The sequence below is a fragment of the Micromonospora sp. NPDC005298 genome (assembly GCF_040607375.1).
Taxonomy (GTDB): domain Bacteria; phylum Actinomycetota; class Actinomycetes; order Mycobacteriales; family Micromonosporaceae; genus Micromonospora.
In genome coordinates, this window is the sequence record NZ_JBEXGP010000007.1 from 1 (window position 1) to 56570 (window position 56570).

The 56570-nt window shown below is 72.5% G+C and carries 51 protein-coding genes, 1 tRNA gene and 1 pseudogene; 16 read left to right on the forward strand and 37 right to left on the reverse strand.

The features are described 5' to 3' along the window. Together ABZS77_RS14255 and ABZS77_RS14260 are read right to left on the reverse strand one after the other, a co-directional pair. Nucleotides 1–491: hypothetical protein (locus ABZS77_RS14255; RefSeq protein WP_354822457.1), on the reverse strand; the 491-nt coding region annotated here is incomplete at its 3' end. Between the two features lie 192 nt (nt 492–683). Then, the gene (locus tag ABZS77_RS14260; protein WP_354822459.1) at nt 684–1310 is read right to left on the reverse strand and encodes a disulfide bond formation protein DsbA; all 627 of its coding nucleotides are present in this window, start codon (nt 1308–1310) and stop codon (nt 684–686) included. A 213-nt stretch (nt 1311–1523) separates the two neighbouring features. On the opposite strand from ABZS77_RS14260, the gene pepN reads away from it, so the two are divergent. Continuing rightward, nucleotides 1524–4082: an aminopeptidase N gene (pepN, locus tag ABZS77_RS14265; RefSeq protein ID WP_354822461.1), complete on the forward strand. Its 2559-nt coding sequence runs from the start codon at nt 1524–1526 to the stop codon at nt 4080–4082. Nucleotides 4083–4509: 427 nt separating this feature from the next. On the opposite strand, the gene ABZS77_RS14270 is transcribed toward pepN, so the two are convergent. From ABZS77_RS14270 to ABZS77_RS14335, 14 genes are all read right to left on the reverse strand, one after another. Continuing rightward, entirely contained in the window at nt 4510–4917 is a 408-nt protein-coding gene (locus ABZS77_RS14270) for a DUF5130 family protein (protein WP_354822463.1), read from the reverse strand. Further along, on the reverse strand, nt 4904–5200 hold the full coding sequence (locus ABZS77_RS14275) for a hypothetical protein (RefSeq protein ID WP_139587324.1): 297 nt from the start codon (nt 5198–5200) through the stop codon (nt 4904–4906). Before ABZS77_RS14275 ends, ABZS77_RS14270 begins: the two co-directional genes overlap by 14 nt. Before the next feature lie 72 nt (nt 5201–5272). After that, complete coding sequence (locus ABZS77_RS14280) at nt 5273–6736, reverse strand: amidase (protein ID WP_354822465.1); 1464 nt, start codon at nt 6734–6736, stop codon at nt 5273–5275. A gap of 145 nt (nt 6737–6881) precedes the next feature. Further along, nucleotides 6882–7883, reverse strand: coding sequence for an amidohydrolase family protein (locus tag ABZS77_RS14285; protein ID WP_354822467.1), 1002 nt, complete (start codon nt 7881–7883; stop codon nt 6882–6884). Then, complete coding sequence (locus ABZS77_RS14290; RefSeq protein WP_354822469.1) at nt 7883–8407, reverse strand: 3-hydroxyanthranilate 3,4-dioxygenase; 525 nt, start codon at nt 8405–8407, stop codon at nt 7883–7885. Before ABZS77_RS14290 ends, ABZS77_RS14285 begins: the two co-directional genes overlap by 1 nt. Then, on the reverse strand, nt 8404–8826 hold the full coding sequence (locus tag ABZS77_RS14295; protein ID WP_354822471.1) for a RidA family protein: 423 nt from the start codon (nt 8824–8826) through the stop codon (nt 8404–8406). Before ABZS77_RS14295 ends, ABZS77_RS14290 begins: the two co-directional genes overlap by 4 nt. Then, entirely contained in the window at nt 8823–9596 is a 774-nt protein-coding gene (locus tag ABZS77_RS14300) for a fumarylacetoacetate hydrolase family protein (protein WP_354822473.1), read from the reverse strand. Before ABZS77_RS14300 ends, ABZS77_RS14295 begins: the two co-directional genes overlap by 4 nt. 58 nt (nt 9597–9654) lie before the next feature. After that, nucleotides 9655–10779: a 4-hydroxy-2-oxovalerate aldolase gene (gene dmpG / locus ABZS77_RS14305; protein ID WP_354822475.1), complete on the reverse strand. Its 1125-nt coding sequence runs from the start codon at nt 10777–10779 to the stop codon at nt 9655–9657. Beyond that, nucleotides 10776–11708 carry an acetaldehyde dehydrogenase (acetylating) gene (locus tag ABZS77_RS14310; RefSeq protein ID WP_354822477.1) on the reverse strand — a complete coding sequence of 311 codons (933 nt, stop codon included), beginning with the start codon at nt 11706–11708 and terminating at the stop codon, nt 10776–10778. The genes dmpG and ABZS77_RS14310 overlap by 4 nt, the downstream gene beginning before the upstream one ends. After that, the gene (locus ABZS77_RS14315) at nt 11705–12502 is read right to left on the reverse strand and encodes a fumarylacetoacetate hydrolase family protein (RefSeq protein ID WP_354822479.1); all 798 of its coding nucleotides are present in this window, start codon (nt 12500–12502) and stop codon (nt 11705–11707) included. The genes ABZS77_RS14310 and ABZS77_RS14315 overlap by 4 nt, the downstream gene beginning before the upstream one ends. A gap of 20 nt (nt 12503–12522) precedes the next feature. After that, nucleotides 12523–14004 carry a 2-hydroxymuconic semialdehyde dehydrogenase gene (locus ABZS77_RS14320; protein ID WP_354822748.1) on the reverse strand — a complete coding sequence of 494 codons (1482 nt, stop codon included), beginning with the start codon at nt 14002–14004 and terminating at the stop codon, nt 12523–12525. 23 nt (nt 14005–14027) lie between these two features. Beyond that, nucleotides 14028–15365 (reverse strand): NAD(P)/FAD-dependent oxidoreductase, encoded by a 1338-nt coding sequence (locus ABZS77_RS14325; RefSeq protein ID WP_354822481.1) that lies wholly within the window; start codon nt 15363–15365, stop codon nt 14028–14030. Next, a complete protein-coding gene (gene kynU, locus ABZS77_RS14330; protein ID WP_354822483.1) occupies nt 15362–16642 on the reverse strand; it encodes a kynureninase in 1281 nt (426 codons plus the stop codon). Before kynU ends, ABZS77_RS14325 begins: the two co-directional genes overlap by 4 nt. A gap of 14 nt (nt 16643–16656) precedes the next feature. Then, complete coding sequence (locus ABZS77_RS14335; RefSeq protein ID WP_354822750.1) at nt 16657–17559, reverse strand: tryptophan 2,3-dioxygenase family protein; 903 nt, start codon at nt 17557–17559, stop codon at nt 16657–16659. Nucleotides 17560–17707: 148 nt separating this feature from the next. On the opposite strand from ABZS77_RS14335, the gene ABZS77_RS14340 reads away from it, so the two are divergent. The 3 genes from ABZS77_RS14340 to ABZS77_RS14350 all read left to right on the forward strand — a co-directional run bounded on the left by ABZS77_RS14340 (nt 17708) and on the right by ABZS77_RS14350 (nt 19641). After that, a complete protein-coding gene (locus ABZS77_RS14340) occupies nt 17708–18172 on the forward strand; it encodes an Lrp/AsnC family transcriptional regulator (protein WP_354822485.1) in 465 nt (154 codons plus the stop codon). Nucleotides 18173–18267: 95 nt separating this feature from the next. Next, a complete protein-coding gene (locus tag ABZS77_RS14345) occupies nt 18268–18792 on the forward strand; it encodes a hypothetical protein (RefSeq protein WP_354822487.1) in 525 nt (174 codons plus the stop codon). 75 nt (nt 18793–18867) lie between these two features. Beyond that, a complete protein-coding gene (locus ABZS77_RS14350) occupies nt 18868–19641 on the forward strand; it encodes a class F sortase (protein WP_354822752.1) in 774 nt (257 codons plus the stop codon). Between the two features lie 33 nt (nt 19642–19674). Here the strand turns inward: ABZS77_RS14350 and ABZS77_RS14355 are convergent. Further along, nucleotides 19675–19951, reverse strand: a pseudogene (locus ABZS77_RS14355) (MerR family DNA-binding transcriptional regulator); the annotation flags it as partial. On the opposite strand from ABZS77_RS14355, the gene ABZS77_RS14360 reads away from it, so the two are divergent. Beyond that, entirely contained in the window at nt 19886–21472 is a 1587-nt protein-coding gene (locus ABZS77_RS14360) for a DUF6194 family protein (protein WP_354822489.1), read from the forward strand. The pseudogene ABZS77_RS14355 and the gene ABZS77_RS14360 overlap by 66 nt on opposite strands. A gap of 25 nt (nt 21473–21497) precedes the next feature. Here the strand turns inward: ABZS77_RS14360 and ABZS77_RS14365 are convergent, their stop codons facing one another. Then, on the reverse strand, nt 21498–22034 hold the full coding sequence (locus ABZS77_RS14365) for an HNH endonuclease (RefSeq protein WP_074313833.1): 537 nt from the start codon (nt 22032–22034) through the stop codon (nt 21498–21500). Between the two features lie 298 nt (nt 22035–22332). On the opposite strand from ABZS77_RS14365, the gene ABZS77_RS14370 reads away from it, so the two are divergent. The 3 genes from ABZS77_RS14370 to ABZS77_RS14380 all read left to right on the forward strand — a co-directional run bounded on the left by ABZS77_RS14370 (nt 22333) and on the right by ABZS77_RS14380 (nt 25469). Further along, nucleotides 22333–23358: a mechanosensitive ion channel family protein gene (locus ABZS77_RS14370; RefSeq protein ID WP_354822754.1), complete on the forward strand. Its 1026-nt coding sequence runs from the start codon at nt 22333–22335 to the stop codon at nt 23356–23358. Nucleotides 23359–23591: 233 nt separating this feature from the next. Beyond that, on the forward strand, nt 23592–24965 hold the full coding sequence (locus ABZS77_RS14375) for an MFS transporter (RefSeq protein ID WP_354822491.1): 1374 nt from the start codon (nt 23592–23594) through the stop codon (nt 24963–24965). A 114-nt stretch (nt 24966–25079) separates the two neighbouring features. Then, the gene (locus ABZS77_RS14380) at nt 25080–25469 is read left to right on the forward strand and encodes a globin (protein WP_354822756.1); all 390 of its coding nucleotides are present in this window, start codon (nt 25080–25082) and stop codon (nt 25467–25469) included. A 37-nt stretch (nt 25470–25506) separates the two neighbouring features. On the opposite strand, the gene ABZS77_RS14385 is transcribed toward ABZS77_RS14380, so the two are convergent. From ABZS77_RS14385 to ettA, 4 genes are all read right to left on the reverse strand, one after another. Further along, a complete protein-coding gene (locus tag ABZS77_RS14385; protein WP_354822493.1) occupies nt 25507–26091 on the reverse strand; it encodes a YbjN domain-containing protein in 585 nt (194 codons plus the stop codon). A 132-nt stretch (nt 26092–26223) separates the two neighbouring features. Beyond that, the gene (locus ABZS77_RS14390; RefSeq protein WP_354822495.1) at nt 26224–26955 is read right to left on the reverse strand and encodes a hypothetical protein; all 732 of its coding nucleotides are present in this window, start codon (nt 26953–26955) and stop codon (nt 26224–26226) included. Beyond that, entirely contained in the window at nt 26952–27398 is a 447-nt protein-coding gene (locus ABZS77_RS14395; RefSeq protein WP_354822497.1) for a thioesterase family protein, read from the reverse strand. The genes ABZS77_RS14390 and ABZS77_RS14395 overlap by 4 nt, the downstream gene beginning before the upstream one ends. A 12-nt stretch (nt 27399–27410) precedes the next feature. Then, nucleotides 27411–29087 carry an energy-dependent translational throttle protein EttA gene (gene ettA, locus ABZS77_RS14400; protein WP_354822499.1) on the reverse strand — a complete coding sequence of 559 codons (1677 nt, stop codon included), beginning with the start codon at nt 29085–29087 and terminating at the stop codon, nt 27411–27413. A gap of 329 nt (nt 29088–29416) precedes the next feature. On the opposite strand from ettA, the gene ABZS77_RS14405 reads away from it, so the two are divergent. Both ABZS77_RS14405 and otsB read left to right on the forward strand, forming a co-directional pair. Beyond that, on the forward strand, nt 29417–30817 hold the full coding sequence (locus ABZS77_RS14405; protein ID WP_139585604.1) for a trehalose-6-phosphate synthase: 1401 nt from the start codon (nt 29417–29419) through the stop codon (nt 30815–30817). A 41-nt stretch (nt 30818–30858) separates the two neighbouring features. Next, nucleotides 30859–33420: a trehalose-phosphatase gene (gene otsB, locus ABZS77_RS14410; RefSeq protein ID WP_354822758.1), complete on the forward strand. Its 2562-nt coding sequence runs from the start codon at nt 30859–30861 to the stop codon at nt 33418–33420. A gap of 86 nt (nt 33421–33506) precedes the next feature. Here the strand turns inward: otsB and cobA are convergent, their stop codons facing one another. Genes cobA through cobC form a run of 3 tightly spaced genes read right to left on the reverse strand, consistent with a single transcriptional unit; the run spans nt 33507 to nt 36950 of the window. Beyond that, on the reverse strand, nt 33507–34739 hold the full coding sequence (cobA, locus tag ABZS77_RS14415) for a uroporphyrinogen-III C-methyltransferase (RefSeq protein WP_354822501.1): 1233 nt from the start codon (nt 34737–34739) through the stop codon (nt 33507–33509). A 40-nt stretch (nt 34740–34779) separates the two neighbouring features. Beyond that, nucleotides 34780–35865: a nicotinate-nucleotide--dimethylbenzimidazole phosphoribosyltransferase gene (gene cobT / locus ABZS77_RS14420; RefSeq protein ID WP_354822760.1), complete on the reverse strand. Its 1086-nt coding sequence runs from the start codon at nt 35863–35865 to the stop codon at nt 34780–34782. Continuing rightward, nucleotides 35865–36950 carry an Rv2231c family pyridoxal phosphate-dependent protein CobC gene (cobC, locus tag ABZS77_RS14425; RefSeq protein WP_354822503.1) on the reverse strand — a complete coding sequence of 362 codons (1086 nt, stop codon included), beginning with the start codon at nt 36948–36950 and terminating at the stop codon, nt 35865–35867. Before cobC ends, cobT begins: the two co-directional genes overlap by 1 nt. A gap of 121 nt (nt 36951–37071) precedes the next feature. Here cobC and ABZS77_RS14430 point away from each other — a divergent pair, with 121 nt between their 5' ends. Then, nucleotides 37072–39201 (forward strand): transglycosylase domain-containing protein, encoded by a 2130-nt coding sequence (locus ABZS77_RS14430; protein ID WP_354822505.1) that lies wholly within the window; start codon nt 37072–37074, stop codon nt 39199–39201. A gap of 13 nt (nt 39202–39214) precedes the next feature. Here the strand turns inward: ABZS77_RS14430 and ABZS77_RS14435 are convergent, their stop codons facing one another. Together ABZS77_RS14435 and ABZS77_RS14440 are read right to left on the reverse strand one after the other, a co-directional pair. Continuing rightward, nucleotides 39215–39784: a GNAT family protein gene (locus tag ABZS77_RS14435; RefSeq protein WP_354822507.1), complete on the reverse strand. Its 570-nt coding sequence runs from the start codon at nt 39782–39784 to the stop codon at nt 39215–39217. Beyond that, nucleotides 39781–41184 carry a cobyrinate a,c-diamide synthase gene (locus ABZS77_RS14440; RefSeq protein ID WP_354822509.1) on the reverse strand — a complete coding sequence of 468 codons (1404 nt, stop codon included), beginning with the start codon at nt 41182–41184 and terminating at the stop codon, nt 39781–39783. Before ABZS77_RS14440 ends, ABZS77_RS14435 begins: the two co-directional genes overlap by 4 nt. A gap of 173 nt (nt 41185–41357) precedes the next feature. Between ABZS77_RS14440 and ABZS77_RS14445 the strand changes: the two genes are divergently transcribed. Continuing rightward, nucleotides 41358–42179 (forward strand): SURF1 family protein, encoded by an 822-nt coding sequence (locus tag ABZS77_RS14445; RefSeq protein ID WP_354822510.1) that lies wholly within the window; start codon nt 41358–41360, stop codon nt 42177–42179. A 4-nt stretch (nt 42180–42183) separates the two neighbouring features. Here ABZS77_RS14445 and ABZS77_RS14450 read toward each other — a convergent pair whose 3' ends face one another. From ABZS77_RS14450 to ABZS77_RS14470, 5 genes are all read right to left on the reverse strand, one after another. Continuing rightward, complete coding sequence (locus ABZS77_RS14450) at nt 42184–43773, reverse strand: ATP-dependent DNA ligase (RefSeq protein ID WP_354822512.1); 1590 nt, start codon at nt 43771–43773, stop codon at nt 42184–42186. 88 nt (nt 43774–43861) lie between these two features. Beyond that, nucleotides 43862–44068, reverse strand: a complete 207-nt coding sequence (locus ABZS77_RS14455) for a hypothetical protein (RefSeq protein WP_139585616.1) — start codon at nt 44066–44068, stop codon at nt 43862–43864. Nucleotides 44069–44139: 71 nt separating this feature from the next. Further along, the gene (locus ABZS77_RS14460; protein WP_354822762.1) at nt 44140–45483 is read right to left on the reverse strand and encodes a dipeptidase; all 1344 of its coding nucleotides are present in this window, start codon (nt 45481–45483) and stop codon (nt 44140–44142) included. A 36-nt stretch (nt 45484–45519) separates the two neighbouring features. Further along, nucleotides 45520–46662, reverse strand: coding sequence for a M48 family metallopeptidase (locus ABZS77_RS14465; protein WP_354822514.1), 1143 nt, complete (start codon nt 46660–46662; stop codon nt 45520–45522). Between the two features lie 67 nt (nt 46663–46729). Next, on the reverse strand, nt 46730–47386 hold the full coding sequence (locus ABZS77_RS14470; protein ID WP_354822764.1) for a hypothetical protein: 657 nt from the start codon (nt 47384–47386) through the stop codon (nt 46730–46732). A 408-nt stretch (nt 47387–47794) separates the two neighbouring features. On the opposite strand from ABZS77_RS14470, the gene ABZS77_RS14475 reads away from it, so the two are divergent. Continuing rightward, nucleotides 47795–48196, forward strand: a complete 402-nt coding sequence (locus tag ABZS77_RS14475; RefSeq protein ID WP_203178995.1) for a rhodanese-like domain-containing protein — start codon at nt 47795–47797, stop codon at nt 48194–48196. On the opposite strand, the gene ABZS77_RS14480 is transcribed toward ABZS77_RS14475, so the two are convergent. The 3 genes from ABZS77_RS14480 to ABZS77_RS14490 all read right to left on the reverse strand — a co-directional run bounded on the left by ABZS77_RS14480 (nt 48158) and on the right by ABZS77_RS14490 (nt 51999). After that, nucleotides 48158–49816 (reverse strand): cobyric acid synthase, encoded by a 1659-nt coding sequence (locus ABZS77_RS14480; RefSeq protein WP_354822516.1) that lies wholly within the window; start codon nt 49814–49816, stop codon nt 48158–48160. The two genes, ABZS77_RS14475 and ABZS77_RS14480, sit on opposite strands and share 39 nt — an antisense overlap. Next, entirely contained in the window at nt 49813–50817 is a 1005-nt protein-coding gene (locus ABZS77_RS14485; protein WP_354822518.1) for a cobalamin biosynthesis protein, read from the reverse strand. Before ABZS77_RS14485 ends, ABZS77_RS14480 begins: the two co-directional genes overlap by 4 nt. 345 nt (nt 50818–51162) lie before the next feature. Further along, nucleotides 51163–51999: a single-stranded DNA-binding protein gene (locus ABZS77_RS14490; protein ID WP_354822520.1), complete on the reverse strand. Its 837-nt coding sequence runs from the start codon at nt 51997–51999 to the stop codon at nt 51163–51165. A 296-nt stretch (nt 52000–52295) separates the two neighbouring features. On the opposite strand from ABZS77_RS14490, the gene ABZS77_RS14495 reads away from it, so the two are divergent. After that, nucleotides 52296–52706, forward strand: a complete 411-nt coding sequence (locus ABZS77_RS14495) for an HPF/RaiA family ribosome-associated protein (RefSeq protein ID WP_354822522.1) — start codon at nt 52296–52298, stop codon at nt 52704–52706. A gap of 136 nt (nt 52707–52842) precedes the next feature. Then, the gene (locus ABZS77_RS14500; RefSeq protein WP_354822524.1) at nt 52843–53883 is read left to right on the forward strand and encodes an alpha/beta hydrolase; all 1041 of its coding nucleotides are present in this window, start codon (nt 52843–52845) and stop codon (nt 53881–53883) included. 9 nt (nt 53884–53892) lie between these two features. Here the strand turns inward: ABZS77_RS14500 and ABZS77_RS14505 are convergent, their stop codons facing one another. Further along, the gene (locus ABZS77_RS14505) at nt 53893–54588 is read right to left on the reverse strand and encodes a hypothetical protein (protein ID WP_354822526.1); all 696 of its coding nucleotides are present in this window, start codon (nt 54586–54588) and stop codon (nt 53893–53895) included. Between the two features lie 158 nt (nt 54589–54746). Between ABZS77_RS14505 and ABZS77_RS14510 the strand changes: the two genes are divergently transcribed. Next, nucleotides 54747–54822, forward strand: a tRNA-Arg gene (locus ABZS77_RS14510). On the opposite strand, the gene ABZS77_RS14515 is transcribed toward ABZS77_RS14510, so the two are convergent. Further along, nucleotides 54823–56235, reverse strand: a complete 1413-nt coding sequence (locus ABZS77_RS14515; protein WP_354822528.1) for a tyrosine-type recombinase/integrase — start codon at nt 56233–56235, stop codon at nt 54823–54825. Between the last annotated feature and the right edge of the window lie 335 nt (nt 56236–56570).

The window sequence follows — 56570 nt, forward strand, 5'->3', positions numbered from 1 at the left end:
GGAGCCCCACGGGCGAAGGAGATCAGCTGCTCGGCGGTCATGGATGTTGAGCGTACGGGCGGCCCCGGCACGGGACGCTCGGGGGGTGGCGCCGGCACGGGACGCGGGTTCAGCGGCGGCGTCGGCACCGGCCGCGGAGGCGCCGGCGCGGGCGGCGGCGGCGCGGGTTCGGCCGGCGCGGCCGCCGACGGCGGAACCGGATCCGACGGTACGGACGCGAGGGCCGGCACCGTCGGCGGCGTGGGAGCCACCACGGGTGTCGGGACGTCGGCCGACACGTCGTCGGCGGGCGGGGTCAGGCGGGACGTGACCGGAACCCGGGCCACACCGACCACGATCGGCGGTGCGAGCAGGTCCACCACATGGGCGGGAAGGTCGGGGCGGACCGCCGGCCAGCGGGAGTCGTCGACCGACCAGTAGGCCGCGTCGGGAGTCTCGATCACCCCCTGCCGGGTCAGCTGATCGTCACCTGACGCACGGTGCTTGGCCATCGGGAAAGCCTCCACGAGCTGCGGGTGCGGCCCTGCGGGTCGCTGCGGCGGACACCGAGGGAAACGACGCCGCCCGCCCACCGGTGACGCCGCGACCGCCTCCGGCCCCCGCAGCCGCACCCGGCGTCCGACACGACGCGCCCCCGCCCGGGCAGCCGACGGTGTCCGGACGGGGGCGCGTGCACGCGAAACTCAGTCGAAGATCGGCCCCAGCTCGCGGGTGCGCTTGAGCTCGTAGAAGCCGGGGGTGCCGGCCACCAGCAGGACGCCGTCCCAGAGCCGGCCGGCGGCCTCGCCCTTCGGAGCGGGCGTGATCACCGGGCCGAAGAACGCGACAGGGCTGCCGTCCGGGCCGGGCGCGTGCACGACCGGGGTGCCGACGTCCTGCCCGACCGGGCGCATGCCCGCCTCGTGGCTGGCCCGCAGCGCCTCGTCGTACTCGGTGCTGTCGGCCGCCTCGGCCAACGCCGGGTCCAGGCCGGCGTCGGTCAACGCGGCCACGTACAGCTCGCGCCCCCGCTCCTCCTTGCCAAGGTGGATCCGGGTGCCCAGCGCCGTGTAGAGCGGGCGCAGGACGTCGGTTCCGTACCGCTGCTCGGCGGCGATGCAGATCCGCACCGGCCCCCAGGCGGTCTTCAGGAACTCCTTGTACTCCTCGGGCAGCTCGTCCCGGCCGTCGTTGAGCACGGCCAGGCTCATCACGTGGAAGCGGATGTCCACGGCACGAACCTGCTCCACCTCGAGCAGCCAGCGGGACGTGATCCACGCCCACGGGCAGGCCGGGTCGAACCACATGTCGGCGGTGACGCGATCGGTCACGGTGAGATCCCTTCGCGGCGGGGTTACGCCGGCGATCCGGCGTCTGGGGGAATCTTCACCCCGCGTCCCGTCATGCGGCACCCGAATCGGACCGTGACCTCGGCCACCGCCGCCCACACCGCCATGGAAGACTCGGTTCCGGACCGCCGCCACCAGCGGCTGGGCAGACGGGCGCCGCCGGGCGTACGGCGAGATGTGGGATGGAGACGAACAGTGCCGGGAGTCCGCAACCTGACGCAGGTCGAGGCCACCGAACGGGCGCACCTGGTCGAAGTGACCGGGTACGACATCAGTCTGGACCTGTCGACCGCCGTGCTGGCGGCGGACGGCCGCACCTTCCGGTCGACGACTGAGGTGCGGTTCCGGTGCGCCGAGCCCGGCGCGAGCACGTTCATCGAGCTGGCCGCCGAGTCGGTGCGTACCGCCACGCTCAACGGCACCCCCGTCGACCTCTCCGACTGGTCGGCCGAGAAGGGCCTGACCCTGACCGGGCTGCAGGGCGACAACACGCTTGTGGTCGACGCGGACTTCGCCTACTCCAACAGCGGGCAGGGGCTGCACCGCACGGTCGACCCGGTGGACGGCGAGACGTACCTCTACAGCCAGTTCGAGACGGCCGACGCGCAGCGGGTGTACGCCTGCTTCGACCAGCCCGACCTCAAGAGCGTCTACACCTGGCACGCGACGGTGCCGGCGCACTGGCGGGTGGTGTCCAACATGCCGGTACGCGCCGAGGACGCCGCCGGTGAGGGGCTGAAGACTGTGCACTTCGCCGAGTCGCCCCGGATGAGCACCTACATCACGGCGCTCTGCGCCGGGCCGTACCACGAGGTGCGCGACAGCCATGACGGCATCGACATGGGGTTGTTCTGCCGGGCGTCGATGGCCCAATACCTGGACCCCGACGACCTGTTCCTGATCACCCGGCAGGGCTTCGACTTCTTCAACGAGAAGTTCGGGGTGCGCTACCCGCTGCCGAAGTACGACCAGCTCTGGGTTCCGGACTTCAACGCCGGCGCGATGGAGAACTTCGGCTGCGTCACGCACGCCGAGTCGTCCTACCTGTACCGCTCACAGGTCACCGACTTCGAGTACGAGCAGCGGGCCAACACGATCCTGCACGAGATGGCCCACATGTGGTTCGGTGACCTGGTCACCATGCGCTGGTGGAACGACCTGTGGCTGAACGAGTCGTTCGCCGAGTGGGCCAGCCACTGGTGCAACAGCAGAACCACCCGGTTCACCGAGGCCTGGACGACGTTCCTGTCCATCCGCAAGAACTGGGGCTACCGGCAGGACCAGCTCTCCTCCACCCACCCCGTCTACACCGACATGCCGGACATGGAGGCCGTGGAGGTCAACTTCGACGGCATCACCTACGCCAAGGGCGCGAGCGTGCTCAAGCAGCTCGTGGCGTACGTGGGTGAGGAGCCGTTCCTCGCCGGCCTGCGGGCCTACTTCGGCAAGCACGCCTGGGGCAACGCCACCTTCGACGACCTGCTCACCGAACTGGAGACGGCATCCGGCCGGGAGCTGCGCAAGTTCGCGTCACAGTGGCTGGAGACCGCACAGGTCAACACGCTGCGCCCGGAGGTGACGATCGGCGCGGACGGCACGTACGAGCAGGTGGCGGTCCGGCAGGAGGCGCCAGCCGACTACCCGACGCTGCGGACGCACCGGATCGGCGTGGGCCTGTACGACCTGACCGACGGGCGGCTGGTCCGCCGCGAGCGGTACGAGGCGGACGTGACCGGCGAACGAACCGAACTGCCGGAGCTGCGCGGCGTCCGCGCCGCCGACGTGCTGCTGCTCAACGACGACGACCTGACCTACGCCAAGCTGCGCCTCGACGACCGGTCGATGGCCACCGTGGTGCAGCACATCGGTGGTTTCGAGTCGTCGCTGGCCCGTGCGTTGTGCTGGACCGCCGCCTGGGACATGACCCGCGACGCCGAATTGTCCGCGCGGGACTACGTGGCGCTGACGCTGAGCGGACTGCCCGCGGAGACCGAGATCAACCTGGTCACCGCCGCGCTGCGGCAGGCGACCTCGGCCCTCATCGTGTACGCCGACGCGGACTGGGCGCCGACCGGCTGGGCCGACCTGGCCCGTACGGCCCGCGACACGCTTGCCGTCGCCGAACCGGGCAGCGGTTTCCAGCTGGCCTGGGCCCGCGCGTTCGCCTCGGCGGCCCGCTCCGAGGAAGACCTGGCGACACTGCGCGGCTGGCTGGACGGCACCGGCGCGCCGGCTGGCCTGACCGTGGACACGGAGCTGCGGTGGACGGTCCTCGGCGCGCTGGTGGCCAACGGCGCCGCCGAACCGGCCGAGATCGAGGCCGAGCTCGCCGGTGACCGTACCGCCAGCGGCGAACGGGAAGCCGCGTACGCGCACGCGCTGGTGCCGACGGCGGAGAACAAGGCCGCCGTGTGGGCGTTGCTGACCGGCCCCGACGCGCTGCCCAACTGGCGGAACCGGGCGCTGTTGCAGGGTTTCGCCCACCCCGCCCAGGTCGAGTTGGTCGCACCGTACCGGGAGCGGTACTTCGAGGTGGTCGGGCAGGTGTGGGCCACCCGGGACAGCGAGCCGGCGCAGGAGTTCGCCCAGGCCGCGTACCCGATGTACCTGGTGGAGGACGACACGGTGGCGGCCACTGACGCGTGGCTGGCCGAGGACGGGCACCCCGCTCCGCTGCGCCGGCTGGTCGCCGAGGGCCGCGACGGCGTGGTGCGGGCGCTGCGGGCCCGGGCGAAGGACGCGCAGCAGAACTGACCAGCGGTACCCGTCCCCGGGTCCGGCGCGGGTCTCAGCCCCTGCCGGCCCCCGGGGCGAGGCCGCCTCGCACCGTCACGCGCGCCGGTCGGGGCCCGCGACGGTGCGGCCGCACCCCGGGCCGTCGCACGCGGCGGTCAAGGCCCCCGCCGGTGCGCCGCATCCCCGCCGTCGCACGCGCCGGCAAGGGCCACCGCCGCGGTGCGGCCGCATCCCGGGCCGGTCGCGCACGCCGGCCCTGGGCCCCGCCGCTGAAGATCGTGCTCGAACATGGAAATAGGGGCCTCAGTCGCGACTGAGGCCCCTATTTCCTGGATCGAGCACGATCTTGCGTGGTGCGGCGCGGACGCCGGCGCGGCACTTGGCGCAGCGCGGCGTCGGTGCAGCGTGGACGCCGGCGGGCCGGGCTCCTCGGACGAGGAGGTGCTCAGCCCTTGCCGGCGTGGCTGGCGAGCTGGTCGAGGCCGTTGATGATGCCGCCGGCCAGGTCACCGCCGCTGAACGCGCCGGCCATGGAGAGCGCGGCCAGCTTGGCGTACGTGTCGGGGATGCGCTTGCGCGCGTGCCGACCGGTGATGATCTCCAACTGGCGCTGGTTGGGCGACACCGCGATCAGCACCGACTTGTCGGGGTCGGCGAGCTGGCGGTGCAGCCGCTGGGCGTGTTCACGGATCGGCTCGTCGAGGCCGCCGACGAACACCGAGAACACGAGGCCGGTGCCCTGGTCGGCCAGTCGCAGGGCTTCGTCGATGCGCAGCAGCTGACGGGTCGAGAACGGCCCGTCGAGCACCTCGGGCGGATTTTCCGTCCCGGCCTGCTTCTCACCAACGGTCACTTGCGCCTCCGGTTCCCCCGGCCGGCGCCTCGACGCTGGCCTGCTCAAGCTTGTGGCTGGTCAGCGCGGGCGCCTGCGCGCCCGCGGTCAGCGCGGTGCCGGCCGAGTCGGCCAGCTGCTCCGGGCGGCCCAGGAACCACACCGGCGTGAAGTCGAAGGGTCGGCCCGGCCGGTAGCGCTTCGCGCCACCGCCACCGCCGGTGGCGCCACCGCGGCTACCCGCGTACGCGAGGCCGGCGATGACCAGCACCGCGGCCGCCGGGATGCCGACGAAGATCAGCAACGTCTCGGTAACAGACAATCCGAACGCCCCCAGGCGGAAGAAGGACCTCGAACAATCGGGTCGGATGGACGATCATGACGTCGACCTGTCGACTCCGTCTCCATTCACGTTAGCGGAGTCGACGGCCCGCCAGATTGCGGGGTGCCGATCCCATCCGCCACTGGAGTTCTCCAGTTGCGCAGCGGTCGCGATGAGCCGCGCGTCGTCGCCGTACCGGCCGGTGAGCAGCACCCCGACGGGCAGGCCGTCGGTGGTGGCGCCCAGCGGCAGGGAGACGGAGGGATCGCCGGTGACGTTGAAGATGGCGCAGTAGGGCGAGAACCGGCGTTGCCTGTCGAAGTCGGCCGCCGGGTCACCGTCGGCGGTGAACCAGCCCACCGGCGCCTGCGGGGCGGCCAGGGTGGGGCAGAGCAGCAGGTCGCAGCCGGCGGTGCGGCGGGCGCCGAGGCGGACCTGGGCCTGCAACTCGCCGAGGGTGGCGGCAAGCGTGCCGGCGGAGACGTCGGCGCCACGGGCGCGCAGCAGCCGGGTCAGCGGCAGCAGTTCCGCCTCCCGCTGCGGGGGCACCGGGGTGAGCGCCAGCACGTACCAGATGATCTCGAACAGCGGCCATGCGTCCGGGCCGAGCGGCGGTGGCACCTCGACCACCTCGTGGCCGGCCGCGGTGAGCAGCGCGGCGGCCCGGTCCACGGCGGCGACGCAGTCGGGGTGGACGGGCTCGTCGGCGAGCATCGGGGCGGTGAACCGACCGATCCGCAGTCGACCGGGCTCGGCGCCGCGGGCGGCGGCCAGGTAGCCGCCGGGTGGGGCGGGCGGCGACAGGTAGGGCTCGCCCGGCACCGGCACGGCCATGACGTCGAGCAGCGCCGCGACGTCGGTGACGGTCCGCCCGAGCGGGCCGCTGGTGGGCAGCCCGAACGCGCCGGAGCCGACCGGCCCGCCGGAGACGAGGCCGCGGCTGGGCTTGTAGCCGACCAGGCCACAGAGCGACGCCGGGATGCGCAGCGAGCCGCCGCCGTCGGAGCCCTGGGCGACCGGGACGAGGCCGGCCGCGACCGCCGCCGCCGCGCCGCCGCTGGACCCACCGGCGGTGTACGCCAGCTGCCACGGGTTGCGGGCCGGCGGCGCGACCCGGCCCTCCGAGTAGAGGGAGCAGCCCAACTCCGACGTGGTGGTCTTGCCGAGGCTGACCAGGCCGGCGGCCTTGATGAACCGGACCACGTCGGCGTCGACGGGTGGCACGAAGTCGGCGAAGGCCGCCGAACCGAAGGTGGTGCGGATACCGGCGGTGAGCGTCAGGTCCTTGATCGCGGTCGGCACGCCGTGCAGCGGGCCGCGCTCCTCGGCCGGCACCGCGTCGGCGGCGCGTGCGGCCTGCCGGGCGAGGTCCTCGGTGACGGTGACGAACGCGCCCACGGTGTCGCCGAGCGCGGCCACCCGGCCAAGGCAGTGCTCGACCAGGTCGACGCTGGTCAGCTCGCCGCGGGCGATCGCGGCGGCCTGCTCCAACGCGGTCAGGTCGTGCGGCTCGGCCATTCCCTCATCCTGCCCGCTGGGACGGGCCCCAAGCGTCCGACACACGCCGGACTCCGCACCCACTCCGGCCCGTCGACCCGTAGATCTTGGACAGTTTCCGTCAGCGGCCGACTGGACTGTCCAAGATCTCTGGTGTCGGAGACGCTCAGCCGTGCAGGAAGCGCAGGGCGTTGGTCGATCGGATCTTGTCGCGCTGGGCGTCGGTGAGGAAGTCGGCCGCGTCGACGACCGCGCCGGCCGGGCGTTCGCCAAGCGGGTACGGGTAGTCGCTGCCCACCAGCACCCGGTCCTCCCCCATGGTGTCGACAAGCAGCCGCAGCGCGGGTGGGGCGAAGACCACCGAGTCGACGCTGAACCGGTCGACGTAGCTGCTGGGCGGGGCGACGGACGCGCCACGGACCAGGTCGCCACGGCGGTGCCAGGCGTTGTCGGCGCGGCCGAGCCAGAACGGGAAGCTGCCGCCGCCGTGCGCGAAGCAGATCCGCAGCGTCTCCGGCACCCGGTCGAAGACCCCGCCCAGGATCATCGCCAGCACCGACAGGTGCGTCTCGGCGGGCATGCCGGTGAGCCACCGGGCCATCCAACGGTTCAGGCGCGGGCCGTCGGGCATGTCCCACGGGTGGACGAAGACGGGTGCCCCCACCTCGGCGCAGTGCGCAAGGAAGGTGACCACGCCGGCGTCGTCCAGGTCCCGGTCGCCGACGTGGTTGCCGATCTCCACGCCGACGTGACCGGCGGCCAGGCTGCGGTCCAGTTCGGCGCAGGCGGCGTCCGGGTCCTGCAACGGCACCTGACAGAAGGGCACCAGTCGGTCGCCGCCGGCGGCGGTGACCTCCAGGGTCAGGTCGTTGAAGATCCGGGCGACCTTCACGGCCTGGTCGGCCGGGCGGTCGTAGCCGAAGAAGACCGGCGTCGGCGACACCACCTGCACCGCCACGCCGTCGTCGTCCATGTCGGCCAGGCGGCGCGACGCGTCCCAGCACTCGGCGCCGACCGGGCGGAACTCCGTCTCCCCCACCATGATCATGGCGGCGCGCTCGGAGTCCACCCGCAACCACGGCCAACCGGACCCGCCGCACGCCGCGCCGAGGTCCGGCCACCCCTTGGGTACGACGTGCGTGTGCACGTCGACCACGCCTGCCGGCATCAGCCCTTGCCCGGGTGCAGGGTGCCGCAGTTCGCGCAGGTACGTGCCGCCTCGTCGGCGTAGAACGCCTGGAACACCGGCGGCAGGTCGGCGGCGATGTCGCGGACCTGCAACTCCACCTCGTGCACCTTGTGCCCGCACTCGGGGCAGTACCACTGGAAGGTCTCCAGGGTGCCCTCCTCGCGGACCCGCTCCACGACCACACCGATCGAGCCGGCCTCGGGGCGCTGCGGCGAGTGCGGGGTGTTGCGCGGCAGCATCCACATCTGGCCCTCGCGCACGTGCACCGTACGCGGCCCCTGCGGGGTCATCAGGTTGATGTGCATGTTGCCCTTGACCTGGTAGAAGAACTCCTCATACGGGTCCACGTGGAAGTCGGTGCGCTGGTTGGGCCCGCCCACCACCATCACGATGAAGTCGTCCCCGCCGGGGAACATCTCCTTGTTGCCGACCGGCGGCTTGAGCAGGTGCTGGTTGTCCGCGATCCACCCGGGAAAGCTGAACGGTTCGGCGATCTCACTCACGACTGACCTCCCGAGGGAAGAAGGGCCACGGCCTGGATCTCGATGAGCAGGTGCGGGTGCGGCAACTGGTGCACCGCCACCGTCGTACGGGTCGGCCCGGACGCGTCGAAGAAATCCGCCCAGACCTCGTTGTAGCCACCGAAGTCGTTCATGTTGACCAGGTACGTCGTCACCTGGACGAGGTCGGTGAGGTCCGCGCCGACCGAGCGCAGCAGGTCGCCGACGTTCTCGATCACGGCCCGCGTCTGCACCCGGATGTCGAGGTTGGTGGTGCCGAACTCGTCGACCGACACACCGGCGAAGGTGTTGTCCGGCCGCCGCGACGACGTACCGGAGACGAAGACGAACCCGCCCGCGACCTTGACGTGCGGAAACGCCCCGCGCGGCACGGCCTTGCCGGCCACCACCCGGGCGGTCACGCCGACGCCCGCAGGGAGGCCGTGCCGAGCTTCTCCACCACGGCACGGACGTGCGCACCGGGTCGCAGCGGGACGGCGGCGGTGGCGGCGCCGGCGAGGAAGACCCACCCGGATTCGAGGCGTACGCCGTGCCGGCCGGCCAGCCGGATGCCCTCGTCGAGCGCCCGGCGCGGGTCGCCGAGGATCGCCGCCGTGGAGCCGACCTGCGCCACCCGCCCGTCGACCTCCAGCAGCACACCGAGGTTGTCCAACCCCGCCGGCACCGGCGACCACGGCCCGATCACGAACGCGGCGGCCGAGGTGTTGTCGGCGATCACGTCCGGCAGCGAGAAGCGGAAGTCCGCGTACCGGGAGTCGATCAGCTCGATGGCCGGGGCGACGGCGCGGACCGCGCCGGTGAAGTCGCCGACCGGCTCGCCCGGCTCGGGCAGCCGGTCCAGCAGGAACGCGACCTCCGGCTCGACCCGGGGATGGATGTACGCGGCCGGGTCGACAGTGCCGCCGTCGGGCACCCGCATCGCGTTGGTGAGCCGCCCCCAGATCACCTCGTCCACGCCGACCTGGGCCATCTTCGCCCTGCTGGTCAGGCCCATCTTCAGGCCGACCAGCCGCTCGCCGGCGGCCACCCGACGCTGGATGAGGGCGGTCTGCACGGCGTACGCGGCGTCCACGTCGAGGCCGGTCTCGGCGGCGAGCTGCGGGATCGCGGTGGCCGTGTCGGCTGCCGCGCCCAGCTTCTCGGCGATCCCCGCGATGTCCGGTCCGATCATGCTGCGTCACCTTCCGTTCGCGACTGCGGGGCTCGCAAACCCGGCTCACTCCTCGCGCTCACAGCGAGCCACCTTCCGTTCGCGACTGCGGGGCTCGCAAACCCGGCTCACTCCTCGCGCTCACAGCCTGCTCCTTGCCGGCGAGGTCGAGTGCCACGTCCACGATCATGTCCTCCTGGCCGCCGACCATCCGGCGTCGGCCCAGCTCCACGAGGATCGACCGGACGTCCACCCCGTACTTCGCGGAGGCCCGTTCGGCGTGCCGCAGGAAGCTGGAGTAGACCCCGGCGTACCCGAGGGAGAGCGTCTCCCGATCGACCTGGACCGGCCGGTCCTGCAACGGGCGGACGATGTCGTCGGCGGCGTCCATCAGCGCGAAGACGTCGCAGCCGTGCTTCCAGCCGTGCAGTTCGGCGACGGCGACGAAGACCTCGAGCGGGGCGTTGCCGGCGCCCGCGCCCATGCCGGCGAGGGAGGCGTCGACGCGGACGGTCCGGCCGTGGGGTGCGTCGGGGCCGACCGGCGCGGACCCGGTGACCCGGCCGTGCTCGACGGCGAGCACGCTGTTGGCGACGCCGAGCGACAGGTTGTGGTGGGCGTGGATGCCGATCTGCGTGTCGGCGTCGAGGACCTGCCGGTACGCGTCGACCCGCTGCGCCACGTCGGACATCAGCAGCCGGCCGCCGGAGTCGGTGACGTAGACGCAGTGCGCCCCGTACGACTCCATGAGCTTGGCCTGCCCGGCCAACCCGGCGGGGTCGTTCATGTGCGACATCATCAGGAACCCGGCCACGTCCATGCCGTTCTCCCGGGCCCAGGAGATGTGCTGGGCGGAGATGTCCGCCTCGGTGCAGTGCGTGGCGATCCGGACGCTTGTCACCCCGAGGGCCTTCGCGGCCTTCAGGTCGGCGATCGTGCCGATGCCGGGCAGCAGCAGGGTGGTGAGCTTCGCCGTGGTGAGCACCTCGGCGGCGGCGGAGATCCACTCGGCGTCGCTTGCCGCGCCGTGGCCGTAGTTGACGCTGGAACCGGCGAGCCCGTCGCCGTGCGCCACCTCGATCGCGGCCACCCCTGCGGCGTCCAGCGCGGCGGCGATGGTGCGGACCTGCTCGACTGTGTACCGGTGGGCGATGGCGTGCATGCCGTCGCGCAGCGTCACGTCCTGGATGTACAGGTCGGTCATGCCACCGCTCCCGTCGAGCGCAGGGCGACCAGCCGCTCCGCGGTGCGCAGCGCGGCGGAGGTCATGATGTCCAGGTTCCCGGCGTACGCCGGCAGGTAGTGACCCGCACCGGAGACCTCCAGGAAGACCGACACCTGAAGGCCGGTGATGTGCCGGCCCAGCACCGGCGCGTACGTGTCGACGCGGTCGAACTGCACGTCCTGCTTGAGCCGGTAGCCGGGGACGTACTCCTGCACGGTCGCCACCATGTCCGCCACCGAGGCGGCGATGGCGGCCCGGTCGGCGTCAACGTCCGGGCAGAGGCAGTAGACGGTGTCGCGCATCAGCAGCGGCGGGTCCGCCGGGTTCAACACGATGATCGCCTTGCCCCGCTCGGCGCCGCCGACCACCTCGATGGCCCGCGCCGTGGTCTCGGTGAACTCGTCGATGTTGGCCCGGGTGCCCGGACCGGCCGACCTCGACGCGATCGACGCGACGATCTCCCCGTACGCCACCGGGGTGACCCGGCCGACGGCGGCGACGATGGGCACTGTCGCCTGCCCGCCGCAGGTCACCATGTTGACGTTCGGCTCGTGCAGGTGCTCGTCGAGGTTGACCGGCGGCACCACGTACGGGCCGATGGCGGCCGGGGTCAGGTCGACGACGGTGCGGCCGTGCGCGCGCAGCACCTCGTCGTGGCGGCGGTGCGCGCCGGCCGAGGTGGCGTCGAAGACCAGCTCGACGTCGGCGAACTCGGGCATCGCGACCAGCCCGTCCACACCGTCGGCGGTGGTGGCCACGCCGAGCCGGCGAGCACGGGCCAGGCCGTCGGAGGCCGGGTCGATCCCGGCCATCGCCACCATCCTCAGGCTGTCACTCAGCCGGAGAACCTTGATCATCAGGTCGGTGCCGATGTTCCCGGAACCGAGCACCGCCACGCCCACACTCATGCCGAGCCCTCCTTGCTGAAGCAGGTCCGCACCGAACCGAGGCCGGAGATCCGTGCCTCGTACGCGGCTCCGGGCGTGACCGGCACCATCGGGCCGAGCGCCCCGGAGAGCACCACGTCCCCGGCGCGCAGCGGGTCACCGGCGCGGGCGAGGGTGCTCGCCAGCCAGTGCAGGGCGTGCAGCGGGTTGCCCAGGCAGGCCGCTCCCGCGCCCACCGAGACCGGCTCACCGGCGTGTTCCAGGACCATCCCGCACAGCCGCAGGTCGACGGCGGGAAGCCGGCGCGGCGTGGTGCCGAGCACGAAGAGCCCGCTGGAGGCGTTGTCCGCGACGGTGTCCACGATGGAGATGTCCCACCCGGCGATCCGCGAGTCGACGATCTCGATGGCCGGCAGCACATGGTCGACCGCGCGGATCAGGTCGACTGTGGTGATCTGCGGGTCGGCGAGATCCTTGTCGAGCACGAACGCGATCTCCGCCTCGACCCGCGGCTGGAGCAGCCGGTCGATGGGCACCTCGACCCCGTCACCGACCGCCATGGCGTCGGTCAGCATGCCGAAGTCCGGTTGGAACACCCCGAAGATCTCCTGCACCGCCCGCGACGTCAGCCCGATCTTCGCGCCGACCCGGCGTTCGCCGCGGCCCTGCCAGGCCCGCGCCTGGAGCTGCTGCACACGGTACGCGGACTCGACGTCCCCCTCCGGCAGCAGCCGACCGCGCAGCGGCGGGCACGGCTTGCCGGTGCTGCGGGCGTCGGCCAGCTCCCGGTTGGCGGCCTCGATGTCAGCTTCCATACCCGCTCCCTCGCTGGGGCTCACGACAGGTCCACGCAGACGTTTGTGAGTTCGGAGTAGAAGTTCAGCGAGTGCACGCCGCCCTCACGACCGATGCCTGACGCCTTCACCCCGCCGAACGGGGTGCGCAGGTCACGCAGGAACCACGTGTTCACCCAGACGATCCCCGCGTCCAGGCGTGCGCCGGCCCGGTGCGCGACACCCACGTCCCGGGTCCACACGGTCGCAGCCAGGCCGTACTCGGTGCCGTTGGCGAGCGCGTACGCCTCGTCCTCGGTGTCGAACGGCGCGACGTGCACCACCGGGCCGAAGATCTCCTCCCGGTTGGTACGGGCGTCCGGGCCCAGCCCGGTGAGGACCGTCGGCTGCACGTACGACCCGCCGTCGCGGGCGTCGCCGAAGGTGGGCGTGCCGCCCCCGGTGAGCACCTCGGCGCCCTCGGAGCGGGCCAGCTCGTACGCGCCGAGCACCTTCGCCCGGTGCTGGTGGGAGATCAGCGGCATGGTGGCCGTGGCCTCGTCGGTCGGCCAGCCGTACGCCAGCTCACCGGCCCGCTTCGCCAGCCGGGCCGTGAACTCCTCGAAGACCGGGCGCTGCACGTAGATGCGTTCGGTGCAGAGGCACACCTGCCCACCGTTGGTGAAGCTGGACCGCACCGACCCGGCCACCGCGGCGTCCAGGTCGGCGTCGGCGAAGGCCAGGCCGGCGTTCTTGCCGCCCAGTTCGAAGCTGACCGCCTTCACGCCGTCGGCGGCGGCGCGCATGATGGCGCCGCCGGTGGCCGACTCGCCGGTGAAGGTGATCGCGTCCACGCCCGGGTGGCGGGTGAGGTGCTCGCCGGCCGAGTCCGGTCCGAAGCCGTGCACCAGGTTGAACACCCCGGCCGGTACGCCGGCGGCGGCCATCACCTCGGCGAGCACCGTCGCCGAGGCGGGAGTCTCCTCGCTGGGCTTGACCACGACGGCGTTGCCGCAGGCCAGTGCCGGGGCGACCTTCCAGGTGAGCAGCAGCAGCGGCAGGTTCCACGGCACGATCACCGCGACCACGCCGACCGGCTTGCGCAGCGCGTAGTTCAGCGCCCGGCCGCCGGTCGGGGTGACAGTGGTGAACGACTCGGTGGGCGCGGTCGCCGCGATCTCCGCGAACGCCCGGAAGTTTGCCGCGCCGCGCGGGATGTCCAGCGTGCGGGCCTGGGCGATGGACTTGCCGGTGTCGGCGACCTCGGCGGTGACCAGGTCGTCGAAGCGGCGTTCCAGCTCGTCGGCGACCCGGCGCAGCACCTCGGCGCGCTCGCGCTCCCCCATCCGTCCCCACGGCCCGCGCAGCGCCGCCCGGGCGGCGGCTACCGCGTCGCCCACCGTGGACGCCGACGCCTCGACCACCTCGAACACCGGGGCACCGGTGACCGGGCTGGCCTTGGTGAACGTCGACCCGCCGTCGACGAACTCGCCGCCGACGAAGTTGCGCAGCCGCTGCGGCCCGGCCGGCGGGTGGCCGGCCATCAGCCGTGGATCCCAGGTGCCGGTCATCCGCGCCTCCCTCGGCCCAGTGCCGCGCCGACCGCGCCGACCAGCAGCAGCGCCGCCCCACCGGCGACCACGCCGAGCACCCGGTGCTGCCGGCGCACCCGGCGGCGCACCTCGGCGTACGGGGTGGTGGAGAAGGACACCATCTCGTACTGCGAAACGTACCGGTCGGGCAGGGCCCGTTCCAGTGCGTGCTCCACCCTGCGGCGGAGCTGGAAGACCGGTGAGGCGACCTTGTCGCGCATCTCCACGAAGTTGGTGAGCGCCATCTGGGCGATGGCCTCGGCGTTCTCCTGGCGTCGTCGCTGGAACAGCGGCAGCGCCGCCGCCCAGTCGTCGGCGCACTCGTCGAGGCAGTGGTCCAGCTCGACCACGTCCTCGAAGGCGCAGTTGGCGCCCTGGCCGTAGAACGGCACGATGGCGTGCGCCGCGTCGCCGAGCAGGCCGACGGTGCCGTTGACCTGCCAGGGGGTGCACCGGACCGTGCCGAGCACGCCGACCGGGTTGTGCTGGTAGTCGTCGACGAGGGTCGGGGCCAGCGGGACCACGTCCGGGTAGTGCTCGGTGAAGTGCCGCTCGATCGCCAGCGGGTTGTCCAGGGCCGCGAAGCTGCCGGCGCCCTCGTTGGGCCAGAACAGCGTGCAGGTGAAGGAGCGGTCCGGGTTCGGCAGCGCGATCATCATCGAGGTGCCGCGCGGCCAGATGTGCAGCGCGTCCTCCTCCAGGGCGAAGTCCCCACCCAGCGGCGGGATCGTCAGCTCCTTGTAGCCGTAGTCGAGGAAGTCCACGTTCTCGCGCAGCAGCCCGGACGCCAGCAGTTGCCCGCGTACCACCGAACCGGCGCCGTCGGCGCCAAGCACCACCGACGCCTTGGCGTCGACCGTGCCCTGCGGGGTCTCGAAGGTCAACGCGCCGTCGGACGGGTCGAGCCCGACCAGCCGGTGGTCGAAGACGACCCGGACGCCGGGCAGCGCGGCGGCCGCGTCCAGCAGCGCGTTGTTCAGCGCGCCCCGGCTGATCGAGTTGATGGCCCGGTCACCGCTCGCGCTGTACGACTGGAACTGCGGCTCCCCCTGCACCGGGTGGATCATCCGGCCGCGCATCGGCAGCGCGTCGGCCATCACCTGCTCGGCGAGGCCGATCCGGCGCAGCGCGTCCAGCCCGCGCTCGGAGAGCGCCAGGTTGATCGAGCGCCCCCGTTCGGCGGTGCCGGTACGCGGGTCGGGCCGCCGTTCGTACAGGGCCACCGGGTAGCCACGCCGGGCCAGGAAGCAGGCGGCCAGGCAGCCGGCCAACCCGGCGCCGATGATCGCGATCTCGTCGCGCCGGGCGGTCACGAGGTCACCTGCCCCACCGTCGCGGCGAGCGCGGCGGCGGCCCGCCAGCAGTCGTGGTAGGTGGAGTAGAGGGGCACCGGGGCGAACCGGACCACGTCCGGTTCGCGGGCGTCGGCGATGACGCCGTGCTCGTACCGCAGGCGTTTGGTCAGTTCGGCGGCGCTGCCGGAGCCGATGCGGACCGAGAGCTGGCAGCCCCGCCGGGCCGGGTCGCGCGGGGTGACCACGCGCAGCGGCCGGCCGGCGGTGACCTCGTCGAGCAGCGACTCCAACCAGCCGGTGAGCCGCTGGCTGCGGGCGCGCAGCGCGGTCATCCCGACCGTGTCGAACAGCTCAAGCGAGGTGCGCACCGGACCCATCGCGAAGATCGGCGGGTTGGAGATCTGCCACGCCTCCACAGTGGCCGGTGGACGGGACACCGGTGTCATCTCGAACCGGGTCGCCGCCGCCGTGCTCCACCAACCCTCGAAGCGCGGCAGGGCCTCGTCGCCCAGGTGCCGCTCGTGCACGAAGACGCCCGCCAGGGCTCCGGGACCGGAGTTCAGGTACTTGTAGGAGCACCAGGCCGCGAAGTCGACGTCCCAGTCGTGCAGCTCCAGGGGCACGTTGCCCACCGCGTGCGCCAGGTCCCAGCCGACGACCGCCCCGGCCGCCCGACCGGCGGCCGTGATCGCCGGGATGTCCAGCAGCTCACCGGTCAGGTAGTTGACCCCGCCGAGCAGCACCAGCGCCACCCGGTCGCCCTCGGCGGCCAGGTAGCCGGTCACGTCCTCGGTGCGCAGCGCGTCCTCGCCGTCGCGCGGGCGCAGCCGGACCACCGTGTCGTCCGGATCCAGGCCGTGGAACCGGGCCTGGCTGCGCACCGCGTAGCTGTCCGAGGGGAACGCGGAATCCTCGATGACGATCCGGGTACGCGCGCCCGCCGGACGGTAGAAACTCACCATCAGCAGGTGCAGGTTGACCGTGAGCGAGTTCATCACCACGGTCTCCGCGGGCCGGGCGCCGACCAGTCGGGCGGCCGGCGCCGTCAACAGCTCGTGGTACGGCAGCCAGGGCCGTTGCGCCTCCAGGTGCCCCTCGACGCCGAGCCGCTGCCAGGCGTCCAGGTCGGCGAGGAGTTCGTCGCGGGTGGCCCGGGGTTGCAGGCCGAGCGAGTTGCCGGCCAGGTACGCCGCCTCGGGGTGGTCGCCGCCATCCGCCGGCGGGACGTGGAACAGGTGCCGGTGACCCGGGTCGGTCTCGTCGAGGCGCAACGCCTCTCGTTCTGGGATGTGCATGTCTCGCTCTCCGGTCACATCGCGGTACGGGCCGACCACAGCTCCGGGAAGACCACCCGGGACATGCTGCGCTGCAACCAGGCCAGCCCGGCGGAGCCGCCGCTGCCGACCTTGGCGCCCATTGTCCGCTGAACCGCCTTCACGTGATTCCACCGCCAGTCGCCGAACTCCTCCGCGACCCCGCTCAACGCCTCGCCGAGCAGCCGCAGGTGGTTGTCCGGACCCGGGTCGCCGTAGACCGCCACCCAGGTCGCCTCGATGGACGGGTGCGGGTCGTGCTCCACCGCCACGTCCCGGCCCAGCAGGTCGGCGGGGATGTCGAACCCACGCCGCGCGAGCAGCGCGACCACGTCGTCCCAGAGGCTGGGGGCGGCCAGCGCGGCGGTCAGCGCGGCGTGCACCTCGGTCTGCCGGCGGAACGGCCGGATCAGCGCCGGGTCGCGCAGCCCGAGCAGGAACTCCAGGTGCCGGTACATGGCCGACTGGAAACCGGAGCCCTCACCCAGCAGGTTGCGGAACCGGTTGAAGTCGGCGGGGGTCATCCAGCGCAGGCCCTGCCAGGCGGCGTTCAACCCCTCCAGGTGCAGGGCGGCCCGGCGCAGCGGGGCCAGCGCGTCCCACACCTGGTCGGCGCGGAGCAGACGCTGGGTCTCCCGCAGCTCGTGGCAGGTCAACCCGAAGTACAGCTCCATGATCTGACTGACCATGAGGAACGACATCTCGCCCGGGTCGCTGCTCAGCGGTTGCTGCAACTGGTGCAGGGTGCTGGCCTGCACGTACGCGTCGTACGGCACACGCTCGGCGAACTCGAGCGTCGGCTCGCCACCGTTGCGGGCGGCGCGGGCGGCCCGCTGCCGTGGGGTCACCGGTCGCACCGTGGCGGGGCGGTTCGGCGCCCGCCGCTCCGTCTGATCCACCATCGTTCTCCTTCCCCCGGACTGGCCGACATCATGATGTCGCGGTCGGAAGGGGCTACGGAATGCCGGATCAACGGCGCTTCCGGGGCTTCGGCTGGCAAGCCGAAGGCAGCTAGGCGAGTCGGCTTCACGAAAGTAAGGTCTGAGCGTGGACGACATGGACTGGGCGCTGCTGCGCGAGTTGCAGGCCGACGCGCGGCTCTCCTTCAGCGAGCTGTCGCGGCGGGTGCACCTGTCCCCACCAGCGGTCGCGGAGCGGGTCCGTCGGCTCGAGGAGTCCGGGGTGATCACCGGGTACCACGCCCACGTCGACCTGACCCGGGCCGGCCGCACCGTGGTCGCGATGATCCGGATGTCCTGTTACGGGGCGCGCTGCATCCTGCACGATCCGGCGGTGGCCGGCTGGCCGGAGATCCTGGAGATCCACCGGATCACCGGCGACGCGTGCAGCATGCTGAAGGTGGCCGCCGGCTCGATCGGGGAGTTCGAGGGCGTCATCGACCGACTCGCCCCGTACGGCCAGCCGTCGAGCACCATGGTCCTGTCGTCCCCGCTGGACCGGCAGCCCATCACCCCGCTCCCGCCCCCCGACGCCACCGCCCGCCGCCACTGACGCCCCTCCCCCACGGTTTGCTCCCGGGTCACGGGGAAAGCAGCGCCCGTGCCCAGGGGAGGGTTCCGGCGGTCGTCGCCGGTTGGGGGGAAATCATGCAGGGAATCCGCACGATCAACCGCGCGGTCTCGTCCGCACTGACACTTGTCGGGCTGGTCGCGGCGTTCGTCCTGATGACTGTCACGCCGGCCCGCGCGGGCGAGAACACCTTCGTCGAGGTGACGCCGAACAGCGTCCCGGCCGGCAGTCGGGTGACGATCCGCGCGAGCTGCGACAACAACAACAACGACCGGCAGGCCAACGTGCACTCCGACGCGTTCGGGCACGTGATGCTCAAACCGGACAACGGCTTCCTCAAGGGTGAGGTCACCGTTCCGGGCAACAAGGAACCCGGTGACTACCCGGTCGACCTGCGCTGCCAGAACGGCCAGACGGCCTCCACGATGCTGACTGTGCTGAACATGGCCTCGCCCAGCAAGGGACCGGCGACCGGGGGCGGCGGCACCGCCGGAGGCCGCGGCACGGGCTCCCTGCTGGTGCTCGGCGGCGTGGCCCTGGTGGCCACCGCGGTCGCGCTCGGCATGGCCGGCGGACGGCGCCGGGCCGGAGCCGGCTCCTGAGCCGGACCAACGATGACCCGCAGATCCGCGCGTGCGCGGCCGGACCGCCGCGCACGCCTCCGGGCCGGGGCGGCGCTGCGCGCGTCCGGCCGGCTGGTGGCCCGCGCCTCGCGCCGGCTGCGCCAGGTCGCCGGGCAGGCCGTGTCGGCGAGCGTCGCCACCACCGACCCGGCCGCCCGTCCGCTGCCGCCGAAGCGGACGGCCGCACCGCCGCTGCTGGGCGGCCGGTTCGGCACCGGGCCGGGACTGCCGGTGCTGGCCATCGCGACGCTGATGGTGCTGATCGTGGCGATGCTCGGCGTCGAGCAGGTCACCGGGGTCAGCATCCTGCCCGACCGGCTCAGCGCCGGCCTGCGGCCACCACCGAAGAAGTTCCCGGTCCTGCCGGCCAGCCACCCGGTCAGCCTCACCATCGACACGATCGACCTGCGGGCGCCGGTGCACGAGGTGGGCATCGCCGCCGACGGCACCATCGCCGTACCGGACGCGGCCCGCGCCCAGGAGGCCGGCTGGTACGACCAGGGCCCCACACCCGGGCAGTACGGCCCCGCGGTCATCGTCGGGCACGTCGACACCACGAGCGGTCCGGCGGTGTTCCACCAACTGCGGGAGCTGCGCTCGGGTGACCAGATCGAGGTGACGCGCACCGACCACAGCGTGGCGGTCTTCGAGGTGGACTCGGTGCAGCGCTTCGACAAGGGGCGACTGCCGGTCGACGAGGTGTACGGCGACTTCAGCCGCCCGAGCCTGCGCCTGATCACCTGTGGCGGTCGCTGGGTCGGCGGGGAGACCGGCTACTCGGACAATGTCGTGGTCTTCGCCTCGCTGGTCAAGGCCCGGGGAGGGTGACCTTCCGCGACGGCGTCGAGGTACTCGGCCAGCCTCGGTGAAGCGGCGGTGTCCGGTCGCGGTGCGCTCGGCCGGTGGCAGCACACCATCCGCGTTCGTAGTTGCGGACCGCCTGCGCCGACAGTCCGTGCGGGCGGGCCAGGTCGATCGGTCGACGTAACCCCGGCTTTGAGGGTTCTGTGGTTGCCACCGCGCTCCATCGCTCTGAAGTCTCAACCGCTGGTTCAACGATACGGTCGATGCAATGACCACTCTTCTCGACCTGCTCGACGGCTCGCCGGCCCTGATCGCGCTCGGTGAGCCGACACACGGCGAGTCCGCCTTCCTCCAGGTCCGCAACGACGCCTTCCTGACACTGGCCGAGCACGGCTGTCGCTCCATCGCCCTGGAGAGCGACAGGGCCGCGGGGCTGCTCGCCGACGAGTTCGTGCGGGGCGGGGACGTGCCGCTCGACCGCGTGCTCGCCGATGGGTTCAGCCACGGCTTCGGCGCCGCACCTGCCAACCGTGACCTGCTGCTGCGCATGCGCGAGTGGAACGCCGTACGCCCGGCCGCGCAGCACCTGCGGTTCCACGGTTTCGACGCGCCGCTGGAGATCGAGGGTGCTCCGAGCCCGCGCCGACACCTGACGGGGGTCTGCGATTTCCTCGACCTCGACCTCTCGACGGAGATCGACGACCTGGTCGGCGACGAGGCCCGGTGGAGTGACCCGTCCGCGATCTGGGAGGCCGGCCGGTCGGTCGGACGCTCGACGGACGCCCAACGGCTACGGGTGCTCGCCGACGACCTGGTGACCGAGTTGTACCTCCAGGCGCACCGCCGGTCCGTGGGCTGGCCGGAGGCGCTCGTGCACGCCACGTCGGCTGTCGCGTTGCTGCGTTACCACGCCGCGGCCGCGGCCCCGCTCGACCAGGAGGAACGGTTCGCGCGCCTGGCCGGTGTCCGGGACGCGCTGATGGCCGAGAACCTGCTCGCGATCCGGGCGGTCGAGGCGCACCGTGGACCGACGCTGGTCTTCGCGCACAACGCACACCTGCAACGCCAGCCGAGCACGATGACGATGGGCACGACGACGGTGTCGTGGGCCGGCGCTGGCGCGATCGTCGGGGCGCTGCTGGGCGAGCGGTACCGGGTGGTCGTGGGCAGCCTCGGCGCGAGCCCCGCGCTCGGCATCGGCGTGCCCGCCGCGTCCACCTACGAGGGCCGGCTCCAGCAGAGGGGCGACCTCCCCGGGTACGTCCCGGCGACCGACATCGGCCCGGCCGAGCGCAGAACCCACGACCACCGCTACTTCCCGCTGGACCAGGCCACCATCGACCACGCCGACGCGGTGCTGCACATCCCCACAGGCGTCGACGCGACGGTGCTCGCCGACCGGATCGGCGCGCTGCCCGGCGTCGAGCAGGTAGTGGCGAGCGAGGAGAACGGATCACCCGAGGGGGCGTGGGGCGACCGGTTCTTCTACGTCGGAGCGGACCGCCGCCAACCGTTCGCCACGATCGTCGAGCACGACGTCCCCGGCTTCGACGAGGCCGGGCAGCTCGACCGTCCCGGCGTCTTCCGCCTCAACCTGGACCTGGGCCGGGTCGAGTTCGAAAGGGCGTTCGGCTTCGCGCCGAAGGAGTTCGAGGAGCACCCGGACGACTTCGACCACGCCCGGCTGGACACTCTCACGCCGCACCCGGGCTACGCGCTGCACGGCTTCGCCGGCATCGTGATGCCGGGACCGCAGATGCTGCCCGAGATCGACAGGCTCCTCGCCATCGCGTACGGACGGGCGGTCGACCGGCACGAGCGCGCCACGGGGCGGGCCGCCCACCGGCGGGACTGAGCGCCCGGGCCGGGGGCGGGTGCGGTCAGGCGGCCGCTTCGGGCTCGCGCAGGTCGAGCCAGTCGGCCCAGCGCGGGTCCGGAGCGCGGTGTCCGAGCACCCGCCAGGCAGTCCCTTTCGGGGCGGCCGGCAGCGCGTGCAGCCGCCAGCCCAGCTCGGCCGGGGTCTTGTCGCCCTTGGTGTGGTTGCAGCGGGCGCACGCGGCCACCACGTTCTCCCAGGCGTGCCGGCCGCCCCGGCTGCGGGGGAACACGTGGTCGATGGTCTCGGCCGGACCCCGGCAGTAGGCGCACCGCCAGCCGTCCCGAGCGAAGATCGCCCGCCGGGACAGGCCCACGTGCGTGCGGTACGGGACGCGGACGAAACGGGTCAGCCGGACCACCGACGGCACCGGGAGCGCGTCGCGGGCGCTGTGCAGGATGCCGTCACCGTCGGCGACGCAGACCGCCTTCGCGGACAGGACGAGGATCGCGGCTCGACGCACCGACACGACACACAGCGGCTCGTAGGTGGCGTTGAGGACCAACGCGCCGGAGCCCACCGTGGGTCGTATGTCAGGCATCGCGCTCACCCTCCCGGTTCAGCGGCTGCTGCGTACCGCCGTCGACCGGGGTCGGGCATGACGACCCACACGGTCGACGCCGGCCGATCACCGACGTCCGTTGCGCCAATAGTCCCTGATCGGACCCCGGATTGCACGCACTAATCCGGGGTCGGACATGAAGCTCTTTTGCGCACCTGTCAGGATGGCCGGTTCGCCCCGTTCCGGCGTCGGGGTCGGGGGCACGTCACCCGGCCGGTGGGTCGGCGACGGGCAGTCCGGTTCGTTGCGGTACGAAGACAGGGTGAGTGCCGCCAGCATGATGCCCCTCGCCCTGTCCACCGCCGGGTCGGTGAACTGTCAGGGCAGTTCCTCCTGCGAGTTCATCTACGAGCTGACCAGGTCGGCCTGGTTCGCCGAGGGCAGCTACTGGATCCTGCTCAAGCCACTGCGGGTGCTGCTGATCCTGGCGCTGGCGATGGTGGCCCGCTGGGCGCTGCACCGCACGATCAACCGGCTGGTCCGGACCACCACCGAGGGCGCCGTGCCGACGATGCTCCGGCCGTTGCGCGAGCGGGTGCCCACCGCCGCCGTCGACCCGACCGAGTTCGTACCCGAACGGCGGCGGCAGCGGGCCGAGGCGATCGGATCGGTGCTGCGCAGCCTGACCACGGCGTTCGTCTTCGGGATCGCGCTGCTGATGATCCTGCGCGAGTTCAGCTTCGACCTGGCGCCGCTGCTGGCCAGCGCCGGGATCGCCGGTGTCGCGCTGGGCTTCGGCGCGCAGAGCCTCGTCAAGGACCTGATCGCCGGCCTGTTCATGCTCATCGAGGACCAGTACGGCGTGGGCGACAACGTCGACCTGGGCGAGGCGACGGGTGTGGTGGAGTCGGTGGGTCTGCGGGTCACCACCGTGCGCGACGGTCGGGGCGTGCTCTGGTACATCCGCAACGGCGAGATCATCCGGGTGGGCAACAAGAGCCAGGGTTGGGCCCTGGTGGTGGTTGACCTGCCGATCGGGTTCAGCAGCACCGAGGAGGCCACGGCCGTCCTGCGGACCGCGGCCGCCTCGATCGCGATGGACCCGGAGCTGTCGCCGGAGATCGTGGAGGCGCCCGAGGTGCTGGGCGTCGAGCAGATGACGGTGGACGGCGCGGTGATCCGGACGGTGGTGAAGACGACCGCCGACGGGCAGTTCTCGGTGGGCCGTGAGCTGCGCCGGCGGCTCGCCGAGGCGCTGGAGAACTCGGGGATCACCGCCCAGATCGCGGCGGCCCGCATCTATCCCGGTGTGCCGAGCCGGCCCCTGCCCGACGGTGAGACCGGTCAGGGCGGCGCCACCTGAGCCGGACGACCTGTCCGGTCGACACAGGGGTCGCGGTCCGGCCGGCCCCTCAGGTATCGTCCGTTCGTTCAGTCGGGGATGCGACGAACGAGCCGTTCGCCCTAGCTAGTTGTCAGACGATCGGGCAGAATTCGGTGCACGCGTTCCCGCCGGAGCGTGGTCACATCCTCGCTGATCCGTAGATCTGACGAGTGTTCCCGGTCGGGCTGCCATGAGCGGCGCCACGGGAGCCGATGGAGGCGACGGTGCCCGACGAGCGACCTTCCGCGGAAGGCCCGGCCACATTTCGCGAAGTGTTCGCCCAACGCGAGTTCCGGGCTGTCTTCGCGGCTGGCGCCCTCTCCTGGGTCGGTGACTACCTGGCGAAGGCCGCCGTCACCCTCCTGGTCTACCAGCAGACCGAGTCCGTCGCGCTCTCCGCCGCCGCCTTCGCCGTGAGTTTCCTGCCCTGGCTGCTCGGTGGTCCCCTGCTCGCCGCCCTGGCGGAGCGGTACCCGTACCGGCGGGTGATGGTCGCGTGTGACGTGATCCGGATGGCGCTGATGCTGCTCATCGCCATCCCGAACCTGCCGGTCCAGGCGGTGCTGGTGCTCATCTTCGCCGCCACCCTGGCCAACCCGCCGAGCCAGGCGGCCAAGTCGGCCCTGATGCCGCAGATCCTCGCCGGAGACCGGCTGGTGGTCGGCCTGTCGCTGAACAGCAGCGTCGGGCAGGCCGCGCAGGTCGTCGGCTACCTGCTCGGCACCGCAGTCGCCGCGATCGACCCGGCCCTCGCACTGCTGATCAACGCGGCGACGTTCGCCGTCTCGGCGCTGCTGGTGCGCTTCGGCGTCCGGGACCGGACCGCGGTGATGACCAGCGCCCACCGCAGCCACCTGTTGCGGGAGACCACCCAGGGGTTCCAGATCGTGTTCCGCACCCCGGTGCTGCGGGCCATCGCGGTGCTGGTGTTCAGCGCGATGCTCTTCTCGATCGTCCCGGAGGGGCTGGCGGCCGGCTGGGCCAACCAGGACGGTGGCGGCATGGACGAGGGCCTGGCGCAGGCACTGATCATGGTGGCCAATCCGGTGGGGTTCATCCTCGGCGGGCTGCTGGTGAGCCGGCTGTTCGGCCCGTCCCGGCGGCTGGCCCTGATGCGGCCACTGGCCGTGCTCGCCCCGCTGGCCCTGGTGCCGGCGCTGTTCAGACCGGCACCACCGGTGGTGGCGCTGCTCGCCGCGCTCTGCGGGTTCGCGGTCGCCGGCATGCTGCCGATGGCCAACGGCTTGTTCGTCCAGGCCCTGCCCGCCGGGTTCCGGGCCCGCGCGTTCGGTGTGATGGCCACCGGCGTCCAGGTCATCCAGGGCGTCGCGGTGCTCGCCACCGGGCTCCTCGCCGACCGGTTCTCCATCCCGCTGGTGGTGGGGGTGTGGAGCTCCGCCGGGGTGCTGCTGATGGTGGTGGCCGCGCTGCGCTGGCCGAGCAAGCAGACGGTGGACAGCACGATCGCGGCGGCGCTCGCGGCCAACGCCGAGCAGGGGTCCGGCCCGGGTGCCCGGCCCTCCGGCGGCACACCGGCGGGCGACCCCCCGGTGGGCGAGGGCCGCCGCCGGCACGCGCTGAGCTGACGTCCGCCCGGGGCGTGATCCGACGCACGGCGTACGGGTCGGGCCGGCGCGGGACGTACCTGGCAGGATGGAACGGTGAACCCCGCAGGTGAATCCGACCGTCCCGCCGCGTCGATGACCCTCTTCGAAGCGGTCGGCGGCGAACCCACCTTCCGCAAGCTGGTGGACGAGTTCTACGTCGGTGTCGCCACCGACCCTCTGCTGCGGCCCATGTATCCCGAGGAGGACCTGGGGCCGGCCGCGGACCGGCTGACGCTGTTCCTCATGCAGTACTGGGGTGGACCGAACACGTACTCCGCCCAGCGGGGTCACCCGCGGCTGCGGATGCGGCACGCCCCCTTCCGGATCGGCGTGGCCGAGCGGGACGCGTGGCTGCTGCACATGCGACGGGCCGTGGACCGGCTCGGTCTGGAGCCGGAGGTCGCCACCGCGCTCTGGGACTACCTGGAGCGGGCCGCGTACTTCATGGTCAACGCCATGGAGGACCCGGCCGGGCCCGCCTGACGGCCCCGACCGGAGACCCGGCCCGCGCGGTGGGGCCTCAGAGCAGGGCGCCCTCGTCGTGCAGCCAGTCCACGAAGCTGGTGGCCACCGCCGCCCCGCAGTCGAGCATCTCGACCAGCAGCGCGTCGTGGGTGCCGGCGCCGAGCGGCACCTGAAGCTCGGCGTAGATCGGCAGCTGGCCGCGCTCGGTCGGGTCGCCGATGTACGCCTTGCAGAACCGGCGGGTGTGGTTCCACTCGTTGACCACCCGGTAGGCCCGGTCGGCCCAGTCCGGTGGGACGGTGGCGTGCGGGCGGGCCCGCATCACCAGGATCTCGTCCTCCGGCCCCTCCAGGGCGACCAGCACGGCGTGCCGCTCCCACATGGCGAGCAGGTTGCCGTCGCCGTCGGCCAGGTAACGCACGTCGAGCAGGTCGAGTGCGTCACAGACCCGACGCAGACTGACCGGCTCGACGGTGGCGGGCATCTCGGTCAACACGGGCCGCTCATTGGACGGGCAGTCGTCCCCCGGCTGGCGAGGGCTTGGCGGTCCGACCCGGACCGCGCTCTCCACTGTGATCCCGCTTCGGGTATCCGGATCGCCGCCGTCGGCGGGACCGGGGCGCCATGACCACCACGGCATCGCTCGTCGCACCTCACTCCCCAGCGGATCCAGCCGCCTACGGTGCGTTGGATCCGAGGATGGACGGTACCCGGACAGCCGGGTTGAAGCATCCCCCCAACGACCGCCCCAGCCCAGAAGAATGAACCGGGGTCATCCGTTCGGACGAGGAGCGAGGGGTGTTACGGCGAGGTCGGTAGCCTTCTGCAACCAGGCCGCTCCGTATGGTCCCGCCAGACCGACCCAACGGCCGGCCGACCGCACCTGCACGGCCGGCTCGTCCGCGGCCGGCCCGGCCGTGGCGCCGAGGAATCCCATCCGGACCAGCCCCTGCACCAGCCGCTGCGACACCTCCACCGGCGACGCGGACGGCGGCCCGTCGGGCGTGACCACCACCGCCACGTGGTCGAGCAGCGCGTCCCGCAGGGCACGCTGACCGACCGCCCGGCCGGAGACCCCGTGCTCGCTCGCCGTGCGCAGGGTGCCCGCCGCCGCGTCCGCGATCCGCCGCAGCTCGGCGGCGGGCAACACCTCCACTGGCTGGCTGCGCCCCGGCGGCAACGGCCACCGCCACTGCGCGTCCCGACGCGCCGGCAGAGCCGTGCCACCGCGCTCCAGCTCCGCCAGCAGCTCGGCGGCGGCCACCGTGACGTCGTCGGCGGGACCGTCGGCCGGGCCTCCGGCCACCGTCCGCACCACGAGCACCTGCCACGGCAGCCGTGCCCAGAGCGCGACGTGCCCGGTCGCGCCGGCCGGCCGCAGCCGGACCGGCGCCGCCGGGTCCAGTCGAACCAGCCGGGCCAGGAACGCACCGGCGTCGACCACGCCGGTGAGGCCGTGCGTCGCCGACGCGACCCGGCCCGGTCCCGTACCCGGCCGGGTCACGCCCCGCCGCCCTGCGGGGCGTACGTCAGCAGGAACTCTCGCTCCTCGGCGGTGATCCGCCGGGGTACCTGACGGGTCAGGTCGAACGGCACCAGCACCGAACGGGCCTGGCTGGCGAGCACGTCGCCGTCGTACAGCTCGTAGGCGACGGTGAAGCGGGACGCCTTGATCTCCTCGACCCACAGCTCGATCCGGACGGTGGGCGCGGCCTCCGCGGTGGCCCGGCCCAGCGCGTAGTCGACGGGGCGCAGGTAGTCGACCTCGTGCCGGCGGATCACCACGCCGTCGGCGAACGAGCCGACCCCCCAGGCCCGGCCGCCGGCGAACATCAACGCCACCCGCGCCTCCTCGTAGAGGGTGAGGAAGCGCGAGTTGTTGACGTGGCCGTACGCGTCCAGGTCGGACCAGCGCAGCGTGCAGTGGTAGACGAACCGGTCAGACACCGTGTCGGCCGGTCAGTCGCGGGTCAGCTTGCGGTAAGTCACCCGGTGCGGCCGGGCGGCCTCCGCGCCGAGGCGGTCGATCTTGTTCTTCTCGTACGCCTCGAAGTTGCCCTCGAACCAGAACCACTTGGCCGGGTCCTGGTCGTCGCCCTCCCAGGCCAGGATGTGCGTGGCGACCCGGTCCAGGAACATCCGGTCGTGGGAGATGACCACGGCGCAGCCGGGGAACTCCAGCAGCGCGTTCTCCAGGCTGGAGAGCGTCTCCACGTCCAGGTCGTTCGTCGGCTCGTCGAGCAGGATGACGTTGCCGCCGATCTTGAGGGTCAACGCCAGGTTGAGCCGGTTGCGCTCGCCGCCGGAGAGCACCTTGGTCGGCTTCTGCTGGTCCGGTCCCTTGAAGCCGAACGCGGCGATGTACGCCCGCGACGGCATCTCGACCTTGCCCACCATCAGGTAGTCCAGCCCGTCGGAGACGACCTCCCAGACGGTCTTGTCACCGTCGAGGCCCTGCCGGTTCTGGTCGACGTACGACAGCGAGACGGTCGGGCCGACGCGCACCTCGCCGCTGGTCGGCTCCTCCAGCCCGACGATGGTCTTGAACAGCGTGGTCTTGCCGACGCCGTTGGGACCGATGATGCCGACGATGCCGTTGCGGGGCAGCGAGAACGACAGGTTGTCGATCAGCAGCCGGTCACCGAAGCCCTTGCTGAGGCCGTTCGCCTCGATCACCGTGCTGCCCAGGCGCGGGCCTGGCGGGATCTGGATCTCCTCGAAGTCCAGTTTGCGGGTCTTCTCCGCCTCGGTGGCCATCTCGTCGTACCGGTCCAGGCGTGCCTTGGACTTGGTCTGGCGGGCCTTGGCGTTGGAGCGGACCCACTCCAGCTCCTCGGTGAGGCGCTTCTTCATCTTGGCGTCGCGGCGGCCCTCGACGGCCAGGCGGGCGGCCTTCTTCTCCAGGTAGGTGGAGTAGTTGCCCTCGTAGCCGATGGCCCGGCCCCGGTCCAGCTCGAGGATCCAGCCGGCCACCTTGTCCAGGAAGTACCGGTCGTGGGTGATCGCCATGACGGTGCCGGCGTACTTCGCGAGGTGCTGCTCCAGCCAGGAGACGCTCTCCGCGTCCAGGTGGTTGGTGGGCTCGTCGAGCAGCAGCAGGTCGGGGGCCTCCAGCAGCAGCTTGCACAGCGCGACCCGGCGGCGCTCACCACCGGAGAGCTGGGTCACGTCGGCGTCCGGCGGCGGGCAGCGCAGCGCGTCCATCGCCAGTTCGAGCTTGGAGTCGATGTCCCAGGCGTCGGCGTGGTCCAGCTCCTCCTGGAGCCGGCCCATCTCCTCCATCAGCTCGTCGGAGTAGTCGGTCGCCATCTGCTCGGCGATCTTGTTGAAGCGCTCCAGCTTGGCCTTGGTCTCGGCGACCGCCTCCTCGACGTTGCCGAGCACGGTCTTGGCGTCGTTGAGCGGCGGCTCCTGGGCGAGCATGCCGACGGTGTAGCCGGGCATGAGCCGGGCCTCGCCGTTGCTCGGCTTGTCCAGCCCTGCCATGATCTTGAGGAGGCTGGACTTACCGGCGCCGTTCGGACCGACCACACCGATCTTGGCGCCCGGCAGGAAGCTCAGCGTCACGTTGTCGAGCACGACCTTGTCGCCGTGCGCCTTGCGCGCCTTTTCCAGGACGTAGATGTACTGGGCCACGGTGCGGGCTACCTCCGTCGGTTTGCTGTCGCCTGATGGGCTGCGCGGCGCGGGCTGCGACCTCCGCCCACCGCCGCCGGCCGGGAGCCGGCCGCGCGCACGCCATCGTCAATCCTGACAGGTACGGCGCGCTTCGCCCACATCACCCCGCCCGAGGAGTACGCGGCGAGCCGGATCGTCGACTCTGACCGGCGCGGCTGTCGAAGATCACCTGAAGGATTCGGCGAGCCGGGGGCGGGTAGGAGACTCCGGCACGGGGCACCAGACGCCGCAGCTACGCTCAGTACGCTCATCGCGGTGGACCCGTCAGTACCCGGAGGTGGCCGATCGTGACCGTCCGAAGCTCCTTTGTCGTAGTGGCGAACCGTCTGCCGGTCGACGAGGTGAGCACACCCGAGGGGCGGCAGTGGCGACGTAGCCCCGGAGGGCTGGTCACCGCGCTGCATCCCGTGCTCGCCGAACATCAGGGCACCTGGGTCGGCTGGGCCGGTGGCACCGGCGCCGCGCCCGAGCCGTTCGACCTCGAGGGCATCCGGCTGCACCCGGTGCCGTTGAGCGCCGAGGAGCTGGAGCGCTACTACGAGGGCCAGTCCAACGCGACGATCTGGCCGCTGTACCACGACGCCGTGGAGACTCCCGCCTACAAGCGCCGCTGGCGCGAGGCGTACCGCCTGGTCAACGCCCGGTTCGCGGAGGCCGCGGCGGACGTGGCGGCCGAGGGCGCGACGGTCTGGGTGCAGGACTACCAGCTCCAGCTCGTCCCGGCGATGCTGCGGGAGCTGCGTCCGGACCTGCGGATCGGGTTCTTCCTGCACATCCCGTTCCCGCCGATCGAGCTGTTCATGCAGATGCCGTTCCGCACCGAGATCCTGCGCGGCCTGCTCGGCGCCGACCTGGTCGGTTTCCAGCAGCGGCTGGCCGCGCAGAACTTCGTCCGGCTGGCCCGGCACCTGCTCGGGCTGCGCTACGAGGGGCAGATGATCCAGGTCGACGGGCGGCAGGTGAAGGCGGGCGCCTTCCCCATCTCGATCGACACGCAGGAGATGGAGCGGATGGCGGCCGACCCGGCCGTGCAGGCCCGCGCCAAGCAGATCCGCGCCGAGCTGGGCGACCCGAAGACGATCATCCTGGGTGTGGACCGGCTGGATTACACCAAGGGCATCGAGTTGCGACTCAAGGCCTTCCGCGAACTCCTCGCTGACGGAAAGTTGACAGTTCCGGACGCGGTTATGGTGCAGGTCGCCACGCCGAGTCGAGAGCGCGTCGAGCACTACCAGGCACTTCGAGTCAAGGTAGAGCGCGAGGTTGGTCGGATTAATGGCGAATTCGGCAGGGTCGGCGTGCCGGCGGTGCATTACCTGCATCAGTCGTACAGTCGCAGTGAACTGGCCGCGATGTACGTTGCTGCCGACGTGATGATGGTGACACCGCTGCGAGACGGAATGAACCTGGTAGCCAAGGAGTACGTCGCATCACGCGCCGACCAGGGCGGTGCGCTCGTGCTCAGTGAATTCGCTGGCGCCGCAACGGAGCTGCGCCAGGCCTTTCTGTGTAACCCGCACGACCCGGACGCGGTCAAGGACGCCCTGCTCCGGGCAGTGCACGTGGAGAAAACCGAGGCACGCCGCCGGATGCGGACAATGCAACGTCACCTGCGTACCCACGACGTGGGGCACTGGGCCAAGTCTTTCCTCTCCGAACTGGGAGTTTCCGAGGCGGAGGCCGAGTGAACACGTCCGTCAACGACGGAGCGCCGATCGTCACCGAGGTGATGGACCCCGAGCTGCGCTCCGCCCTCGGCCGGATCGCACGGGTTCCCCAGCTCCTGATCGCCTGCGACTACGACGGCACACTCGCGCCGATCGTGGAGGACCCGAGCACAGCCGTACCCCTGCCCGAGTCGGTGGCCGCGATCCGCGCGCTCGCCGCCCTCCCGCAGACCACCGTCGCTGTCGTCTCCGGCCGGGCGCTGCGCGACCTGGCCGCGCTCTCCCGCCTGCCCAGCGAGGTGCACCTCGTCGGCAGCCACGGCTCCGAGTTCGACATCGGCTTCGTCGAGCGACTCTCCCCCGAGCTGGTGGCGGTCCGCCAGCGGGTGCGCAACGCGCTGCGCGAGATCGCCGCCGAACACCCCGGCATCCGGCTGGAACGCAAGCCGGCGAGCGTCGCCATGCACACCCGTGGGGTCGACCCGCAGGTCGCCGCCGCCGCCATCGAGGCGGTCCGCAACGGTCCGGCCACGTTCGACGGGGTCACCGTCACCCAGGGCAAAGAGGTCATCGAACTCTCCGTGGTGGCCACCCACAAGGGCACCGCGATCGACCAGCTGCGGACCCAGCTCGCGGCCAGCGCGGTCCTGTTCATCGGCGACGACGTCACCGACGAGAACGCGTTCGGCAACCTGCACGGCCCGGACCTCGGCATCAAGATCGGCCCCGGCGAGACCAAGGCGGCGTTCCGGGTGGCTGAGCCGCTCGACGCGGCCCGCACGCTCGGCCTGCTGCTGGAGACCCGCCGGCACTGGCTGTTCGGCGAGCGGGCGGTGCCCATCGAGCGGCACTCCATGCTCTCCAACGGCCGTACCGTCGCCCTGCTCACCCCCGAGGCCAAGGTCAGCTGGCTCTGCCACCCCAAGCCCGACTCGGCGGCGATCTTCGCCGACCTGGTCGGTGGCAGCCCGGCCGGCCACTTCAGCGTCGCCCCGGAACGCGGGGGCATCCCGCTGGGCCAGCGCTACCGCTCGGGCACGATGACCGTGGAGACCCGGTGGTCCGGGCTCACCGTCACCGACTGGCTGGACAAGCCGGCCCGGGAGACCACACCCGACGGTCCGGCCGTCGTCACCGGCGACTCCACCCTGGTCCGGGTGCTCACCGGCCACGGCAAGGCCCGGCTGGAGTTCGCCCCCCGGCCCGAGTTCGGTCAGGTCGCCGTGCAGCTCCAGCCGCTCGGCGACGGCCTGCTGGTGCTCGGCTCCAACGAACCGATCGCCCTCTACTCCCCCGGAGTCGAGTGGCAGGTCAACAACGACGGCGGGTACGAGACCGCCAAGGCCGTGGTCGACCTCTCCGCCGCCGGCGGGCAGGTCGTGCTGGAGCTGCGCTTCGGCACGCACAGCCTGGAGCACCACCGGGTGCCGATCCACGAGCGGCAGACCGCCGCCGAGCAGCCGTGGAAGGACTGGGTGGCCTCGCTGCGGCTGCCCTCGACCTCCCGCGACCTGGTCGCCCGCAGCGCGCTCACCCTGCGCGGACTGTGCCACGAGGCCACCGGTTCGATCCTGGCCGCGGCCACCACCTCGCTCCCTGAGGAGCTGGGTGGCGTCCGCAACTGGGACTACCGCTACTGCTGGCTGCGCGACGCGGCGCTGACCGCCCGCGCGCTGGTCGACCTCGGCTCCATCGAGGAGGCCGAGTCGTTCCTGCGCTGGGTGGACGGCTGCATCGAGCGCACCGGCGGCCACCCGGAACGCCTACACCCGCTGTACACCATCGACGGGTACGAGCTGGGCGCCGAGGCGGTCATCGACACGCTGCCCGGGTACGCGGGCTCCCGGCCGGTACGCGTCGGCAACCTCGCCAACCACCAGCTCCAACTGGACGTCTTCGGCCCGATCGCCGACCTGATCGCGGCCGTCGCCGACGCCCGCGGCTCGGTCCGTGACGACGAGTGGCGGGTCCTGGAGAACATGGTCGAGGCGGTCCGCCGCCGCTGGCACGAGCCCGACCACGGCATCTGGGAGGCCCGGCTGCCACCCCGGCACCACGTGTTCTCCAAGGTGATGTGCTGGATGACCGTGGACCGGGCGCTGCACGTGATGCGCCAGCACGGCGGCGAGGACCGACCCGAGTGGAAGGACCTGCGCGACCGGATCGGCGCCAACGTGCTGGAGCACGGCTGGCACTCCGAGGTCGAGGCGTACAGCGTCGCGTACGGCGACGAGGACATGGACGCGTCGTCGCTGTGGATCGGCCTGTCCGGGCTGCTCGCCGGTGACGACCCGCGCTTCCTGTCCACCGTGCTCAAGATCGAGGCGGACCTGCGCAGCGGCCCGGTCGTCTACCGCTACCACTGGGACGACGGCCTGCCCGGCCGCGAGGGCGGCTTCCACATCTGCACGGCGTGGCTGATCGAGGCGTACCTGCGCACCGGCCGCCGCACCGACGCCGAGGAGCTGTTCGCGCAGATGGTGCTCACGGCCGGCCCGACCGGTCTGCTGCCCGAGCAGTACGACCCGCTGGCCGAACGCGGGCTGGGCAACCACCCGCAGGCGTACAGCCACCTGGGTCTGATCCGCTGTGCCCTGCTGCTGGACAACATGCTCAAGCAGTAGTGCGTCCCCGCGCGATGTGACGGGTCGGAGCGCTGGCGCTCCGACCCGTCACGCTGTGGTGCCCGATGTCGAGCCGACGGATGGTTTCAGGCGTCGAGGGCACCCACCACGTCGCCGACCACCACGACGGCGGGTGGGCGCAGGTCGGCGGCGGCCAGGTCGGCGGCCACCTCACCGAGCGTCGACCGCAGCACCCGCTGGGCACCCGTCGTGGCCTCCTGGACGACGGCGGCCGGTGTCCGCGGCGAGCGGCCGTGTGCGATCAGGGTGGCCGTGATGGCGGCGAGGTTCTTCAGCCCCATCAGGATCACCAGCGTGCCGCGCAGGCCCGCGAGGGCGTCCCAGCGCACCAGCGAGGCCGCCGCGTCGGGTGCCAGGTGCCCGGAGACCACTGTGAACTCGTGCGCCACCCCCCGGTGGGTGACCGGGATGCCGGCCGCGGCCGGAGCGGCGATCGAGCTGGTGACCCCCGGCACGACGGTCACCGGCACGCCGGCCTGGGCGCACGCCAGCAGCTCCTCGCCGCCGCGCCCGAAAACGTACGGGTCACCGCCCTTGAGCCGGACCACGAAGGCGCCGGCCAGGGCACGGTCGACCAGGATCTGGTTGATCTCCTCCTGCGCGCGGGACGGGCCGTAGGGGATCTTCGAGGCGTCCACCAGCTCGACGTCGGGGCGCAGCTCGTCCAGGAGCAGCCCGGGGACCAGGCGGTCGGCGACCACCACGTCCGCCTCGGTGAGCAGCCGCCAGCCCTTCACCGTGATCAGCTCCGGGTCACCGGGACCGGCCCCGACCAGCGCGACCCGCCCGGCGGCGGTGTCGGCGTCGGGCCGGCTCCGCGTCGCGGCGATCGCGCCGGGTTCCAGGCGCACGGCGAGCAGATCGCGGATCGCGTCGCGGACGGTCATCGCCCGACGGGGATCGCCGCCGCCGAGCACCGCCACCGTGACCGGGCCGTGCCGGGTCACCGCCGGGGTCCAGGCCGTGGCGGCCGTCCGGTCGTCGGCCCGGACGCAGAAGATCCTCCGCTCGGCGGCGACGGCGCTCACCGACGCCGCCGCCAGCGGGTCGTCGACCGCGACCTGCACCAGCCACGCCCCGTCCAGGTCGTCGGGCGCGAACCGGCGCGGCACCCAGTGCAGCCGGCCCGCGTCCGCCTGGGCGCGCAGCGCCGGGGTCAGCTCCGGCGCCACCAGCAGGACGTCCGCACCGGCGTCCAGCAGCGCGGGCACCCGCCGGGTGGCGACCGCGCCACCGCCCACCACGACCACGCGCCGCCCGTCGAGCCGCAGACCGAGGGGGTACGGATTGGCTGTCACGCCGCACCACCGCGGCGGACGGCTCGCTCGCTGCGTGCGGTCACTTCTCGGCCACGCCTGCGGAGTCGAAGGTGGCCACCTCGTGCAGCACCCGGACGGCGCCGGTGACCACCGGCAGTGCCAGCAGCGCGCCGGTGCCCTCGCCGAGGCGCAGCCCCAGGTCGATGAGCGGGTCGAGGCCCAGGTGCCGCAGCGCCACGGTCGCGCCCGGCTCGGCCGAGCGGTGACCGGCGACCATGGCGCCGACCGCGTCCGGGGCGAACGCGGCGGCGGCGAGCGCGGCGGACACCGCGATCACGCCGTCCAGCAGCACCGGCGTCCGGCGGGCGGCGGCACCCAGGATCAGCCCGGCGAGCGCGGCGTGCTCCAGGCCGCCGACGGCGGCCAGCACACCCAGCGGGTCGGCCGGGTCGGGCGTGTGCCGGGCCAGCGCGGCTCGCACCACCGCCACCTTGTGCGCGTACGTCGGGTCGTCGACCCCGGTGCCCCGGCCGGTGGCGTCGAGCGGGTCGGCGCCGGTGAACGCGGCGATCAGCGCGGCGGCCGGAGTGGTGTTGCCGATGCCCATGTCCCCGGTGAGCAGGATGCCGGCCCCGGCGTCGATCAGCTCGTCGGCGATCCGGATGCCGGTCCGCACCGCCGCCGACGCCTCGTCCCGGGTGAGCGCGGCGGTCACCGTGAAGTCCCGGGTGCCCTGGCGGACCGACGCCGCGACCAGTCGGGGCGCAGACGGGTCGAGCACGGCCGGCGCGGCGGCCTCCTCGGCGGGCAGCGGGGTGGCCACGCCGACGTCGACCACGGTGACCGCCGCGCCGGCCTGCCGGGCGAACGCGTTGACGACCGCCCCGCCGGCCAGGAAGTTGCCGATCATCTGCGCGGTGACCTCCTGCGGCCACGGGGACACCCCCTGGGCGTGCACACCGTGGTCACCCGCGAAGATCGCCACCGCGGCCGGCTCGGTCAGCGGCGGCGGGCAGGCCCCGGCCAGGCCGGCGAGGCGTACCGACAGCTCCTCAAGCAGCCCCAGCGAGCCCGCCGGCTTGGTCAGGCGGCCGTGCAGCTCGCGGGCGGCGGCCATCGCCGACTCGTCAAGCGGTCGGATGGCCGCGATCGTGGTCTCCAACATCATGCCTCCATGGTCTCGCGCAGCACCTCGACGAACGCGTCGGTGGTGTTTCGGTCGCGTACGGCTACCCGCAGCCAGTCCGGGCCGAGGCCGGGGAACGTGTCGCCCCGGCGCACCGCCCAGCCCCGCTCGCGCAGAGCGGCCCGGACCCGGCTCGCCCCGGGCAGGTGCAGCAGCACGAACGCGCTTGCGGGACGGCCTGCGACGCGTACACCGGGGAGGTCGGCCAGGCGGGCGACCAGGTGGTCGCGGTCGGCGGCGAGGTCGGCGGCGATCGCGCGTTCGGCCTGGACCGCGACGGGGGTGGCGCAGGCCGACGCGGCGGCCAGCGCCGGGGTGGAGACGGCCCACAGCGGCTGGACGGCGGCCAGCCGGGACAGCAGCTCCGGCGCGCCGAGCAGGTAGCCGATCCGCAGGCCGGCCAGGCCCCACGTCTTGGTGAGGCTGCGCACCACGAGCAGACCGGGCAGGTCGCGCCGCTCGGCCAGGGACTCCGGCTCGCCGGTGTGCCCGGGGGCGGCGGTGGTGTCGGCGAACGCCTCGTCGACCACCAGCACCCGGCCAGGTCGGGCCAGCGCGGCCACGGTCTCCGCCGGGTGCAGCACGGAGGTGGGATTCGTCGGGTTGCCGATCATCACCAGGTCGGCGTCGGCGGGCACCCGACCGGGGTCGAGCCGGAAGTCGTCGGCGGGGTCCAGCAGCACCCGCTCGACCGGGTGACCGGCGGCCCGCAGCGCCGCCTCCGGCTCGGTGAACTGGGGGTGCACCACGACCGGGCGGTGGACGCCCCGCAACGCCTGGGCGATCAGCACGAAGCCCTCGGCGGCGCCGGCGGTGAGCAGTACCTCGTCCAGGTGACGCCGGTGCCGGGCGGCGACCGCCGTGCGGGCCGCTGCCGGGTCGGGGTACCGGGCCAGGTCGGTGAGGCTGGCGGTGATCGGCCCGGCCAGCCACTGCGGCAGGGGTGCCCGGCGCACGTTGACGGCGAGGTCGACCAGGCCGGCGGTCGCCTCCGCGTCGCCGTGGTGTGCGAGGTCCGGTTCGGTCCCGCCGGGCGAGGTCGGCGCGCTCGGCTGATCAGGCATGTCCGCGATCCTGCCGGGAAGGCGGCCGGTGGGACAGCCGATCTCGACGTAAGCCGCGTCACCACTCGCCGGTTTAAGAGTTCTTCTCATGTACGAATCGGAAATGTCATAACTTGACCGTGTGAGCAACCGACCCCTTGCTGCCGCTGGTCGACTCGTCCCTCTCCTGCGCGCCGGACTGATCGCCGGCATCGTGATCGCCGCCGCCGCGTACCCGCTGGTCGCCGTCACCGGGCTCGGCGCCAAGGCCACCGCGCACGCCGTGGAGCAGAAGACCAAGCTGCTGACCACCGCCCTGCCCGCCGAGACCTCGTACGTCTACGCACCCGACGGCAAGACCGTGCTGACGATGTTCTACGAGGAGTACCGGCAGTACACGAAGCTGTCGGACATGTCGCCGAACATCCAACAGGCGATCGTCGCCGCCGAGGACTCCCGCTTCTACCAGCACCACGGCGTCGACCCCAAGGGCGTGGCCCGCGCCTTCGTGGCCAACGCCCGCTCCGGCGGCTCCCAGGGCGCGTCGACCCTGACCATGCAGTACATCCGGATGGCCCTGCGGGACAGCGCGACCACCCCCAAGGAGGTCCAGGAAGCCACCCAGCAGACCAGCCTGCGCAAGGTCAAGGAAATGCGGATGGCCCTGGACCTGGAGAAGGAGATGAGCAAGGAAGACATCATGGAGCGGTACCTGAACTCGGCGTACTTCGGTCACCGGGCGTACGGCATCTACGCCGCCAGTGAGATCTTCTTCTCCAAGACCCCCAAGGACCTCACCCCCGTCGAGGCGGCCACCCTCGCCGGGCTGGTGAAATCGCCCTCCGAGTACGACCCGGCCGACTCCGACCAGAAGGAGGCCACCGGACGGCGCAACTACGTCCTGGACCGGATGAGCCAACTCGGCTACATGTCCCCCGACTCGGCCACCGCCGCCAAGTCCGAACCGATCCGGCTGAAGCTCACCAACCCGCCGAACGACTGCGCCGCGATCCCGGAGAAGTACAACAGCTGGGGATTCGCCTGCGACTACCTGAAGAACTGGTGGAGCGCGCAGCCCGCGTTCGGCGCGAACCGGCTGGAACGGATCGACAAGCTACGCCGCGGCGGCTACCGGATCGTGCTCAGCATCGACCCGAAGATCCAGGAAGCGGCCGAGAAGAACGTCGGCGCCAAGGAGGGCACCGGAAGCCCCTTCGCCAACGGCGTCGTGGTCTCCGAACCCGGCACCGGACGGGTGAAGGCCATGGCGGTCAACCGCACCTACTCGCTGGACCTGGCCGAGAACCCGCCGACCTCCAACCCCGAGGCCGGGCCGAACGTGAAGGCCAACTACCCGAACACCGTGGCCCCGCTGCTCGGCGGCGGTGACCTGCCCGGCTACCAGGCCGGATCGACGTTCAAGATGTTCCCGATGCTCGCCGCGCTCGACTCCGGGATGACCCTCTCCACGTCCTTCAACGCCCCGTACCGCTACAAGTCGGCCGTGTACGACGGCTGGGCGCCCTCCAACGCCAGCGGCGCGATGACCGGCCAACAGACCATGTGGTCCGGCTTCGGCAAGTCCGTCAACACCTACTTCGTGTGGCTGGAGGAGAAGGTCGGCGCGGACCGGGCCGTCCGCCTCGCCGAACAGCTCGGGCTGCGGTGGCGCACCGACGTCGACCGGGAACAGGCATCTCCCGGCAAGGCGAAGAAGTGGGGCGCGTTCACCCTGGGCGTCTCCGACGCCACCCCGCTGGAGATGGCGAACGCGTACGCCGCCATCGCCGCCGACGGCCGCTACTGCGAGGCGATCCCCGTACAAGCGATCATGAACCGGGACGGCACACCCGCCACGTACGCCACCCCCGGTGGCATCCACCGCGAGGTCGCCAAACCCCGCTGCCGGCAGGTGGTCAGCGCGGACGCCGCCCGGGCGGCCACCGACGCGGCCCGCTGCCCGACCGGGGACACCCCGGCACGGGGTGGCTGCGGCGGCTGGTCCACCGCCGACAGCGTCCGGGGGACGGTCGGCCGCCCGGTCGCCGGCAAGACCGGCACCACCGACAGCACCCGGTCCGCCTGGTTCGTCGGCTACACACCGGAACTCGCGGCGGCGAGCTTCATCTCCGACCCCGACAACCCGTTCAACGCCGTCGGTGACGGGCAGTCCCAGATCCCCATCGCGGCGGTCGCCGAGACCCTGCGCGACGGACTGAAGGGAAAACCCGCCCGCCAGTTCACACCGCCCTCGGACGCGATCGTCGGATGACACCGACGAGGGCTCAGCGCAGGTCCGCCGCCACGAACGACCACAACTCCAGATCCACCCGGCCACCGCGGACGAACCCGGCGTTGCGCAGCAGACCCTCGTAGCTGAAACCCGCCTTCTCGGCGACCCGACGCGAGGCCAGGTTGCCGGGCGCCACCCGCAGCTCCACCCGCTGGAAGGCGTGCTCCAGGATCAACGCGATGGCCACCGCGTCCACCGCCTCGGCCGCCAGCCCGAAACCGCGCGCGTGCGACGCCATCGCGTACGAGACCTCGGTGGTCCGGGCACCCCAGTCGGTACGCCGCGTCCACAGCGAGCCCACCACCTGGTCGTCCTCGCGGCGGAGCACCGAGTAATGATCACCGTCGCCGCTGTCGCGGCGCTGCCGGGCCAGATCCGTACACCACGCGTGCCCGTCGATCGGGCCGGAGTCGTCGGCCAGCGGCAGCCACCGCCGGGTCAGCTTGTCCGCGAAGATCTCCCCGGCCGCCGCCGCGTCCACCGCGGCGACCCGCCGCACCTCCGTACGCGGGGTGGAGACGGTCAGCTCCGGAAAGCGGCGCACCGCCACCTGACCGATCACGCCGACACCCCACCGGGCTGCGCGGACACCACCTCGTCCACCGTGTCGGTCGCGGCGGCGGCGACCAACCGGGCGGCCGTCGCCGGGTGACCCGCCCAGTGCAGGGTGAGCTGCGAGGCGTGCACGTTGCGCCACACGAAACCCTCAGGCGTGCCGCCGTCCCAGCTCCAGGCCGGACGCTGACCGGCGCGCGGCGTCAGCACCGCCCGGTGCTCCTTGTGCCCCACCAGCACCGTGCCGGCCGCGGCGACGACGCTGTCCGTCTGGGCCGTCGCCTCCCGGTAGCCCACCACCAGGCCGTCCCGGCTCGCGCCGACCGCGTCGAGCACCCCGCACATCGGCAACCCGTCCAACTCCCGGGCCAGCCACAGCAGACCCGCGCCCTCGGCGACCACCGGCCGGCCGGTCCGCGCCAACTCGGCCACCGCGATGCAGAGCCGCCGGTTCGCCGACAACTGCTCGGCGTACGCCTCGGGAAGCGCGCCCCCCACGACCAGCGCGCGGGTGCCCGCCGGCAGCGCCTCGTCGCGCAGCGGATCGACGGTGACCACCTCGGCGCCCGCGGCCCGCAACAGCTCCGCGGTCTCCGGATGGCTGAAACTGCCGCCCGGGCCACCGGCGAGCGCCACCAGCGGCCGGTCCGCCGCGACGGCCAGCGCGCCCAGCGCCTCCCGCGGCGACCAGGCCGGCGCCGGAAGCGGCGGAGCGGACCGGGCCAACCCGAGCAGCCGCTCCAGGTCGACGGTGGCGGCGACCGCCTCACCCAGCCGACGGACCGCGCGGACGGCGTCGGCGGACGAGTCGACCACCGGCGCCACACCGTGCCGCCGCGACGGCAGCACCGACGGCAGGTCCTGTCGACGCAACGCCCCGTAGACGGGCACACCCACATCGTCGAGCGCCTCGCGCAGCATCCCCTCGTGCCGGGACGACGCCACCCGGTTGAGGATCACCCCACCGAGCCAGAGCTGCTCGTCGTACGAGCGGAAACCGTGCACCAGGGCGGCCACCGACTGGCCCATCGCGGCGACGTCCACCACCAGCACCACCGGGCTGCGCAGCGCGGCGGCCGCGGCGGCCGTGGACTCCTGCTCGGGGCGGCCACCGACCGAGTCGTACAACCCCATGCTGCCCTGCACCACGGCGAGGCCGGCGCCCGCCGCGCCGTGCGCGACGAGAGGGGCGAGACGGTCGACACCGACCAGACGGGGATCGATCACGCGTCCGGGGCGCCCGGCGGCGAGACCGAGGTACGCGGCGTCGACGTGGTCCGGGCCGAGCTTGAACCCGGCGACGTCGACACCCCGCTCGGCCAGTGCGGCGAGCAGCCCGATCGCCAGCGCGTTCTTACCGTGCCCGGAGGACGGCGCGCTGAGCACCAGGCGCGGCACCACGGTCATCATCGACTCCTCGCGGGCGGCGGCGGGTACGCGACGGACAACCGAGGAGGTCGATCCGTCGGCGTGACGATACCCGCCCGCCCCGACGGGCGAGCACCGCCGACCGGGGTCGCGCGCACCGTCCCGGGCCGGTCGCGGACAGTGGCCCCGGTCATACGGGTAGCCTCGGTGCCGTGTACCGGTTCCTGCTGAGCCCACGTTGGCTGGGCGCCCTCGCGTTGACCCTGGTCGCCGCCGCCGTCATGGTGTGGCTCGGCAACTGGCAGCTGGACCGCTACCGGGGGCGTACCGAGGTCAACGAACGGATCGACGCCGGCCAGCGGATGTCCCCGGTGCCGTTGACCGAGGCGATGAGCGCGCCCGGCGGCGGCGCGGGCAAGGCCGGTCCGGCCCCCGCGAAGGACAAGGTCTGGACCCGGATCACGGTGACCGGCCGGTACGACCCGACGAACACGGTGCTGGTGCGGGGCCGGACGGTGGACAGCCGGGTGGGCTTCGAGGTGCTCACCCCGCTGGTGCTCGCCGACGGGACGGCGCTTCTGGTCGACCGGGGTTGGATCCCCCCGGCGCCGGGTGGCGCGACCGCCCAGCCTCCGGTGCCCGTCGCGCCCACCGGCGACGTGACGGTGGTGGGTCGGGTGCACGAGACCGAGAGCGGCGCCGGCACGGTCGACCGGCGCGACGGCCGGCTGGAGACCCGACGGATCGCCGTGCCGCGGCTCGCCGGCGAGCTGCCCTACCCGGTGTACGGCGCGTACGTGCTGCTCGACGAGCAGACCCCGGCCGCCGACCCGGCGTTCAAGGCGGTGTCGGTGGGGCACGCCAACAACTGGCAGAACTTCGGCTACGTGGTGCAGTGGTGGCTGTTCGCCGTGATGGCCCTGTTCGGTTACGGCTGGGTGGCGCGCCGGGAGGCCCGCCGGGCCGCCGGTCTCGACACCGAACGCAAGCCCCTGGACAGGGCGGCCGAGCCGACGCCGAGCGCGTCCGCCTGACCGGTCAGCTCACCCGGCCGGCGTGGATCGCGCGGACCGCGTCGATGGTGTCCGCCTCGGCGGCGGACTTGTCGTCGCGGTACCGCAGGACGCGGGCGAACCGCAGCGCCATCCCACCCGGATAACGCGAACTCGTCTGCACCCCGTCGAAGGCGATCTCCACCACCTGCTCGGGCCGCACCCGGACCACCCAGTCGCCGCGCTCCACGGCGAGGTCGAGGAATCGCTCGGTCTGCCAGCGCAGCAGCTCGTCGGTGAGCCCTTTGAACGTCTTGCCGAGCATCACGAAGTCGCCGGTACGCGGGTCGCGGGCACCCAGGTGAAGGTTGGACAGCCAGCCCTTGCGTCGGCCGCTGCCCCATTCGACGGCGAGCACCACCAGGTCGAGGGTGTGCCGGGGCTTGACCTTGACCCAGGCGGCGCCCCGGCGGCCGGCGTCGTAGGGGGCGTCCGGGTCCTTGACCACCACGCCCTCCTGGCCGGCGTCGACCGCGGCGGCGTACGCGGCGCCGGCCTGCTCCGGGCCATCCACCTCGACCCGCCCCACCAGCAGTGACGCGTCGACCGCGCCGGCGAGCGCGGCCCACCGCTCCCGGCCGGGCAGGTCGATCAGATCCTGCCCGTCGAGGTGCAGCAGGTCGAAGAAGTACGGGGTGAGCACGCTCGCGCCGGTGCTGGCGGCGGCCGCGAGCACCGCCGGGGCGACCGGGGTGCGCCCGGTGGTGCTGGGCGTGGTGCGTCGGGCGGCCTGGCTGGAGGTCTGCTGGAACGGCAACGGGCGGCCGGACTCGTCCAGGCCGATCGCCTCGCCGTCGAGCACCAGCTCCCGGCCGGGCATGGCGCGGACCGCGGCGACCACCTCGGGCACCCGGGTGGTGATCTCGTCGAGGCTGCGGGTGAACACGGCGATGTCGGCACCGGACCGGTGCACCTGGATGCGGATGCCGTCGAGCTTCACGTCGACCATCGCGGGCGTGCCCGTCGCGGCGAGCGCCTCATCGACCGAGGGGGCGCTCTGCGCGAGCATCGGCGCCAGCGGCCGACCGACCCGAAGACCGAACCCGGCCAGCTCGGCGGCGCCACCGGAGAGCGCGGCCACCGCCACCGCCCGCAGGTCACCGGCGAGCAGCAGAGCACGACGCACCATCGCCACCGGCACGTCGGCGGCGCGGGCCACCGCGTCGGCGAGCAGCCCGGCCTGGGCACCCTGCCGCAGCTCGCCACCGAACAACGCCGTGAGCAGGCGCTGCTCGTCGGCGGTCGCCGCCGCGTAGAGGGCACCGAGCAGTGCCCGCCGCCGACCCTGTGAACCGGCGCCCCGCACCGCGGCGAGCTGCTCCATGGCCGCGTCGACGGCGGCCACCGTCAACGTCGCCTCGGCAGCCGGCGGTGGCAGGTCACGCAGACTCGCGTAGCCCACCCCGGTCTGCCGCTGGCGTAGCTCGCCGGCGAGGTAGCCGGCACCAGGCTCTACCTCGGCCGGGTCGAGCCGGCGCAGCGCGTCCGCCAGCAGCTCCACCTTGGCCCGACGGCCGCTGGTGGCGGTGACGGCGGCGGAGGTGGCTGCCAGATCGAGGAACCGCACGACGCCCATCCTGCCAGTCGCCTCCGACACCGCCCGGGCATTGCCGTGCCCGGGCGGTGTCGGCGTGGGCGCCGCCCCCTCACGGGAGGCGGCGGGATCAGGCGGAGACGGGCTCCTCGATGCGCAGCCCCCGCGCGCGGACCTCGCCCGCGACCCGGGCGAGCACCGAGTCGAGGGCGACCAGGGCGGCGGAGAGATCACCGAGCTGTTCGTTGAGCGTGTCCTCGGACCACGCGGAGACGTCGACGTCCCCCAGCGCGCTGACGGCGGCCCCCAACCGGGCCATCACCTCGTTCGTACTCATGTTCGAAAGCCTATAGCAATCCCAGCGGCGACACGCCGCAAACAGGCAGATCAGACGCGAACTCGCCGTTCTCAGGCGGCGGCTGCGGCCACCCTGCCCAGCAGCAGCGCCTCGGCGAGACAGACCCGGGCGAACTCCCCCAGGTGCAGGCTCTCGTTCGGCCCGTGCGCGCGGGCGTGCGGATCCTCCACACCCGTCACCAGGATCGCCGCCTTCGGGAACATCTCCTGGAACGTGGCGATGAACGGGATCGAGCCGCCTACCCCGATGTCCACCGGGTCGGTGCCGTCCCACGCCGCACGGAACGCCGAGCGGGCGGCGTCGAACATCGGCCCGGACGCGTCGATCACACACGCGTCGCCGTCGTGCTCGAAGCTGACAGTCACCTGCGCGCCCCACGGCGCGTGCCGCTCCAGGTGTGCGCGCACCGCCGCGTACGCCCGCTTGGGGTCGTCGCCCGGGGCGAGCCGGATGCTGAGCTTCGCCTTCGCGGCCGGGACCAGGGCGTTCGGCGCCTCGCCGGTGGACGGCGCGTCGACACCGAGGATGGCCAGCGCCGGCTTGGTCCACAGCCGGTCGGTGATCCGGCCGGTGCCGATGAACTGCACACCGTCGGCCAGCCCCGCCTCGGCCCGGAACCGGTCCTCCGGGTAGTCGACGGTGGCGCCCTCCCGGCCGACCAACCCGTCCACGGCCACGTCACCGGCGTCGTCGTGCAGCGTCGCCAGCAGCCGGACCAGCGCGGTGAGCGCGTCCGGCACGGCGCCGCCGAACATGCCGCTGTGCACGGCGTGGTCCAGCGTGCGCACCTCGACGAAGCAGTTCACGATGCCGCGCAGCGAGGTGGTCAGCGCCGGTACGCCGATGTCCCAGTTGCCGGAGTCGGCGATCACGATGACATCCGAGGCGATCTCGTCGCGGTGCTCGGCGAGCAGCCGCTCCAGCGAGTCCGAGCCGTACTCCTCCTCACCCTCGATGAAGAGCACCACACCGACCGGCAGCGCATCCCCGTACGCCCGCAGCGCCGCGATGTGCGCCATGATGCCGGCCTTGTCGTCGGCCGCGCCCCGGGCGTACAGCCGGCCGTCCCGCTCCACCGGCTCGAACGGGTCGGACTCCCACAGCGACCGGTCACCGACCGGCTGCACGTCGTGGTGGGCGTAGAGCAGCACGGTGGGCGCACCGGGCGGGGCGGCCCGACGCCCGATCACGGCGGGCTGGCCGCCGGACCGCGCGATCTGGACGTCCAGGCCGCAGCCGCGCAGCAGTTCGGCGACCGCCTCGGCGGACCGTTCCACGTGCGAGTGGTCGAAGCCCTCGAAGGCGATGCCGGGGATGCGGACGAGTCGTTCCAGGTCGGCCCGTACGCCGGGCATCTCCCGCTCGACGGCGGCCCGCACCTCGGACTCGGACATGATCGGTGAGGTCATGACCGGAATCGTATGCCGGCCTTACCGGGGCGTGTCGGCGGAGCCGGTACCGTCGCCGCCCGCCGGGCCGGTACCCGTCCGCGCGCCGGGGGCGGTCCGGCCGGCGCGCTGCGCACGGGCGGCGGCCTCGGTGGCGGCATCCATCCAGGAACGTGCCCGGCCGGCGGTGCCACCCACCCACTCGCCGACGTCACTGGCACCGTCGCCGAGGCGGCGCAGCAGACCGACGAGCGGGTCGGTGGACCTGCTGAACTCATCCCGGTACGACTCGGCGGCGGCCTTGATCTCCTCCGAGACGCTCGTCGAGGAGTCGTCCTCGCGGCGCGGATAGTCCCCGGACAGCACCCGCCCGTACGCCCCGGAGTCGATCCACTGCCGCAGCTGCGCCGCCCGCGCCACAGGCGCCGGGTGGGTGCTCCACGCCGTCATCCGGATCTTGTGCAGGCTGTCGCGCAGGTCGCCGCCACCGGCGTACTCGGCCGCCTGCTCCAGGAACGCGGTCGTGTCGATCTGGGACAGGTCACCGCCACCGGCGAGTTTCATCAGCAGCCGCAGCGCGGCGGCCGGGTCCTGCCCGGCGAGCAGACCGGCCCGGTCGGCGGAGAGTTCCGCCTTGCGCCACCACTCCAGCATCGCCGCGATGATCGCCCGCAGCGCGAACGCGCCCACCGGCAGCCAACTCAGGTTCGCCGCCCACCTGGTGAGGATCATGAGCATGGTCTTGTAGACGGCGTGCCCACTGCCCACGTGCCCCAACTCGTGGCCGAGCAGGCAGCGCAGCTCGTCCTCGTCGAGCTGCTGCACACAGGCGGAGTTCACCACGATGAACGGCCGGTCCAGCCCGACCGCCTCGGCGCCCAGCCACGGCGACTGCGTCACGTACACCTCGGGCAGCTCCGCCACGTCGAGCGCGGCCGCCGCCTCGGTGTAGCGCTGCCACACCGCCGGATACTGCCGGTGGTCGACCCGGATGCCGGACGCCAGCACGGACAACCGGAAACCCCGCTCGTTCCACATCCCGAAGAACGCGCGCACCACGTCGTCGAACCCGCGCAGCTCACGCAACGCGACGAGGGCACCCCGGTCGGCCGGATGCTCCCAGGCCCGTGAACTGATGCCGGTGAGGGTGATCCGACGCCGCGCTGGCGCGTCCGCTGCCGTCATGGTGGGCTCCCCGTTCGCCGTGACTCCTCGGATCGTGCCCCAGCCGGTGACCCACGTCCATGCCCGCTCAGCGGACCCGCACGTAGTACCGGTCCCCGTCCAGCGGCAGCGTCGGCGCCCCGTCGACCACCAGGTCGGTTCGGGCGGCGGTGTCGTCGGCGGCGAAGTGCGCCCGCTCCCCGACGTGCCACCGGCGCAACTCGGGCAGGATCTCCGGGCCGTCCCGCTCGACCGCCCGCGCCAGCCGCAACGACGCGGGCGCCGTCACGAACACCGCAAGCGTCACCTCCGGCCGGACGACCGCGCGGGCGGCACTGACACCCTCCAGCACCAGCACCGGCGTCACCGGCACCGACACCGGCCGGGGCAGGAAGCCCCTCCGCACCCAGCTGTAGCGACGGTAGGCACCGGCCCGACCCTCCCGCAGCGGGGACAGCACCCCCTCGTCCAGCCGGGACCAGAAGGTGAGCTGATCGCCCCAACCGTCGAGCAGGTCGTCGGTGTGCACCACCTCAGGTCGCCCGCCGGGCAGCGCCGCCAGGGCCTCCGCGAGGCGCGCGGCGAACCGGCTCTTGCCCGCGCCGCTCGGCCCGTCCACCGCCACCAGCCGGGTCCGCCCCAACCGCGCCGGGCCCGCGAGCACCCGACGCGCCAAATCGGCGTACGCCTCGACGACTGCCACGGGCAGCCGCCCGGTCCCGCCGCCGGTGGTCAGCTCGTCCAGCTCCGACCCGTCGGCGACTCCCGCGGTGTGCTCGTCCGGACGGGTCAGCGCGTCCTCGCCTCGGCGGGTCAGCGGGGCCTCGCCGGTTCCGGCCGCCGCTGGGCGGGATGGTCGGCGTCTCCGGTGAGCGGCCGGCGCCTGGCGGGTTCGTCCACGGTCGAAGTATGCCGTCGCCACCCGCGGCCAGGTGATCTACTCCAGATCGCCGAGCTGGCGGTGTCCCTGCTGACGGCGTACCGACATGTCGCTCCGGCGTCGGCCCGGCCCGCCGTGACACGTCCGGTTGACAGTCCTGGTCGGCCGCCCGTCACGTCCGGGGGAATTGGGGCGGCGGCGGGTGACGGCCGGCCCGTTCGCCGTCCGGGGTGGCGTCCCGATCGGCATCATCGGGTGGTGCTCCGAGACGTGATGAGCCCCGGTATCGACGCCCTGCTCGAACAGGCCCGAGCCGGGCTGCACCGACTGACTCCGCAACAGACCGTCGAGGCGGTCCGGGGCGGGGCCCTGCTGGTCGACACCCGCACCGAGACGCAGCGCCGCGAACAGGGCGACCTGCCCGGAGCGGTCGTCATCGACCGGACCGTGCTGGAGTGGCGCCTCGACCCGGCCAGCGCCTGGCGCATCCCCGAGGCCACCGGCTACGACCGGGAGATCGTGCTGGTGTGCCGGCAGGGCTACAGCTCCAGCCTGGCCGCCGCCAGCCTCCAGACCCTCGGCCTGCGCCGGGCCACCGACATGATCGGCGGCGTCGACGCCTGGCTGGCCGCGGGCCTACCCACCACCGACCGCCCCGCCGACATCCGCCCCTGACCCACACCCCGTCGATCGTCGAGTTGTAGTGGGTGCCTGGCGGCGTTTGTCGGGCACCACCACGTCACGGTCGACGGCGGATGAGGGTGGAGCGCCGGGCGGGATGAACGGGAGGCCCGGTGGGGGGCCGGACTCGACGAGGCGCCAGAGGGCGTCGGTGTCGAGGTGCTCCTCGACCAGGTCGCCGAGCAGGTCGAGTGAGCGTTCCCGGGCCGCGGCGAAACTCGTGTCCGGCGCGACCTGGAACCCGGTGCGTCGGGCCAGCCGGGCCACCTCGGTGAGGAACCAGCGGCGGAACGCGTCGGACTCGAACGCCCCGTGCCAGTGCGTGCCGTGCACCGGCCCGAGCACGGCTCCTTCACCGACGCCGTCGGCGCCGGTCAGCAACGGGGTCAGGGTGGGATCGGCCCGCGAGACGTACCCGTGGTGGATCTCGTAGCCGCGCACCGGGACGCCACCGTGGGCGGTGCCCACCGACTGCCGGACGGTCTTGCGCGGATCGAAGGTGATCTCGATGGGCAGCATTCCGAGCCCCGGCACGCTGCCCTGCCGGCTCTCCACCGGGTCGTGGATGGCGCGGCCGAGCATCTGGAAGCCGCCGCACAGGCCGAGCAGAGGCTTACCGGCGGCCACGTGCGCGGCGACCGCGTCGGCCAGGCCGGTCTCGCGCAGCCAGGCGAGGTCGGCCACGGTGGACTTGGAGCCGGGCAGGACGACGAGGTCGGCGGCGGCCAGGTCGGCTGGTTCGACGGTGAGGCGTACGCGGACACCCGGCTCGGTGGCAAGCGCCTCCACGTCGGTGGCGTTGCTGATCCGGGGCAGCCGGACGACGGCCACGTCCAGCCACTGCGTGCCGCACGGGGCGGCCGGCCGGCCGAGGACCCGCCCGTAGGCGAGCGAGTCCTCCGCGTCGAGCCACAGGTCGAGCGCCCACGGCACCACCCCGTACGTGGGGCGGCCGGTGACGTGGCGCAGCATGTCCAGCCCGGGTTGGAGCAGGCCGAGGTCCCCACGGAACTTGTTGATCACGAATCCGGCGATCAGCGCCTGGTCTTCGGGGTCGAGCAGCGCCACCGTGCCGAACATCGAAGCGAAGACGCCGCCCCGGTCGATGTCGCCGACCACGATGGTGGGCAGGTTGGCGTGCCGGGCCAGCCCCATGTTGACGTAGTCACCGGCCCGCAGGTTGATCTCCGCGGGACTGCCGGCGCCCTCGCAGATGACCACGTCGTACGTGGCGCGCAGCTCGGCCAACGCCGCGTACGCGGTCTCGGCGAGCCGGGGGCGCAACTGCCGGAACGTGCCGGCCGTCATCGTGTCGACCGCCTCGCCGAGCAGCACGACCTGACTGGCGAGGTCACTGCCCGGCTTGAGCAGCACCGGGTTGAACCGCAGGTCGGGGGCGATCCCGCAGGCGGCCGCCTGCATGGCCTGCGCGCGCCCGATCTCGCCGCCCCGCCCGTCCGGCCCGACGACGACCGCCGAGTTGTTCGACATGTTCTGCGCCTTGAACGGCGCCACCCGTACGCCCCGGCGGTGCAGCCAACGGCAGATGCCGGCTGTGAGGACGCTCTTTCCGGCGTCGGACGTCGTGCCGGCCACGAGCAGCCCACCGCTCACCGCCCGCTCCCCCGCCCGACGGCACCGAGCCCACGGCGGATCACGGCGTTGACCAGGGGGCCGACGGTCACCGGGTAGGCGGCGGCCAGGCCCAGCGCGGCCAGACCGACCGCCCCCGAGATCTTGGCGGCCCGCTTCAGGTGCCGTGCCTCCGGACGGGGGCCGTCGCCGAGATAGGGACGCACCTCCGCGCGGCTGAAGTAGACGTTGCGACCGCCGAGACGAACACCGAGCGCGCCGGCCATCGCCGCCTCGCACTGCCCGGCGTTGGGGCTGGGGTGGTCGTTGCGGTCACGCCGCCACACCCGCCAGGCCCGCTCGCGGTCGCCGTTCGCCACCGGCGCGACGGCGACCGTGAGCAGCCCGGTGAGCCGGGACGGTGCCAGGTTGAGCACGTCGTCCAGCCGAGCGGCCGGAGTGCCGAAGCGTGCGTAACGCGCCGACCGGTGCCCGACCATCGCGTCGAGGGTGTTGGCCGCCCGGTAACCCAGCAGACCGGGTAGGCCAGCGACCGCACCCCAGAACAGGGGGGCGACGACCGCGTCGGAGGTGTTCTCGGCGACCGACTCGACGGTGGCGCGCGCCAACTCCGGCTCGTCGAGCGTCGACGGGTCGCGGCCGCAGAGGTGACCGAGGCGCAGCCGCGCGGCGGGCAGATCGCCGTCACGCAGCGTACGACCCATGACCGTCGCCTCGTGCCGCAACGTGCGACCGCCCAGCACAGTCCAGGTGCCAGCCGCCATGAGCACCGCCCGGCTCACCGGCCGGTGCCGGGTGGCTGCCGCGGCGACGGCCCCGAGCACCACCGGTCCGCCCACGGCCAGCGCGGTGAACGCCGTCCCCGCCGTCCGGTCCGGCCGGTAGAGGCGGCGCTCCAGCGCGCCGGCGACCTGCCCGAACCCGGCCACCGGATGCCACCGGCGCGGGTCGCCGACGAGCCTGTCGAGCGCGTACCCGGCCAGCAGACCCACCGCGTTCGCCACCGGCGCTGTCCGTCGCACGCGCACCACCTCCGGCCGGCCAGCCTAGACGAGTCTCCGGCGCGCCAGCCGGTGCCGCCGCGCGTGCCGCCGGCCCGGCCGCTGCCTGTCGACCGGCACACGGCGGGCTGGACGGCGGCTGGACGGCGTCACGCGGGGTGACGACGCCGGCCGCGTCGCCACCCCGCCCCCGTCGTGCCGCAGAGCCGGAGCACCGCCACCGATGTCAGCCCGCCCAGCCCGCCGCCCGGAGCGACCCTCAGTCAACCGACCTCGCCGCTCGGAGCGGCGTCAGCCAACCGACCGCCCGGAGCGACGTCAGCCAACCGGGCCGCCGCCCGGAGCGACGTCAACCGCACCGATCGGTCACGCTGGCTGCGGAACCCGGCCGCGTCGCCGCCGACCGGTCGGTGCGGCCTGCGGCCCGTCCTCGTCCGGCACCGGGGTCAGCTCGTCGTCCGAGTCGTCGGTCGGCTCGTCGGGCGGGGCGGCCAACTCGTCATCGTCGAGCCCGGCCGGGTCTGCGGCCCGCCCTTCCGGGCCGTCACCGCCGAACGATCCACCGCCGAACGACCCGCCCTCGAACGAACCACCGCCGAACGAGCCGCCCTCGAACGAGCCGCCGTCGGACCCTTCACCGCCGAACGAGCCGCCGTCGGCCCCGTCGGCACCGGCCCGGCCGGTACGGGAGGCCCCGAAGTCGGACAGCTCGAAGTCGTCGTCCAGCGGCCGGTCGTCGGGGAGCACGGGGGCCTGGCCAGCGGGCACCGGCTCGGTGGACTCTCCGTGCACGCGGCTCTCGGTCTCCGCGTCCTCGACGGTGCTGGTGGTCATGCTCGGGCGGTTACGCAGGAAACGGGCTCGACCACGGGACAGGTCGTGGCCGACGGCGACCGCCTCCAACTCGTAGAGCGTGCGGTGGTTGCCGGCGTCGTCGGTCCAGTCGCGGGTGTAGAGCCGGCCGCAGACCACCACCGGGTCGCCGACCATCACGGAGGCGGCCACACCCTCGGCGAGCTTGCGCCAGCAGTTGACGCGTACGCGAAGGGAGTTGCCGTCGACCCAGCGACCGCTGTCGCGGTCGAGGCGGCGGGCGGTGGAGGCGACCTTGAAGTTGGCCACCAGGGTGTTGCTCTGGGTGGTACGGCGCCACTCGGGCGTGGTCAGCACATTGCCGACGATCGTGACGTACGTGTCGAACATCGTCCCTCCAGGGGGATCGGGGGCCTGCCAGCGCGAGTCGACTCGCCACCGAGCCTGGGCTTTGACGGTCGGCGTGACCAGCACGATCTCCAGACCTGTGGACGACGGGGCTACCTGTGGACAACGCCCTGATCACGCCCCGGTGTGGTAGGGCCGACGCGCCGTCGACGGTTTCCGGGGCGGACCCAACTGGGTAAGGACATGATCAACGCACCACCGACAGCTCCACGTCGACGAGAGGTCAGCGCCATGATGATCACCACCATCGGCTCCGCACCCGCTACCGAGGCGCAGCGATGAGCGCCGTGGCGAACCCGGCCACCGTGGCTGAGTGCCTGCGGGTGGGTGCCGGGTTCTCGCAGGGCGACCGCAACTGGATCGCCGAGCAGTTCGCCACCCTCGACGCCCGGCTGGCCGGTTTCCACGCCGACGCCACCGAGCTTGAGGTGTCGGTGAAGGACCGCGAGGCCCGGGGGCAGAAGGTCACCCTGGAGTGCTGGATCGCCGGCCGGCAGAAGATCGTCACGACCTCCGCCGAGGAGGATCTGCACGCCGCCCTCAACGACGTCCGCGACGACCTGCGCCGCAAGCTCAACGACGCGAAGACCCGTCAGGAGCCCCGGCACAACAAGCACCTGCGCGAGGTCCCGCCGCCGCAGGCTGAGGTCGACGGCGACGAGCCCCGCGCCGACGCGGAAACGGCCTGACCCACGCCGCCAACCCCCGCGATCTTGCAGTTCGGACTGGGCTTTCGTCACGACAGGGACTGCAAGATCGCGGGGGGATGGGCGGGGACCGGGGCGGGGCTACCGCCGGGTAGCTCGGCGGCGTAGCGTCGCCTTCGTGGAACCGGACGTGTTGGGGCCGCCGTACGAGCGGCAGACGATCGACCTGGGCACCGACGACGAGGGGCCTGTCGTCGCGACCCTGGTCCGGCGGCGGGCCGAGCGCCCCACCGGACGGGCCGTGCTCTACGTGCACGGCTTCGTCGACTACTTCTTCCAGACCCACCTGGCCGACTTCTTCGCCGAACGGGGCTGGGATTTCTACGCCCTCGACCTGCGCAAATACGGTCGCAGTCTGCTCCCCGGCCAGACCCCGAACTTCTGCCGCGACATCAGCGACTACTTCCCGGAGCTGGACGCCGCCGCCGAGATCATCCGCTCCGACGACGGGCACGACACCCTGCTGGCGATGGGCCACTCCACCGGCGGCCTGATCATCTCGCTCTGGGCGGACGCCCGCCGCGACTCCGGCACCGTCGACGGCCTGGTCCTCAACAGCCCCTTCTTCGACATCAACGCCCCCTGGGCGGTGCGCCGACCCCTCGCGGCCGCCGTCTCCCGCCTGGGCCGCAGGGCGCCGCACCGCATCCTGCCGTTCGGACTGGGCACGGTGTACGGCGAGAGCCTGCACGCCGACCACCGCGGCGAGTGGACCTACGACCTGGCATGGAAGCCGCTGGCCGGGTTCCCCGTGCGGGCCGGCTGGCTGAACGCGATCCGGACCGGTCAACGCCGGCTGCGCGCCGGGCTGGACATCCAGGTGCCGGTGCTGCTGGCCTGCTCGACCCGCTCGTTCCGGGGCACGAAGTGGCACGACAACGCGACCCTCGCCGACGCCGTGCTGGACGTCGAGCACATGGTCCGCTACGCGCCCCGCCTCGGCCGCCACGTCACCCTGGCCCGCTTCGACGGCGGGCTGCACGACCTCACGCTCTCCGGCCCGGTCGTACGGAAGAAGGTGTTCGACGAGGTGGGCCGCTGGGCCGAGGCGTTCCTGGCGGCCGGCCCGACCGCATCGGCCGACACCGGTGGGACTCCCGTCCCGGCAAGCCGGCAGCCGACGGACGACCCGGCGGGTCTGGCGACGCCCAACGGCTGAGCGGCCGGCTCAGGCGTCGCCGGGCGTAGCCGGCAGGACCGCGCCGATCCGGTCGAAGGTCGCCACCCGGTGACCGTCGACGCCGGGCAGGACCAGGCCCAGGCAGTACAGCGACACCTCACCGGTGTCGTCGACCTGCACGACGAAGACGGGCGCACCGACGTACCCCGGTGGCAGCTCGTCGGTGATCCGCACGTCGTCCCCGTCACGGACCACCCGTTCGATCGCGACCTCCAGCGGGCGCGACCCGTCCTCGCGTACCCCATGGGCCAGCACGAAGGCGGAACTGGCGTCGACGCCGAGGCGCGCGACGACCTCGGGCCCGGCGGCGATCGCGGCCGGCACCGGCTGCACCCGCCACCGCCAGCCGCCGTCGCCGGCGGACCGGTGCAGCCCGGCGGTCGGCAACACCGCCACCCCGTCGCCCGGGTAGCGGGACCAAGCGGGCACTATCTCTGCGTCGGAGAGCGCGTCGGGGGCGACCCCGTCCGGCTCGGTGACGCTCCCCCGCAGGCCCAGCTCACCGTCCCCGAAACCGACCAGGTCGACAGCCGTCACCAGCGCCTCCCCCACCGGGTCGTCGCCGCTGCGGAAGAAGAACGCGGTGCCGAAGCCCGCCGACGTACGGTACGGAAGAATGGCACGGCCGACGACCTGGCACAGCTCGTAGGCGACGCCGCTCTCGGCGTCCGGATCCAGCAGCACCAGCCGAGGGTACGGTCCGGCGCCCGGCCGGCCAGCGGGAACCCGGATGCCCGCCGCCCCGCCCCCGTGAGACCCTGCTCGGCAATGTGGACGCGGCCACCCGTTGGCCCGACGCGCGGTGGGTTGGCGGTACCCTTCTGGCGCGACATCCACGCCGCGCGCCCGTAGCTCAGCGGATAGAGCAGGGGACTTCTAATCCCAAGGTCGTAGGTTCGAACCCTACCGGGCGCACCATCAAGAAGCAGGCTTGACCTGCTGCTTCTTGCCCTTCTTGCGATCTTTCTTATTGCTACTCTTCGATTTCTTGTCCCCGTGTGAGCCCGAGGTGAGCCCGGCGGTGCCCTTGGTGGACCGCCGAGGCACGAGACGTGCCGTGGCCTCGGCGGCTTCCATGGCAAGTTCCGGCAGGACGGACGTGTAAGTGTCCGCCGTCAGCGAGTAGGACGAGTGGCCTAGCAACTCCTGAACCACCTTCTTGTCGGCACCAGCCCTCAGCGCCATCGTGGCCGCACCATGACGCAGGTCATGCAGGCGGATCGGAGGAAGACCGACTCGCCTCACCAGCCGGTCGAAGTAGTCAGACAGCCACGTCGGCTCGACCCACTGCCCGTCAGGCCGGGTGAAGAGACGGCCGCTGTCGACCCAGGTCGAACCAGCTTCCTCGCGGGCTTTCCGCTGCCGCTTGATGTCCCGCTTGATGACACCAACGGTGTCGACGTCGAGCGCGACAACCCGGTTGCCCGCCTCACTTTTGGGCTCGCTCTCCTCGATCTCCCCACAGATGTCCACGAGTTGAGTAGCCACGGTGAGCGACCGACCCTTGAGATCCAGGTCTTCGGGCCGCAGACCGCATGCCTCACCCCGGCGCAGCCCTCGATAGGCGATCAGGTGGAAGAGGGCGTACAGCTCGTCCTTCATGATCGCGTCAAGGAACGCCCCGGTCTGGGCAGGGGTCCAGACCATGACGGGGGACGGTCGCTCACCAGTGATCTTCCACTGCTCAACGCGCTCTTTCGTCCACAGCCGAGCCCGAGGCCGTCGGACCGGATCGAGTTCAACATGAGCGGCCGGATTGAACGTGATCAGTTCTTGCCCGATCGCGTCGTTGAGAGCCGCCCGGAGCGTCGCGCGGATGTGTTTCCGGGTAGTCGGGCCGACCGAGCGGCGGAATGCTGGCATCCCAGCGATAGCGTTGCGCGCGAAGCGGCGACGCTCGCGCCCTCTGAGGGGTTTCAACTCCTCGATCGCCGCCCGACGTAGGGCGTTGGCCTCCTCGATCTCGATGTTTCGTTCAACGATCGCGTTGAACATCTCCGTGAGGTGTGACACGCGCAGCCGATCGAGCCGGACGGCACCAATGGCCGGCTTGAGGTGCAGTCGAATGTCACGCCCGTAGCGGTCGATCGTGCTACGACGGATCTTCCGACCAGCAAGCCAGGTGTCGAGCCAATCACCGACCGTGATTCGAACAGTCAAGGAATGGCCGCTCTTGAACTTGCGGCGCGTCTCCTCCAGATCGGGCAACGGCTCACGCCTGGCCGCTGCCTGCTCCAACAGATCCCCCATACGTTGACGGCCTTCCAGGTCGTCAACGTCGGGCACAGCCAGGAGAGAACGCAGCGTGTCCAGGTCCGTTTGCGCCTTCATCGAGGAGGAGTAGCCGGAGCGGCGGAACGTGCGGCGTTCGCCGCCAGTGCTTGGCGGTAGCTCCTGCCGTAAACCCCAGGTGCCGTGCCGACGCTGGTTGATCTTCGGGCAGGATTGCCCGTACTGCTTGCCTGTCTCTGGATCTCGGCAGGCACACCGACGAAATACTGAGCCTCGCAAGATTCCTCCTTGGAGTGCGAGGGAAGTGGTACCTATTAAGGTACCACTTCTAATGATGGTTGATGGAAGGCCAGCTATGCGACGACGCCGGGTGGTTGAGGCTGCTCAAGGACTGCCGGCGCTTCCCGGCGAGGAGAAGCGCGATCAGCAGGTAA

Bases quoted from the DNA above. Each gene is read 5' to 3' on its own strand.
- ABZS77_RS14280 (WP_354822465.1), bottom strand. From the start codon at position 6,736: ATGGCCGAGCCGCACGACCTGACCGCGTTGGAGCAGGCCGCCGCGATC.
- ABZS77_RS14285 (WP_354822467.1), bottom strand. From the start codon at position 7,883: ATGCCGGCAGGCGTGGTCGACGTGCACACGCACGTCGTACCCAAGGGG.
- ABZS77_RS14300 (WP_354822473.1), bottom strand. From the start codon at position 9,596: ATGATCGGACCGGACATCGCGGGGATCGCCGAGAAGCTGGGCGCGGCA.
- dmpG (WP_354822475.1), bottom strand. From the start codon at position 10,779: ATGACCGACCTGTACATCCAGGACGTGACGCTGCGCGACGGCATGCAC.
- ABZS77_RS14310 (WP_354822477.1), bottom strand. From the start codon at position 11,708: ATGAGTGTGGGCGTGGCGGTGCTCGGTTCCGGGAACATCGGCACCGAC.
- ABZS77_RS14315 (WP_354822479.1), bottom strand. From the start codon at position 12,502: ATGGAAGCTGACATCGAGGCCGCCAACCGGGAGCTGGCCGACGCCCGC.
- ABZS77_RS14320 (WP_354822748.1), bottom strand. From the start codon at position 14,004: ATGGCCGGCCACCCGCCGGCCGGGCCGCAGCGGCTGCGCAACTTCGTC.
- kynU (WP_354822483.1), bottom strand. From the start codon at position 16,642: ATGCACATCCCAGAACGAGAGGCGTTGCGCCTCGACGAGACCGACCCG.
- ABZS77_RS14345 (WP_354822487.1), top strand. From the start codon at position 18,268: ATGCAGGGAATCCGCACGATCAACCGCGCGGTCTCGTCCGCACTGACA.
- ABZS77_RS14360 (WP_354822489.1), top strand. From the start codon at position 19,886: ATGACCACTCTTCTCGACCTGCTCGACGGCTCGCCGGCCCTGATCGCG.
- ABZS77_RS14365 (WP_074313833.1), bottom strand. From the start codon at position 22,034: ATGCCTGACATACGACCCACGGTGGGCTCCGGCGCGTTGGTCCTCAAC.
- ABZS77_RS14370 (WP_354822754.1), top strand. From the start codon at position 22,333: ATGATGCCCCTCGCCCTGTCCACCGCCGGGTCGGTGAACTGTCAGGGC.
- ABZS77_RS14375 (WP_354822491.1), top strand. From the start codon at position 23,592: ATGGAGGCGACGGTGCCCGACGAGCGACCTTCCGCGGAAGGCCCGGCC.
- ABZS77_RS14380 (WP_354822756.1), top strand. From the start codon at position 25,080: ATGACCCTCTTCGAAGCGGTCGGCGGCGAACCCACCTTCCGCAAGCTG.
- ABZS77_RS14385 (WP_354822493.1), bottom strand. From the start codon at position 26,091: ATGCCGTGGTGGTCATGGCGCCCCGGTCCCGCCGACGGCGGCGATCCG.
- otsB (WP_354822758.1), top strand. From the start codon at position 30,859: ATGGACCCCGAGCTGCGCTCCGCCCTCGGCCGGATCGCACGGGTTCCC.
- cobT (WP_354822760.1), bottom strand. From the start codon at position 35,865: ATGTTGGAGACCACGATCGCGGCCATCCGACCGCTTGACGAGTCGGCG.
- cobC (WP_354822503.1), bottom strand. From the start codon at position 36,950: ATGCCTGATCAGCCGAGCGCGCCGACCTCGCCCGGCGGGACCGAACCG.
- ABZS77_RS14440 (WP_354822509.1), bottom strand. From the start codon at position 41,184: ATGACCGTGGTGCCGCGCCTGGTGCTCAGCGCGCCGTCCTCCGGGCAC.
- ABZS77_RS14450 (WP_354822512.1), bottom strand. From the start codon at position 43,773: ATGGGCGTCGTGCGGTTCCTCGATCTGGCAGCCACCTCCGCCGCCGTC.
- ABZS77_RS14455 (WP_139585616.1), bottom strand. From the start codon at position 44,068: ATGAGTACGAACGAGGTGATGGCCCGGTTGGGGGCCGCCGTCAGCGCG.
- ABZS77_RS14460 (WP_354822762.1), bottom strand. From the start codon at position 45,483: ATGTCCGAGTCCGAGGTGCGGGCCGCCGTCGAGCGGGAGATGCCCGGC.
- ABZS77_RS14465 (WP_354822514.1), bottom strand. From the start codon at position 46,662: ATGACGGCAGCGGACGCGCCAGCGCGGCGTCGGATCACCCTCACCGGC.
- ABZS77_RS14475 (WP_203178995.1), top strand. From the start codon at position 47,795: ATGAGCCCCGGTATCGACGCCCTGCTCGAACAGGCCCGAGCCGGGCTG.
- ABZS77_RS14490 (WP_354822520.1), bottom strand. From the start codon at position 51,999: ATGTTCGACACGTACGTCACGATCGTCGGCAATGTGCTGACCACGCCC.
- ABZS77_RS14495 (WP_354822522.1), top strand. From the start codon at position 52,296: ATGAGCGCCGTGGCGAACCCGGCCACCGTGGCTGAGTGCCTGCGGGTG.
- ABZS77_RS14515 (WP_354822528.1), bottom strand. From the start codon at position 56,235: ATGAAGGCGCAAACGGACCTGGACACGCTGCGTTCTCTCCTGGCTGTG.